This window comes from bacterium (assembly GCA_019695305.1).
GTDB lineage: Bacteria > UBA10199 > UBA10199 > UBA10199 > JAIBAG01 > JAIBAG01.
Genome location: JAIBAG010000006.1, coordinates 56,353 through 114,023, shown reverse-complemented (window position 1 = coordinate 114,023; position 57,671 = coordinate 56,353). Strand labels below are relative to the sequence as shown.

Annotated in this window: 59 protein-coding genes (2 of these 59 only partly in view); 39 read left to right on the top strand and 20 right to left on the bottom strand. The window is 42.2% G+C overall.

The genetic code is table 11. From position 1 onward, the window contains the following. The 17 genes from rplF to K1X76_04715 all read left to right on the top strand — a co-directional run. A protein-coding gene (rplF, locus tag K1X76_04795) for a 50S ribosomal protein L6 (protein MBX7148381.1) crosses the window boundary here: on the top strand, positions 1-313 show its 3' portion. 239 nt of this gene lie to the left of the window's left edge; 313 of the gene's 552 nt are visible here — the last part of the coding sequence; its start codon lies beyond the left edge, outside the window; its stop codon occupies positions 311-313. Position 314: 1 nt separating this feature from the next. Further along, positions 315-662, top strand: coding sequence for a 50S ribosomal protein L18 (rplR, locus tag K1X76_04790; GenBank protein MBX7148380.1), 348 nt, complete (start codon positions 315-317; stop codon positions 660-662). 13 nt (positions 663-675) lie between these two features. Further along, positions 676-1,308 carry a 30S ribosomal protein S5 gene (gene rpsE, locus K1X76_04785; protein MBX7148379.1) on the top strand — a complete coding sequence of 211 codons (633 nt, stop codon included), beginning with the start codon at positions 676-678 and terminating at the stop codon, positions 1,306-1,308. Between the two features lie 92 nt (positions 1,309-1,400). Next, positions 1,401-1,586, top strand: a complete 186-nt coding sequence (gene rpmD / locus K1X76_04780; protein ID MBX7148378.1) for a 50S ribosomal protein L30 — start codon at positions 1,401-1,403, stop codon at positions 1,584-1,586. 18 nt (positions 1,587-1,604) lie between these two features. Further along, on the top strand, positions 1,605-2,051 hold the full coding sequence (gene rplO, locus K1X76_04775; protein MBX7148377.1) for a 50S ribosomal protein L15: 447 nt from the start codon (positions 1,605-1,607) through the stop codon (positions 2,049-2,051). Between the two features lie 29 nt (positions 2,052-2,080). After that, on the top strand, positions 2,081-3,376 hold the full coding sequence (secY, locus tag K1X76_04770; protein ID MBX7148376.1) for a preprotein translocase subunit SecY: 1,296 nt from the start codon (positions 2,081-2,083) through the stop codon (positions 3,374-3,376). Beyond that, on the top strand, positions 3,373-4,014 hold the full coding sequence (locus K1X76_04765) for an adenylate kinase (protein MBX7148375.1): 642 nt from the start codon (positions 3,373-3,375) through the stop codon (positions 4,012-4,014). Before secY ends, K1X76_04765 begins: the two co-directional genes overlap by 4 nt. Further along, the gene (map, locus tag K1X76_04760) at positions 4,011-4,757 is read left to right on the top strand and encodes a type I methionyl aminopeptidase (protein ID MBX7148374.1); all 747 of its coding nucleotides are present in this window, start codon (positions 4,011-4,013) and stop codon (positions 4,755-4,757) included. The genes K1X76_04765 and map overlap by 4 nt, the downstream gene beginning before the upstream one ends. 40 nt (positions 4,758-4,797) lie before the next feature. After that, complete coding sequence (gene infA / locus K1X76_04755) at positions 4,798-5,016, top strand: translation initiation factor IF-1 (GenBank protein MBX7148373.1); 219 nt, start codon at positions 4,798-4,800, stop codon at positions 5,014-5,016. A 7-nt stretch (positions 5,017-5,023) separates the two neighbouring features. Next, the gene (gene rpmJ / locus K1X76_04750; protein ID MBX7148372.1) at positions 5,024-5,137 is read left to right on the top strand and encodes a 50S ribosomal protein L36; all 114 of its coding nucleotides are present in this window, start codon (positions 5,024-5,026) and stop codon (positions 5,135-5,137) included. 9 nt (positions 5,138-5,146) lie between these two features. Then, positions 5,147-5,530 (top strand): 30S ribosomal protein S13, encoded by a 384-nt coding sequence (rpsM, locus tag K1X76_04745; GenBank protein MBX7148371.1) that lies wholly within the window; start codon positions 5,147-5,149, stop codon positions 5,528-5,530. A 12-nt stretch (positions 5,531-5,542) separates the two neighbouring features. Next, the gene (rpsK, locus tag K1X76_04740) at positions 5,543-5,989 is read left to right on the top strand and encodes a 30S ribosomal protein S11 (GenBank protein ID MBX7148370.1); all 447 of its coding nucleotides are present in this window, start codon (positions 5,543-5,545) and stop codon (positions 5,987-5,989) included. A gap of 3 nt (positions 5,990-5,992) precedes the next feature. Further along, positions 5,993-6,622, top strand: coding sequence for a 30S ribosomal protein S4 (gene rpsD / locus K1X76_04735; GenBank protein MBX7148369.1), 630 nt, complete (start codon positions 5,993-5,995; stop codon positions 6,620-6,622). A 42-nt stretch (positions 6,623-6,664) separates the two neighbouring features. Further along, positions 6,665-7,696, top strand: coding sequence for a DNA-directed RNA polymerase subunit alpha (locus K1X76_04730; protein ID MBX7148368.1), 1,032 nt, complete (start codon positions 6,665-6,667; stop codon positions 7,694-7,696). A gap of 85 nt (positions 7,697-7,781) precedes the next feature. Next, positions 7,782-8,291, top strand: coding sequence for a 50S ribosomal protein L17 (gene rplQ, locus K1X76_04725; GenBank protein MBX7148367.1), 510 nt, complete (start codon positions 7,782-7,784; stop codon positions 8,289-8,291). Positions 8,292-8,397: 106 nt separating this feature from the next. Beyond that, positions 8,398-9,444, top strand: coding sequence for an AI-2E family transporter (locus K1X76_04720; GenBank protein ID MBX7148366.1), 1,047 nt, complete (start codon positions 8,398-8,400; stop codon positions 9,442-9,444). Positions 9,445-9,471: 27 nt separating this feature from the next. Further along, positions 9,472-9,840, top strand: coding sequence for a response regulator (locus K1X76_04715; GenBank protein MBX7148365.1), 369 nt, complete (start codon positions 9,472-9,474; stop codon positions 9,838-9,840). On the opposite strand, the gene K1X76_04710 is transcribed toward K1X76_04715, so the two are convergent. Genes K1X76_04710 through K1X76_04700 form a run of 3 tightly spaced genes read right to left on the bottom strand, consistent with a single transcriptional unit; the run spans position 9,812 to position 11,668 of the window. Beyond that, positions 9,812-10,444 carry a hypothetical protein gene (locus K1X76_04710; GenBank protein ID MBX7148364.1) on the bottom strand — a complete coding sequence of 211 codons (633 nt, stop codon included), beginning with the start codon at positions 10,442-10,444 and terminating at the stop codon, positions 9,812-9,814. The genes K1X76_04715 and K1X76_04710 overlap by 29 nt on opposite strands. A gap of 40 nt (positions 10,445-10,484) precedes the next feature. Continuing rightward, positions 10,485-11,384 (bottom strand): site-specific tyrosine recombinase XerD, encoded by a 900-nt coding sequence (xerD, locus tag K1X76_04705; GenBank protein ID MBX7148363.1) that lies wholly within the window; start codon positions 11,382-11,384, stop codon positions 10,485-10,487. Then, positions 11,384-11,668, bottom strand: coding sequence for a hypothetical protein (locus tag K1X76_04700; GenBank protein MBX7148362.1), 285 nt, complete (start codon positions 11,666-11,668; stop codon positions 11,384-11,386). The genes xerD and K1X76_04700 overlap by 1 nt, the downstream gene beginning before the upstream one ends. 171 nt (positions 11,669-11,839) lie before the next feature. Between K1X76_04700 and K1X76_04695 the strand changes: the two genes are divergently transcribed. The 8 genes from K1X76_04695 to lepB all read left to right on the top strand — a co-directional run bounded on the left by K1X76_04695 (position 11,840) and on the right by lepB (position 20,912). Next, positions 11,840-12,457: an RlmE family RNA methyltransferase gene (locus K1X76_04695; protein MBX7148361.1), complete on the top strand. Its 618-nt coding sequence runs from the start codon at positions 11,840-11,842 to the stop codon at positions 12,455-12,457. A 57-nt stretch (positions 12,458-12,514) separates the two neighbouring features. Then, positions 12,515-14,278: a serine/threonine protein kinase gene (locus K1X76_04690; protein MBX7148360.1), complete on the top strand. Its 1,764-nt coding sequence runs from the start codon at positions 12,515-12,517 to the stop codon at positions 14,276-14,278. 43 nt (positions 14,279-14,321) lie between these two features. Beyond that, entirely contained in the window at positions 14,322-15,794 is a 1,473-nt protein-coding gene (locus K1X76_04685) for an insulinase family protein (GenBank protein MBX7148359.1), read from the top strand. Beyond that, positions 15,791-17,206, top strand: coding sequence for an insulinase family protein (locus tag K1X76_04680; GenBank protein ID MBX7148358.1), 1,416 nt, complete (start codon positions 15,791-15,793; stop codon positions 17,204-17,206). Before K1X76_04685 ends, K1X76_04680 begins: the two co-directional genes overlap by 4 nt. 87 nt (positions 17,207-17,293) lie before the next feature. Continuing rightward, entirely contained in the window at positions 17,294-18,112 is an 819-nt protein-coding gene (locus K1X76_04675; protein ID MBX7148357.1) for an SPOR domain-containing protein, read from the top strand. A gap of 44 nt (positions 18,113-18,156) precedes the next feature. After that, complete coding sequence (locus K1X76_04670; GenBank protein ID MBX7148356.1) at positions 18,157-18,342, top strand: ribbon-helix-helix domain-containing protein; 186 nt, start codon at positions 18,157-18,159, stop codon at positions 18,340-18,342. Between the two features lie 18 nt (positions 18,343-18,360). Then, positions 18,361-20,160, top strand: coding sequence for a translation elongation factor 4 (lepA, locus tag K1X76_04665; protein MBX7148355.1), 1,800 nt, complete (start codon positions 18,361-18,363; stop codon positions 20,158-20,160). A gap of 8 nt (positions 20,161-20,168) precedes the next feature. Beyond that, positions 20,169-20,912 carry a signal peptidase I gene (gene lepB / locus K1X76_04660; protein MBX7148354.1) on the top strand — a complete coding sequence of 248 codons (744 nt, stop codon included), beginning with the start codon at positions 20,169-20,171 and terminating at the stop codon, positions 20,910-20,912. Positions 20,913-20,973: 61 nt separating this feature from the next. On the opposite strand, the gene K1X76_04655 is transcribed toward lepB, so the two are convergent. Beyond that, a complete protein-coding gene (locus K1X76_04655; GenBank protein ID MBX7148353.1) occupies positions 20,974-21,456 on the bottom strand; it encodes a hypothetical protein in 483 nt (160 codons plus the stop codon). A 160-nt stretch (positions 21,457-21,616) separates the two neighbouring features. Here K1X76_04655 and K1X76_04650 point away from each other — a divergent pair, with 160 nt between their 5' ends. Next, entirely contained in the window at positions 21,617-22,120 is a 504-nt protein-coding gene (locus K1X76_04650; protein ID MBX7148352.1) for a hypothetical protein, read from the top strand. Between the two features lie 15 nt (positions 22,121-22,135). On the opposite strand, the gene K1X76_04645 is transcribed toward K1X76_04650, so the two are convergent. From K1X76_04645 to K1X76_04635, 3 genes are all read right to left on the bottom strand, one after another. Continuing rightward, positions 22,136-23,071 carry a hydroxymethylglutaryl-CoA lyase gene (locus tag K1X76_04645; GenBank protein ID MBX7148351.1) on the bottom strand — a complete coding sequence of 312 codons (936 nt, stop codon included), beginning with the start codon at positions 23,069-23,071 and terminating at the stop codon, positions 22,136-22,138. 94 nt (positions 23,072-23,165) lie between these two features. Beyond that, a complete protein-coding gene (locus tag K1X76_04640) occupies positions 23,166-23,945 on the bottom strand; it encodes an enoyl-CoA hydratase/isomerase family protein (protein MBX7148350.1) in 780 nt (259 codons plus the stop codon). 90 nt (positions 23,946-24,035) lie between these two features. Further along, complete coding sequence (locus K1X76_04635; GenBank protein MBX7148349.1) at positions 24,036-25,634, bottom strand: methylcrotonoyl-CoA carboxylase; 1,599 nt, start codon at positions 25,632-25,634, stop codon at positions 24,036-24,038. A gap of 75 nt (positions 25,635-25,709) precedes the next feature. Here K1X76_04635 and K1X76_04630 point away from each other — a divergent pair, with 75 nt between their 5' ends. From K1X76_04630 to K1X76_04615, 4 genes are all read left to right on the top strand, one after another. Further along, positions 25,710-28,139, top strand: a complete 2,430-nt coding sequence (locus K1X76_04630) for an MMPL family transporter (protein MBX7148348.1) — start codon at positions 25,710-25,712, stop codon at positions 28,137-28,139. Between the two features lie 39 nt (positions 28,140-28,178). Next, complete coding sequence (locus K1X76_04625) at positions 28,179-30,017, top strand: PAS domain S-box protein (protein ID MBX7148347.1); 1,839 nt, start codon at positions 28,179-28,181, stop codon at positions 30,015-30,017. Positions 30,018-30,083: 66 nt separating this feature from the next. Further along, positions 30,084-30,755: a response regulator transcription factor gene (locus K1X76_04620; protein ID MBX7148346.1), complete on the top strand. Its 672-nt coding sequence runs from the start codon at positions 30,084-30,086 to the stop codon at positions 30,753-30,755. Further along, entirely contained in the window at positions 30,752-32,149 is a 1,398-nt protein-coding gene (locus K1X76_04615) for an amino acid permease (GenBank protein ID MBX7148345.1), read from the top strand. Before K1X76_04620 ends, K1X76_04615 begins: the two co-directional genes overlap by 4 nt. Here the strand turns inward: K1X76_04615 and K1X76_04610 are convergent. Beyond that, the gene (locus tag K1X76_04610; protein ID MBX7148344.1) at positions 32,146-35,013 is read right to left on the bottom strand and encodes a hypothetical protein; all 2,868 of its coding nucleotides are present in this window, start codon (positions 35,011-35,013) and stop codon (positions 32,146-32,148) included. The two genes, K1X76_04615 and K1X76_04610, sit on opposite strands and share 4 nt — an antisense overlap. A 360-nt stretch (positions 35,014-35,373) precedes the next feature. Here K1X76_04610 and K1X76_04605 point away from each other — a divergent pair, with 360 nt between their 5' ends. After that, positions 35,374-35,754: a response regulator gene (locus tag K1X76_04605; protein ID MBX7148343.1), complete on the top strand. Its 381-nt coding sequence runs from the start codon at positions 35,374-35,376 to the stop codon at positions 35,752-35,754. On the opposite strand, the gene K1X76_04600 is transcribed toward K1X76_04605, so the two are convergent. The 5 genes from K1X76_04600 to K1X76_04580 are packed head-to-tail and all read right to left on the bottom strand — an operon-like array spanning position 35,751 to position 41,425. Continuing rightward, positions 35,751-36,932 carry an amidohydrolase family protein gene (locus K1X76_04600; GenBank protein ID MBX7148342.1) on the bottom strand — a complete coding sequence of 394 codons (1,182 nt, stop codon included), beginning with the start codon at positions 36,930-36,932 and terminating at the stop codon, positions 35,751-35,753. The genes K1X76_04605 and K1X76_04600 overlap by 4 nt on opposite strands. Next, a complete protein-coding gene (gene mqnC / locus K1X76_04595; GenBank protein ID MBX7148341.1) occupies positions 36,929-38,071 on the bottom strand; it encodes a dehypoxanthine futalosine cyclase in 1,143 nt (380 codons plus the stop codon). The genes K1X76_04600 and mqnC overlap by 4 nt, the downstream gene beginning before the upstream one ends. After that, positions 38,068-38,796 (bottom strand): menaquinone biosynthesis protein, encoded by a 729-nt coding sequence (locus K1X76_04590; GenBank protein ID MBX7148340.1) that lies wholly within the window; start codon positions 38,794-38,796, stop codon positions 38,068-38,070. The genes mqnC and K1X76_04590 overlap by 4 nt, the downstream gene beginning before the upstream one ends. Then, positions 38,793-39,374 (bottom strand): hypothetical protein, encoded by a 582-nt coding sequence (locus tag K1X76_04585; protein MBX7148339.1) that lies wholly within the window; start codon positions 39,372-39,374, stop codon positions 38,793-38,795. The genes K1X76_04590 and K1X76_04585 overlap by 4 nt, the downstream gene beginning before the upstream one ends. Positions 39,375-39,418: 44 nt before the next feature. Next, positions 39,419-41,425 carry a 4Fe-4S dicluster domain-containing protein gene (locus K1X76_04580; protein MBX7148338.1) on the bottom strand — a complete coding sequence of 669 codons (2,007 nt, stop codon included), beginning with the start codon at positions 41,423-41,425 and terminating at the stop codon, positions 39,419-39,421. A 151-nt stretch (positions 41,426-41,576) separates the two neighbouring features. On the opposite strand from K1X76_04580, the gene rplM reads away from it, so the two are divergent. The 3 genes from rplM (at position 41,577) to argC (ending at position 43,527) form a co-directional block, all read left to right on the top strand. Further along, entirely contained in the window at positions 41,577-42,002 is a 426-nt protein-coding gene (gene rplM, locus K1X76_04575) for a 50S ribosomal protein L13 (GenBank protein MBX7148337.1), read from the top strand. 9 nt (positions 42,003-42,011) lie between these two features. Next, entirely contained in the window at positions 42,012-42,413 is a 402-nt protein-coding gene (gene rpsI / locus K1X76_04570) for a 30S ribosomal protein S9 (GenBank protein ID MBX7148336.1), read from the top strand. Between the two features lie 67 nt (positions 42,414-42,480). Further along, positions 42,481-43,527, top strand: coding sequence for an N-acetyl-gamma-glutamyl-phosphate reductase (argC, locus tag K1X76_04565; GenBank protein ID MBX7148335.1), 1,047 nt, complete (start codon positions 42,481-42,483; stop codon positions 43,525-43,527). Between the two features lie 3 nt (positions 43,528-43,530). Here the strand turns inward: argC and K1X76_04560 are convergent, their stop codons facing one another. Genes K1X76_04560 through K1X76_04545 form a run of 4 tightly spaced genes read right to left on the bottom strand, consistent with a single transcriptional unit; the run spans position 43,531 to position 50,759 of the window. Continuing rightward, the gene (locus K1X76_04560; protein MBX7148334.1) at positions 43,531-44,946 is read right to left on the bottom strand and encodes an alkaline phosphatase family protein; all 1,416 of its coding nucleotides are present in this window, start codon (positions 44,944-44,946) and stop codon (positions 43,531-43,533) included. Next, positions 44,943-45,578, bottom strand: coding sequence for a TetR/AcrR family transcriptional regulator (locus K1X76_04555; GenBank protein ID MBX7148333.1), 636 nt, complete (start codon positions 45,576-45,578; stop codon positions 44,943-44,945). The genes K1X76_04560 and K1X76_04555 overlap by 4 nt, the downstream gene beginning before the upstream one ends. 50 nt (positions 45,579-45,628) lie before the next feature. Next, complete coding sequence (locus K1X76_04550) at positions 45,629-47,224, bottom strand: 2-hydroxyglutaryl-CoA dehydratase (protein ID MBX7148332.1); 1,596 nt, start codon at positions 47,222-47,224, stop codon at positions 45,629-45,631. Continuing rightward, on the bottom strand, positions 47,205-50,759 hold the full coding sequence (locus K1X76_04545; protein ID MBX7148331.1) for a CoA activase: 3,555 nt from the start codon (positions 50,757-50,759) through the stop codon (positions 47,205-47,207). Before K1X76_04545 ends, K1X76_04550 begins: the two co-directional genes overlap by 20 nt. 427 nt (positions 50,760-51,186) lie before the next feature. Between K1X76_04545 and K1X76_04540 the strand changes: the two genes are divergently transcribed. Further along, positions 51,187-51,651 (top strand): hypothetical protein, encoded by a 465-nt coding sequence (locus K1X76_04540; protein MBX7148330.1) that lies wholly within the window; start codon positions 51,187-51,189, stop codon positions 51,649-51,651. Here K1X76_04540 and K1X76_04535 read toward each other — a convergent pair. Further along, positions 51,648-52,691 (bottom strand): NAD(P)-dependent alcohol dehydrogenase, encoded by a 1,044-nt coding sequence (locus K1X76_04535; protein ID MBX7148329.1) that lies wholly within the window; start codon positions 52,689-52,691, stop codon positions 51,648-51,650. The genes K1X76_04540 and K1X76_04535 overlap by 4 nt on opposite strands. A 268-nt stretch (positions 52,692-52,959) precedes the next feature. Here K1X76_04535 and K1X76_04530 point away from each other — a divergent pair, with 268 nt between their 5' ends. Together K1X76_04530 and K1X76_04525 are read left to right on the top strand one after the other, a co-directional pair. After that, positions 52,960-53,682, top strand: a complete 723-nt coding sequence (locus K1X76_04530) for a Bax inhibitor-1/YccA family protein (GenBank protein ID MBX7148328.1) — start codon at positions 52,960-52,962, stop codon at positions 53,680-53,682. A gap of 49 nt (positions 53,683-53,731) precedes the next feature. Continuing rightward, positions 53,732-54,673 (top strand): universal stress protein, encoded by a 942-nt coding sequence (locus K1X76_04525; protein MBX7148327.1) that lies wholly within the window; start codon positions 53,732-53,734, stop codon positions 54,671-54,673. Positions 54,674-54,727: 54 nt separating this feature from the next. Here K1X76_04525 and K1X76_04520 read toward each other — a convergent pair whose 3' ends face one another. Beyond that, positions 54,728-55,150: an RNA-binding protein gene (locus K1X76_04520; protein MBX7148326.1), complete on the bottom strand. Its 423-nt coding sequence runs from the start codon at positions 55,148-55,150 to the stop codon at positions 54,728-54,730. A 291-nt stretch (positions 55,151-55,441) separates the two neighbouring features. After that, positions 55,442-55,777, bottom strand: a complete 336-nt coding sequence (locus K1X76_04515; protein ID MBX7148325.1) for a hypothetical protein — start codon at positions 55,775-55,777, stop codon at positions 55,442-55,444. Between the two features lie 112 nt (positions 55,778-55,889). Between K1X76_04515 and K1X76_04510 the strand changes: the two genes are divergently transcribed. Continuing rightward, entirely contained in the window at positions 55,890-56,591 is a 702-nt protein-coding gene (locus tag K1X76_04510) for a hypothetical protein (protein MBX7148324.1), read from the top strand. A gap of 77 nt (positions 56,592-56,668) precedes the next feature. Further along, on the top strand, positions 56,669-57,671 hold the 5' portion of the coding sequence (murJ, locus tag K1X76_04505) for a murein biosynthesis integral membrane protein MurJ (protein MBX7148323.1). 611 nt of this gene lie beyond the right edge of the window; only the first 1,003 of its 1,614 coding nucleotides appear in the window; it begins with the start codon at positions 56,669-56,671; its stop codon lies beyond the right edge, outside the window.

Sequence of the window (57,671 nt, the reverse complement as noted above, 5' to 3'; positions counted from 1 at the left end):
TCAAGGTTTTACCAAAATTTTAGATATTGAAGGCGTGGGTTACAGAGCTGAAATGAAGGGCAGTACGCTCAGCATGACACTTGGTTTCTCACACCCCGTTGATTTTAAAGTACCCGACGGTATTAAGATTGCCGTTGAAAAACAAACCCGCATTACGGTGAGTGGACCTGACCGTGAAAAAGTGGGGCAAACCACCGCCAATATTCGCGGCTACAAACCTCCCGAACCTTACAAGGGTAAGGGGATTCGTTATGCCGACGAAGTGATCCAACGTAAAGTGGGTAAGGCTGCGGCCAGTGGAGGAGCTAAGTAATATGCCAAAAAGTAAATTAGAAGGACGTTTGTCCCGTAAAGTTAGAATTCGTAAAAAAATTCTGGGTTCTCCCGAATGCCCCCGTCTTTCGGTGTATCGTAGCTTAAAGCATGTTTATGCTCAGGTTATTGACGATATTTCGGGTAAAACATTGGTAAATGCCAGCACGCTTAAAACCGGCAAGGCTTCTGCTAATAAAACAGCTGCTGCCGAAGTAGGTAAGCTTGTTGCCGAAAAAGCATTGGCTGCCAATATTAACCGTGTTGCTTTCGACCGTAACGGTTTTCGTTACCATGGCGTAATTAAATCTCTGGCCGATGCGGCCCGTGAATCGGGATTAAAATTTTAATTGAAGGATTAATATGAGCGAACAAAGAAACGATAGAAATGACAGAAATGACAGAAACGACAGAAATGAAGACGTTGAAGGGCCGGTATTTACCGATCGCGTAGTAAATATTTCGCGCGTGGCTAAAGTGGTAAAAGGCGGACGTCGTTTCAGCTTTTCGGCTTTAATTGTAGTGGGCGATGGCAATGGCAAAGTAGGTTATGGTTTGGGTAAAGCTGGTGAAGTTCCTGATGCTATTAAAAAGGGTGCCTTGCGTGCCAGAAAAAATTTAATCAATGTTCCCATTGTAGAAGGTACTGTGCCTCACGATGTGTTGGGTAAATATGGTGCTTCTAAAGTTTTGATGCGTGCCGCTCATGCCGGTACTGGTGTTATTGCTGGTGGTGTGTCGCGTGCTGTATTTGAAGCGGCTGGCATCCATAATATTTTATCCAAATGTATTGGTCCATCTAATCCTCACAACGTGATCAAGGCTACTTTTGAAGGTCTATTAAGTCTTAAGTTAGGTCGTGCTGGTACTGCTAAAGCCACCCGTTTAAAACGTTTAGAAGTGGCTCCTGTAGAAACAGTAGAAAAATTATTTAGCGAAGTGGATGTGGAACCTGTTGTAACAGAACCCACACCCGATGGATCGGCTACAGCTTAATCCCGATAAGCGGGATAAGTCTCTTATCTAAAAATATCTTGTGCACTCTGTACAAAATATTTTTAGTAAGAGACTAATAGTTTGGAGATTTTATGAGTGGAAAGAAAATTAAAGTTAAATTGGTTCACAGCGCCATTGGCCGCACCAAAAGACAAAAAGATACGGTAAGAGGTTTGGGTTTTACCAGACTTAATCAAACCGTTGAACTGGTTGATAACCCGGCTATTCGCGGGATGATTGGCAAGGTATCGCACCTGGTGCAAGTTGTAGAATCTTAAAAAGAAGAAGGAATGACTATGTTACTCAATAATTTAAGACCTCCTAAAGGCGCTGTTAAAAACCGTACTCGTTTGGGTCGCGGTGAATCGTCGGGTTTAGGTAAAACTTCTGGTAAAGGACACAAGGGGCAAAAGGCCCGTGCCGGTGGTTATCATAAAACCGGTTTTGAAGGCGGACAGATGCCTTTGCAACGCCGTATGCCTAAAAGAGGTTTCCATAACTTTACTCGCGAAGACTATACAGTCATTAACGTGGGACAATTGGCAAAACTTTCTGCCAATGCCGAAGTAGATGGTGCTTTTTTAAAGGCTAACGGTATTGTTAAAAATTTAAGAAGTGGCGGCGTGCGCGTGTTGGGTAATGGTGATTTGGGTGTAGCGCTTACCATTAAGGCAACACACTTTTCGGCCAGTGCTAAAGAAAAAATTGAAAAAGCCGGCGGTAAAGCGGTTGTTATTGATTAAACAAAGGGGGGGATGTGGCTGAAGGCGGAATGGGAGTTTTGGCAAAATTGCCCGAACTCAGAAAAAGAATACTTTTTACGCTGATGATGCTGGCTGTTTATCGCATTGGCGTGTTTGTTCCCACTCCAGGTATTAGGGTGGAGGCCTTGGCTAAGGTTTTTTCGCAAGGTACGGTCTTTGAAATTTTTAATATGTTTTCGGGCGGCGCGCTGCAGCAGTTTTCGGTAATTGCTTTAGGTATTATGCCTTACATCAGCGCGTCCATTATTTTGCAGCTTCTTACGGTATCTATCCCGTCGCTCCAAAAGCTTTCTAAGGAAGAGGGCGAGTACGGGCGTAAAAAGATTACGCAATATACCCGTTACGGCACAGTTGTGTTGTCACTTATTCAGGGTTTTGGCATTAGCGTTGGTTTAGAACGTCAGGGTGTGCTTCTTCCTGGTGTGGGTGGCCCAATGTTCTACATCACAACCATGCTCACATTAGCTGCCGGTACGGCTTTTTTGATGTGGTTGGGAGAACAAATATCGGAACGTGGCATTGGTAACGGTATTTCGCTCATTATCTTTTCTGGTATTGTTACTCGTATTCCGGGCTCTTTTCGCGATGCTTGGAATACAAAGCAGCAATTTGGCGATTTTATCGGCTTTTTGCTCTTGCTTGCTTTTATTTTTATCATTGTGTCACTGATTGTGTACTTTGAAAGAAGCCAGCGTCGTATTCCTATCAACTATGCTAAACGCGTAGTGGGTAACAAAATGTACGGCGGGCAAAGCACGCATTTGCCGCTTAAGTTGAATATGGCGGGTGTAATCCCGGCCATTTTTTCGTCTTCCATTATTTTATTTCCGGCAACACTGGCCCAGTTTTGGAAGAACGATGTGATGAATACCTTAGCCCAGGTGTTAACCTCGGGATGGTTTCATAACTTGCTGTATGTATCGCTTATTATTTTCTTTTGTTATTTTTACACAGCGGTCACGTTTAACCCGCTCGATATTGCAGAAAATTTGAAAAAGAACGGTGGGTATGTGCCAGGGATACGTCCTGGTAAATCAACCTCCGATTATATCGACCGCATTTTAAGCCGTATTACTTTAGGCGGTGCTTTATATATAGCTGGCGTGTGTATTTTACCCACGCTGCTGATTAGCCAGTTTAATATTCCACCAGGACTTGCGCAAACATTTGGTGGAACCTCGCTTTTGATTGTGGTGGGCGTGGGAATGGACACCATTGCCCAAATAGAATCCCATTTACTCTCGCGCAGCTACGAGGGGTTTTTGGGAGGAAAGGCCGGAAAGTTTAAGGGGAGAAGAAGTTGAAATTGATCCTTCTAGGACCTCCAGGTTCGGGCAAGGGTACCCAGTCGCGCCGCATTTGTGAGCGCTACAAGGTGCCGCAAATTTCAACAGGTGAAATTTTTCGTGAAGCAATTCGCGAGAGAACACCGTTGGGATTGAAAGCCAAAACCTATATTAATGCTGGGCAATTGGTGCCCGATCAGTTGGTCATTGACATTATTGAAGATAGAATTTCACGACAAGACTGTAAAAACGGTTTTGTTTTGGATGGTTTCCCCCGAACGGTGGGACAAGCCGAGGCTTTAAGTAAAATGGCGAATGCGAGTGGGGTTTTTACCATTTCGTTTCAAGTAAACGAAGATGAATTGGTAAAACGCTTGTCAAGCCGCCGTACTTGTAAAGATTGCGGTACTGGTTATCACCTTTTATTTAGCCCTCCTAAAAAGGAAGGAAAGTGTGATCAGTGTGGAGGCAACTTATATCAACGAGATGACGATAAACCCGAAACTATCCGCAAGAGACTTACGGTTTATAAAAACCAAACAGCTCCTGTAAGCGAGTATTACAAAAAGTTGGGAAAACTCGCTTCGGTAGATGGGATGGGAGAAGTAAACAAGATTTTTGGATTGATTGAGAAAGCGATAGAGGATTTGACGTGATTATTCTGAAGTCGCCAGATGAGATTGAAAAAATGGCCAAGGCAAATCGCATTGTGGCCACGGTTCTTTTAAAATTAAAGGAGATGGTGTCTCCCGGTATTACAACCGACGATTTAGATAAAGTAGCCAATGAAACCATTAAAAAAATGGGAGGCATTCCTACTTTTGTGGGTTACCGTGGGTATCCTAAATCACTGTGTACCTCGGTAAACGAGGAAGTGGTTCATGGAATTCCAGGGAAAAAAGTTTTGAATGAAGGAGATATTATAGGAATTGACTGCGGAGCCACATACGAAGGTTTTGTAGGAGATTCGGCTGTAACGGTGGGTGTGGGTAAGGTGAGTGCCGAAGCTCAGAAGTTGATGGATGTGACGCGCGTGAGTTTAGATTTAGGAATTGAGCAAGTAGTAGCCGGTAACCGCATTGGTGATATTGGACACGCGGTTCAGCAGTATGCCGAAGCTCATGGTTATAGTGTAGTACGCGATTTTGTAGGCCATGGTATTGGACGTCAGATGCATGAAGAACCACAGGTTCCTAATTATGGTGAAAAGGGAACCGGCCCGCGTATTAAAGTGGGAATGGTTTTAGCAATTGAACCCATGATCAACATGGGAGTGGCCGAAGTAGAAGTTTTAAAAGATGACTGGACCGTGGTGACCAAAGATAGAAAATGGTCGGCTCATTTTGAACACTCCATCGCCTGTACAGAAAAAGGGCCATGGATATTAAGTAAGATATAAAAAGGATGTGCGGTAAAACGTACAGTTGAGTGTACAAACTATGGCAAAAGAAGATTCCATTGAAGTGGAAGGAAAAGTTTTAGAACCTCTGCCTAATGCTATGTTTAAAGTGGAGCTAGCAAACGGGCATAAGGTTTTAGCGCATATTTCGGGTAAGATGCGGATGCATTTCATCAAAATTTTACCCGGCGATAAAGTGAAGGTTGAGTTGTCCCCCTACGATTTAACTCGGGGACGCATCACCTTTAGAGAAAAATAAGGAAGTTATGAAAGTAAGATCATCTGTAAAAAAAATTTGTGAAAACTGCAAAATCATCCGTCGCGCCGGTCGTGTTCGCGTGATTTGTAAAACAAAGAAACATAAACAACGTCAAGGATAAGAGGTTAACATGCCAAGAATAGCGGGTATTGATATCCCGAAAAACAAGAAGATTGGAGTGGCGCTTACCTATATTTACGGTATTGGCAACTCCCGTTCGGAGAATATTTTAACAGAAGCAGGGATTAACGCCCAACAGCGTGCCGAAGAATTGTCGGATGAAGACGTGGCCAAAATCCGCGCTATTATCGATGCTAAGTATCCGGTGGAAGGTAACTTGCGTCGTGAAGTAGCCTTAAGTATCAAACGCTTGATGGACTTGGGAACTTACCGCGGCTCGCGTCACAAAAAAGGATTGCCGGCAAGAGGTCAGAGAACAAAAACCAATTCACGTACACGGAAGGGTCCGCGCAAAACAGTTGCCGGTAAGAAAAAAGCCCCAACGGGTAAATAACGAGGACTTAATATGGCAAATAAACAAAAATTACCCACTGTATCGGGAGAAGCTGGTGCAACCGCTGCTGCGCCCGATAAAAAGGCTTATAAAAGGAAGAAGGCAAAAAAGAACGTGTCGGCTGGTGTTATTCACGTGCAGGCTACGTTTAACAACACCATTATCACCATTACCGATACCCAGGGAAACACCTTGGCTTGGAGTTCGGCGGGTGCCAAAGGGTTTAAGGGGTCGCGTAAATCAACTCCTTTTGCTGCCCAAATTGCAGGTGAAGAGGCTGCTCGTAAAGCGATGGAATCCGGTTTGCGTTCTGCTACTGCTGTGGTTTCGGGTCCGGGGTCGGGTCGTGAATCCGCGTTGCGCGCTTGCGCTTCGGTTGGTATTCGCATTTTAAAAATCCAGGATGTAACTCCGATTCCGCACAACGGATGTCGGCCCCCTAAACGGAGGAGAGTATAATTTATGGCTCGTTATAGTGATTCAGTATGCCGCTTATGTCGGCGCGAAGGTTTGAAGTTATTTTTAAAAGGCGATCGTTGCTACACTGAAAAGTGTGCTATCGAGCGTCGTGAATACGGTCCGGGTCAACATGCCCAAAACCGTCGCACCAAACGTTCGGAGTTTGGTGTTCAATTGCGTGAAAAGCAGAAGGTAAAAACTCTGTACGGCGTTCTTGAACGTCAGTTTCGTCGCATTTTTGAACGTGCCGAACGGATGAAGGGTGTAACCGGTGACAACTTGCTTCAGCTTTTGGAAGCCCGCATGGATAATCTTATTTATCGTATGGGTTTTGCCAACTCGCGTTCCGAAGCCCGTTTGCTTATTGGTCAAAATCATTTTTTGGTTAACGGTAAAAAGGTGAATATCCCATCTATTACCTTAAAAGCAGGTGATGTGATTGGCGTGAAGGACAAAAGCCGCAAAGTAACCCGTATTTTGGGTGCTTTGGAAGCGTCCGATCGTCGTGGGGTACCTGAATGGTTGCTTGTTAACAAAGAAAAATTTGAAGGAACTGTAAAGGCTTTGCCTGACAGAGCCCAAATTACCATGCCCATTAATGAAAATCTCATTATTGAGCATTATTCGAAATAAAGTTTTAAGTTTATAAAAAAACCTTTTTTGGAGGAATACTTCATGTCTAGCCTTAACTATAAAAACTGGCGCAGTCTTATTAAACCCAAGTTCTTGGAAATTGAAAATGAGAGTCATACCGGAACTTATGCCAAGTTTACGGCCCGCCCTTTAGAACGTGGCTTTGGTATTACCATTGGTAATTCCATTCGTCGCATTTTGTTGTCGTCCCTTCAGGGTGCTGCCATTGTATCGGTTAAAATTGAAGGTGTGGTGCACGAGTTTTCAACTGTACCTGGTATTAAAGAAGATGTTACCAACATCATCCTTAACTTAAAGGAATTAAAGTTAAAACTGGTAGAAGGTGACAAAGCCACCATTACCTTAAACGCCACAGGCGCAGGTGTTGTCACTGCCGGACAAATTGATACCGGTGGTCGTGTTGAAATTTTAAATCCCGATCATCCTATTGCTACTTTGGGCGAAGATGCCAATCTTACCATGGAAATGCAGGTAAAAATGGGCAAGGGCTATGTTTTAGCCGAAACCAATAAAGATCAGGGTGCTCCCATTGGAACCATTTTTATTGATTCAAACTTTTCTCCCATTGAACGTGTAAATTATTCTGTAACCGATGCTCGTGTGGGTCAGGCTACCGATTACGACCGTTTAACCTTAGAAGTTTGGACCAACGGTGCTGTTTTACCCGAAGATGCAGTTGCTTTTTCGGCTAAAATTTTAAAAGAACAGCTTCAGGTATTTATTAACTTTGAAGAAGGTTTAGAACCCGTTGAAGTAGAAATTAAAGAAGACGAACAAAACAAGATTAACGAGCATTTAAACCGCCGTGTAGACGAATTGGAATTGTCTGTACGTTCTGCTAATTGCCTCCAAAATGCCGAAATTAAATATATAGGCGAATTGGTGCAAAAAACCGAAATGGAAATGCTTAAAACCAAAAACTTTGGCCGTAAGTCCTTAAATGAAATCAAGGAAATCTTGACCGAAATGGGCTTGGGCTTGGGTATGAAAATTGACGGATGGAAACTTCCTACCGACGAAGTTCCCGCTGTTAAGACAGAAGAAATGATTTAAGAAGAAGTGAATAGTGGATAGTTGATAGTGAATGGTAAAAGATTCTTGCCATCCACCATCCACCATCCACCATTTACCTGTTTATATGAGACATAAAGTATCTGGACGTAAGTTAGGGCGTAAAACACAACATCGCTTGGCCATGTTTAAAAATATGGCAGCTTCTCTCATTATGCATGAGCGCATTGAAACCACGCTGCCTCGTGCTAAAGAGTTGCGTTCGTTTGCCGATCATCTTATTACCTTGGGTAAAAAGAATGATTTGGCTGCTCGTCGTCAATCGTTTAACTTTATGCGCTCGCGTGAAGCTGTAGTAAAACTTTTTGATACCTTGGCTCCTCGTTTTGCCGACCGTAACGGTGGGTATACCCGCGTTCTTAAATTAGGCTACCGTCTTGGCGATTCATCGCCCATGGCTATTATTGAATATTTGCCCGGTACCGGTGTTCACGCCGTTCCTAGTGGCGATAAACCTAAAAAAGCAGCAGCTCCCAAAAAGGAAAAGGCCGCTAAAGCGCCTAAAGCCGAAAAAAAGGAAAAAGCTCCCAAGGCCGCTAAAGCTTCTAAAGAAAAGAAGTCGACAAAAAAGAAGTAAAGCTCCATAATCCGGTTTCTTACAGAGCAGCTCATTTGTGATTATATAATGAATCTGCTCAGTATAAAGCAGTCTTTAACGTACCTTAAGTTTTTAACGGATTAGTATGAAGCAGGTTGTGGATGAACGCCGAGCGTTTCTTTTTTTACTGGTTGCATTAGGGGTTGGATTTTTTCTCCTCCTTAAGCCCGTTTTTATGGCTGTAGTGTTAGCCTGTATTGTGGCTATACTTTTATATCCGGCTTACGAGTTTCTTCTTAAAAAATTAAAAAATCGCTCTTATCTTACTTCGTTCATTACCACGTTTTTAACTTTTTTAATTTTGGTGCTGCCGTTTAGTTTGGTTGTTGTTCAAATTATTTCGGAAACGGTAAGTTTTGTTTCTACCCTCGATTTAAACTCATTTTTTTCCACTATTACCAACCAAAATTTTTATCGTGATTATATTGAGCCGCTGTCTACAAAATTAGAAACGCATCTGCATATTACAATTGATGTGCCTGGTCTTATTACGCGCGTAGGTGGCGAAGTAGCGCGTTATGTATACAATTATTCACCTGAGGTATTAGGCCGTACGCTTTCGTTTATGTTTGGTTTTTTTGTGATGCATTTTACTCTCTTTTTTGTACTCATTGAGGGGAAAAATCTTATCCGTATTCTGCTCGATTTATCTCCCATTTCTGGAAAGTACGAAGATAGGCTTCTTTCAGAAAGCCAAAATATGATTTACGCTACCGTATATGGTTATTTGCTAACGGCCTTAGTTCAAGCCGGACTCGCTTGGATTGGTTTTGGTATTGCTGGCGTAAAAGCGCCTCTGGTATTTGCAACTCTTACGTATTTTATGTCGCTTGTGCCTATTATTGGTGCAACGTCGGTATGGCTGCCCGTTGGGCTTACCTTGCTTGCGATGGGGGATACCAAATGGGGTTTGTTTATTTTAATTTACGGAGCTGTACTCATTTCGGGAGTAGATAATATTATTAAACCCCTTATTATGCGGGGCAAAGCCAAGGTTCATATTTTACTTATTTTCTTTTCGTTATTTGGAGGTATTAGTTTGTTTGGGCCTATTGGTATTTTGTTTGGTCCAGTAATAATGGCATTATTTTTAGCGAGTGTAAGAATTTATAGAGAAGATTTTGTTAAATAGTTTTGCTTAGGATTGAAAGGGAAAGTCATGACAAAAGCAAAAATTTTAATTGCGGATGACGATGCTGATTTAGTGGAAATAATTGCTATGCGGTTAGCAAATAATAACTACGGCATTTTGAAAGCCTATCAGGGTATTCAAGCTGTAGAAGTGGCCCAAAAAGAAAAGCCAAATTTAATTTTGCTCGATTGGCAAATGCCCTACGGTAAAGGTTCAGCTGTATTAGAAATGCTGCGAGAAAATGAAGAGACCATGGATATTCCGGTAATTATTTTAAGCGGTGTGAGTGAATCGGGCATGGAAGAAGTGATGAAAAGTTATAAGGTAAAATATTTTATACGCAAACCTTATAACGATAAAGAACTTCTTAATTTAATTGAGCAGTCGTTAGCTTAATTTTTTTATACCTTATAAAATATAGTTTTCGTCCCATATCCTTCCATTTTTTTTCAAAAAAGGTTTCAGTTAATTCGGGCAGGGTATCAGTGTATTCCAGAGGGGCTAGTGTATTTGTAAGCCAAGGAACCTGTTTTAAATTTTCCATCACCCAACGTGCATAAGGCTCATCATCGGTGGCATGTAAAAACAAACCACCTGGTTTTAAAAGATTGGCTAAAATCCATAAAAACTTAAGATTTAAAAGACGGCGAAAAGCATGCCGGTCTTTGGGCCAGGGGTCGGGAAAAAGTACCATGATTTGCTCAAAAGTTTCAGCTTTAGCATATTGCGGTACAATCAAGCGCGCATCGCCACCCCATAAACTGATATTGGTGAGTTTTTTCTTTTCAATCCGAGGGATCATCTTGGTAAAACGCTTTTTGCCAATTTCTACCGCTACAAATTTTTTATCGCGATATTCCGATGCTTTTTCAAGCAAGAGATCTCCACGGCCGGGCCCAATTTCCAAAATATCACCTGTTAAGACGGTAAGTCCCTCGGGGTAATGACGGATGTCTTTGGTAAGGTCATGTGCAAAGGGAAAATCCCTTTCTTTAGCCATGGGGGTAGGTATCAAACCCATCTGGTGAGTTCAAGGGAGATTATCCTCGCGGATGAAACTTTTTATGCACATCCAACAAATGCTTGCGGCTCACATGTGTGTAAATTTGTGTGGTAGAAATATCGGCATGTCCCAACATTACCTGAACCGAGCGTAAATCGGCGCCGCCTTCCAGTAAATGCGTGGCAAACGAATGGCGCAGGACGTGGGGGCTGATGGGGGTTTTAATACCGGCCAGTCTTGCCTGTTTTTTAAGGCTTATCCAAAAGTTTTGGCGGGTTAATCCATCGCCATGAATGCCTAAAAATAAAAAGTTGGAACGTTTGCTTTTTAAGAGTTGTGGGCGGTAGTTTTCACAATAATCTTTTAGGGCGGCTATGGCAGCACTCCCAATAGGGACCACGCGTTCTTTAGAACCTTTGCCGTAGGCTATCAAATAACCTCCATTTAAATTTACATGATTCATCTCTAGGTTTACCAGTTCCGACACGCGGATACCGGTTGCGTACAAAAGCTCCAGCATGGCGCGATTACGATGATGCCAGGGTTCGTCTTGCGTTTTTTCCTGCAGCAATAAATTGATTTCTTGCAAGGTTAAAAACTTGGGGAGCTTTTTTTCAAGACGGGGATGTTCCAAATTTTGTGTTACATCTACCGTCACTATCTTTTCACTTATTAAAAATTTAAAAAAATTACGGAGGGTGGTTAAATTGCGGGCTAAGGTACGGGTGCGCAAATCGGCCTTTTTACGGCTCCGTAAAAAAGACAGCACCTGACTATCGGTAATGTCATGAGCTAAGGGTTCTGGCTTAGAATGAGCCGTAAGATGAAGGATAAAGAGATTAAGATCATTGCGATAAGCTTCAATTGTTTTAGAGGAAAGACCTCGCTCTACCGTGAGGAAGCGGAGATAGTGATCGGCAGCCTGACCTACAAGCATTAGAAACTTACCCGAAAGTTGGCACCCTGAATGGCGCTAATAGAAAAATTAAAGTCTTGGCTAATTTGAACATTATTAATGTTATTGTTCATATCGGTCAGTGTTTGGTTAAGCTCATGCATTTCGTCTTTAAAGTTGGAGGGTAAAGGCTTAACTTTATCTTTGGGTTCCGAAATTTTTGTAGATTCCATCGGTTTGGAGCGGTGCATGGATTGACCTGTAGCGAGAGCATTGAAGCTTACAAGTACAAGGCCTAAAGTAAGATAGGCAGCCATTCTTTTCATAACCATACCTTCTTTATAACGGACAGATCAGATGACGCTTTATATTAGCGCTATCTTTTTTAAAAATTCAAGATTAAAAACCTTGGCAGGCAAAGTTTTTATTGAGAACGCTAGTGATGTTACTTTTATGCCGATTAGTAGAGCCCAAGGGCTTATTTTTTGTTTGACGATATGACGCACTACGACAGAAAAGATAAGTTTTATCAAATGGCTAAAGAAGAGGGGTATCCTTCAAGAGCTGCTTATAAATTGATAGAACTCAATAAAAAATATCGCATTTTAAAGACGGGAAATAGCATCATCGATTTAGGTTGTGCTCCGGGTGGGTGGCTTAAAGTACTCAATGATGCTCCCTTATTTAAGGTTCAGGGGGTTGTGAAAGTGGTGGGGGTAGACTATGCACCTATTACTTTTACTCCAAGGCAAGAAGTGGCTTATATACAAGGGGATTTTACTAAGAAAGAAGTGCGAGAACAGACTCTTAAAACCCTGGGCGGGAAGGCTCATTGGGTGATAAGCGACATGGCACCCAAGCTTACCGGCATTAAATTTAAGGATATGGCCGACTCGTACGAGCTGGTGCGCATTGCTTTGGACTTTGCTTTTTTAGCCTTACAAAAAGGGGGAGGTTTTATCTGTAAAATCTTCCCCGGACCCGATGCGGTTGAGATTATTAGGGATATGAAACGCAATTTTGAGCGCTTTACCCAAGTCAATTTAGATAGTACCCGTAAAACCTCCGATGAAACCTACCTGGTAACCCAAGGTTTTAAAGGGCGCAAAGATTAAACAAATCACCTCAATATTGTCATGTTTTGATTGATATTATGCGTCCTTGTGCGATAGATGACACATATGCTTAAAGTGCTGGAAACCTTGGGTCGTTATCTGCTGGTGGAGACTATTGCCAGTGGTGGGATGGCCACGGTTTATCGTGCCAAGCTGCATGGGGTGGAAGGTTTTGTTAAAGATGTGGCTATCAAAAAAATTCTTCCGCACTGGGCCGAAAATGATGAGTTTATTAAAATGCTGGTGGATGAAGCCAAGGTTTTGGTTCATTTAAACCACGCCAATATTGTTCAGGTTTACGAACTGAATCGCGACGATAATATTTATTACATAGTTTTGGAATTTGTAGATGGTTTTGATTTGCGCAAAATCACCAATCGACTGGATATCACGCGCCAAAAAATTCCCGTTCCCCTTACTCTCTACATTATCGAAAAAATATGCATGGGTCTTATGTACGCCCATGAAAAAAAGGATGGTGAAAGCCATGGTTTGGGTATTGTCCATCGTGATATTTCACCGCAGAATATTTTAATCAGTTTAGATGGTGACGTAAAAATTACCGATTTTGGTATTTCCAAAATTATGGGCAAGGCGGGTGATACCACGGCGGGGACGCTTAAGGGGAAATTTACCTACATGTCTCCCGAGCAAGCGCAAGGCCATCCGGTAGACCCGCGCAGCGATATTTTTTCTTTAGGCATTATTTTTTACGAATTAGTCACAGGGCACCGTTTATTTAAGGGGATTAACGATATTGAAATATTAAATGCGGTTCGCAATTGCGCTATTGAACATAAATATTTAGATGAAGCCGGTATTGACGACAAATTAAAATCTATCATCCTTAAAACGTTGGCTCAAAATCCTGATGATCGCTATGCTAGTGTGCGTCTTTTATACCGTGATTTACGTGAATACCAGTTTGAGAAGCGCTATGTATCAACTTCGCTAGAAGTTAAATATTTTTTGCAGGATCTCTTTGGCGCAGAATTATTGGAAAAAACAAAAAAGCACCGCGAAGAATCTCGCTCTACCGTTATTCACGATTTAACCCGCTTGGATGTGGCCGATGTGTCGCGCAAAACGCGGGTTTTGGTAAAATCAAACTTGTCGGACCCGTCTGAAGCGCAGGACAAACCGGGTAGGTTGAGCTGGAAGAAAGAGGCAATTGTTGCTGCCGGTGTTTTGTTGGTAGCGCTTTTAAGTGTGTGGCACTTTTTTAAAAAAGTACCACCGGCCTTGCCGGAAACTGCAGCTGTAGTGCCGCCACTCATAGCGGCGCCTGCTGTGGAGCGTCCCGAACCTAAAGTGCCTAAACCTGTTTTTAATGCCCGTGTTCTGGTTACGGTAGAACCGGCTAGCGCCAGTGTAGAATTAACACAGGGCAAAGAAAAAATTAAATTAACACCAGGCCAGTGGGTTACTCTGGAAAAACTTACCGACAATCAGGAGTATACTTTGAGTGTTTTTCACCCCGAGTATAAAAGCCGTCAGGAAAAAATTGTGCTGAACGCTACTCAGAATGAAATTCAAAAAACATATACTCTCGAAAAATTGGAAACCGGTTTTATCACGGTTTCTGCGTTGCCGTGGGGAAAGGTGTTTTTAGGAGGGGTAATCCGTGGCAGTTCCACGCCACTGCGTTCTCAAAAAGTGCCGGTTGGAACGCATACGCTTTCTATTGCCAGCCCCGATGGTAAAATTAAATCGTCTACACGTGTAAGCATTTCTAAGGCTAAAAGTGTGCGGTGCCAGGTTAATTTTTCCCAAAAAACCGAAGATAAAAAAGCTCCCGCTATTTTGTGTCAGGATTCGTAAATTAACTTGTAAGTACTTGGGACTTTTGAGATAAAGGGAAACCGTGAAAAAGTTTCTTTCTCTTATTCTTTTAGCTTTTATTGTTTCCTGCACTTCTTCCCATAATAACCTCAAGCTTCCCGTTAAAGAAATTCATCTTAAAAACGGTTTAACCGCGCTGTTGGTTAGTCGGCCGGGTGCTCCTGTGTTTTCGGCTTATATCCGCATCAAGGTAGGCAATATTGAGGAATCTAAAGGGGCATCAGGCTTGGCTCATTTTTTTGAGCACATGGCTTTTAAGGGGACAACTACGATTGGTACCTCTAATTACGCCGCCGAAGAGCCTGTTTTAAAAGAAATGTTTTCTGTGGGAGCCGATCTTGTAGAGGCTAAAAAAGAGGGCAGATCCGATGTTAGTGCTCTTGAAGAAAAACTTCATGCCCTAGAAGTTCAACATCAGCAACTTATCAATCAAAACGAATTTGTACGTATTTATCAACGCAATGGTGGCGGAGATATTAATGCTACCACCTCTAACGATTTTACCAGTTATTTTGTATCGCTGCCGGCCTCTAAACTAGAATTATGGGCCTATATGGAAAGCGAGCGTCTTAAACATCCTGTACTGCGTGAATTTTTTAAGGAGAGGGATGTTGTGGCCGAAGAACGCCGTATGCGTTACGATAATAATCCCGATGGTAAATTGTATGAAGCATTTTTAGATACAGCTTTCGATTCAAGCCCCTATAAAATTAATGTGATTGGGTATCCACAAGAAATTCAACAATACACCTACGATAAGGCTATGGAGTTTCGTAACCGCTATTATATTCCGCAGCGTATTGTAATTGGTTTGGCTGGTAGTTTTGACGTAAAAGAAGCTGAACAATATATTGAAAAATACTTTGGTGATCTTCCTGCTGCAGCATCTGATACAATTTTGGAAAACAAGCCACAAATTTTAGATAATTCTTTTCCTCGTACCAAAGTTTTAGAAGGTCCGGATACAGCCCGTTTTTATATGGGTTTTCATCGTCCTGCACACCCTCATTCTGATGATGAAAAGTTTGATATGATGCAGGGAATTTTATGTGATGGCCGTACCTCGCGTTTGTTTAAAGTTTTAGTTACCGAAAAGAAAATGGCGTCCGGGATTGATTGTTACAGTTCCTTGCCGGCCTCCCGCTTAGATGGGCTTTTTACCATTTACGCGTCGCCACTTCCTGGTTTTACCAACAACGATATTCAAAAAGTGGTGTTAGATGAGATGGAAAAAATAAAACAAGAAGGAGTAAAGCCCGAAGAATTGGCCAGGGTTAAAAATAAAATGGATTCCGATATGATTTGGTCGCTGAAGTCTAATATGGGACTGGCTACCTTAGTGACGTTTTATCAAAGCTTAAGCAACGACTGGAAATATTTATATAAAATGCAGGAAAAGATACATGCTATTACCAGCAATGATTTAAAAAGTGTGGCGCAAACCTATTTTGTGCCAGGCCGCATGGTGACCGTGAAAATGGAGCAGAAAAAGTGAAAAAACTTTTGTACGTTATTATTATCTCTATCTTGTGGGGTTCTCCCTTTGCCCGTGCCTTGGATGAAACAGTAGCGCGACTGGAGCAAAAACCTGTTCCTTCCTTTGAAGCGCCTGATGTTCCTACCTACACTTTTCCCAATGGCCTTCAATTATTTTATTACCCCAATCGTGAACTTCCTGTTTTTGAGGCTCAACTTCTTATTAATGTGGGTGCTATTCACGAAGATCCTCAAAAGCTAGGTTTACTGACTTTACTCACGTCGTCTATACGCATTGGTGGTACATCCAGTTATACTCCCAATCAGGTAGATGAGGAACTTGAAAAAATTGCGAGTGATATTGATGTTGGAGCCTCACGGGAGAGTACGGTATTTAAGATGTCGTGTTTAACCAAAGATGTAGATCAGACGCTTAAAATATTTTTTGAAATGCTTAAAACACCCCGACTTGACGCCGAACGCGTAGAACTGGTGCGTACGCAAATGCTGGATGCTATCACGCATCGCAATGAAGAGCCCGAAAGTATTACCGATAGAGAGTTTGCTCAAATGCTGTATGGCGATAAAAGCGAATGGGTTCGTATTTATAATGAGACTACAGCAAAAAATATTAGCGTAGACGATATGAAGGCTTTTATAGCCAATTATTTTACGCCCGGTAATATGCGTATTGCCGTATCATCTCAATTAACAATGGAAGAGGTGATAGAAAAGCTAAAGCCATTTATGGAAGGTTTTAATGCGGCAGGTAAAACGAAACCGTTTGTGGCACCCGTTCAAAAAACATGGGGCAAAAAACTGGAGATTATCGATTTACCCGTGAACCAATCCAATATCATGATGGGGCATTTTGGTGAAAAGCGTTTTAACCCCGATAAATATGCGCTTATTTTGGGAAACTATGTGTTGGGTGGATCCACATTTGGTTCGCGTTTGGGTTCGCGTATTCGTACTACCTTGGGTTTGGCATATTCTATTTATTCGCAATTTGAATTTGATACCGACTATGGCACTTTTGCCATTTCTACCAGTACCAAAACGGGTTCTACAACTCAGCTTATTGAAGAATCAAAAGCAACCATTCACGATATTTTGGAAAAAAACCCTATAACAGATGCTGAAATTAATTTTGCTCGTCAGTCCATTTTAAACCAGCTTGTATTTCAACTAGACGATCCCTATAAAATTGCCGTTACCGATATGCAGTATGATTTTTACGCGTATCCCAAAAAATATCTTAACATTTATCAAAAAGGTATTTTAGGTGTTACCTCAGACGATGTGGCTCGTGTATTAAAGCAGTATGTGCGTCCGGACGATTTTGAGATTTTAATTGTGGGAAATAAGAAAGAGATTGTGGGTTTGGATAAGTTAGGAGAAGTTGTGAGTAGGCCCCTGGATGATCAATAGTAAAGTGAATGGTGGATAGTGGATAGTGGATGGTGAAGATTGTTTTTTACCATTAACCATCCACCATTAACCATCCACTTCTGCCAAATGAAAGACGAAGGGTATTTTCAGTTTAGTTTAGGGCAAATCATGATGGCGGTGGTAACACTGGTTGTGATGGGTATTGTGGTGTTTTATGTAGGGGCACGTTTTGGTCCCAAACTTTTATGGGGCATCAATATAGATTTTTCTCGCCAGCACGCTATTTTACCTCAGGAAATTCCGGAAGAAGAATTAAAAAAGCTTATTGCCGAGCATAAAGATCAGTTTAAACTGACATTTTATGACGAGTTAGAAAGGGAAAAGCAAAATTTAGAAATGAAGGATGCCGAAAAGCCTTTTGTGCCATTGCCCGCCGACGCGATTAAAGAAGAGGCGGTTCCTAAAGAAGAAAACAAAGTTCTTGAAAAAACAACGGCCGAAGGACCTGCTATGGAAACGCCCAAAAAAGACGAGCCTGTAATACCCTCTGTTTCTAAACCAGTACCCGCGCCTGCAACTACGCCAGTAAAAGTGGCAGAAAAAGAAATTCCTCTTCCTAAAAAAGAAGAGGTAAAAAAGTCCGAACCTGTTTTGGTAAAAGCGCCTCCAGTTGAAGTGAAAGCAGAAGACATAATTCCGGAAAATAAGCCCAAAAGCTACACGCTGCACGTGGGGCAATATACCGACATTAAAAAAATGGAAAAAATGCAGGAGCGTTTAGAAAAAGGTGGTTACAAAACCATACAAAAAAGTTTTCAATCGTCTTCAGGCGAAACCGTGTATGTCTTGCAAATTGGACAATATGCTTCGCAGGATATAGCGGAAAAAACCAGTCAGAATATCCGTAAGAATTTCATGGTGATATCTCAAGTAGTGGAGAGATGATTATAGGATTGACACTATATGACAATATATATAGTGTCACTTTTATGTCGCGTAAAAAAATATCCACAACGGTTTATATTACTGAGGAGCAAAATGAGTTGCTCAAGGCCTTAAATGAAAAAACAAAAGTGCCTATTGCCGAGTTTATTAGACAGGGCATTGATATGATTTTGGAAAAAAATAAAAAAGAACTTCCCGGGCAGTTATCCTTAATTGATAATTCCAAGTAAACAGATTAGATACACACCATGGTAGACGTTTCACATCGCCGTAATTTTTGTATTATTGCTCATATCGATCACGGTAAATCCACTTTGGCCGATCGCCTTATTGAAAAAGCCGGACGCCTAGAAGCGCGCCAGATGAAAGAGCAGATGCTCGATTCGATGGAACTGGAACGTGAACGCGGTATTACCATTAAAGCCAGTTCGGTGCGTCTTACTTATCGTGCTAAAAACGGTGAAGATTACGAATTTAACCTGATCGATACGCCCGGACATGTGGATTTCCAATACGAAGTATCGCGCAGCTTGGCGGCCTGTGAAGGGGCGCTTCTTGTTGTAGACGCAGCCCAAGGCGTTCAGGCGCAAACTCTGGCCAATGTGTACTTGGCACTCGATCAAAATTTGGAAATTATTCCTATTCTTAATAAAATCGATTTACCCGCTGCCGATCCCGTACGTATTTCCAAACAAATAGAAGATGTTATTGGGTTACCAACCGATAATGCTATTCATGCCAGTGCTAAAAGCGGCATTGGTATTGAAGAAATTTTAGAAGCCGTTGTGCAGTATGTGCCGCCGCCAAAAGGCAAAGAAGATAAGCCTCTTAAAGCATTGGTGGTGGATAGCTGGTTTGATAGTTATCAGGGTGCCGTGATGCTGGTACGTGTGGTGGATGGGCAGATTAAAGTGGGCGATAAAATTAAGCTCATGCACATGAATAAAGATTACGAAGTGCTTAAAGTGGGGGCTTTTGCGCCGCAGCCGGTGTCGTTTCCCGTTTTGGCTACTGGTGCTGTAGGCTTTGTGGTGGCTGGTATTAAGGAAATTAGAGATACCAAAATTGGTGATACTATTACCTCCGTTTCTAATCCTGCAACGGAGATGCTACCTGGCTTTCGTGAAATTAAACCCATGGTGTTTTGTGGTATTTATCCGGTTGAATCGCATCAATACGAAGATTTAAAAGACTCACTCGAAAAATTGCGTCTTAATGACAGCTCCTTTAGCTTTGAGCCCGAAACTTCGGGGGCTTTGGGTTTTGGATTTAGATGCGGCTTTTTGGGATTGTTGCATATGGAAATTGTGCAAGAGCGTTTGGAACGTGAATATAATCTTGCGCTTATATCCACATCGCCCACGGTGAAATATCAGGTATATTTAACCGATGGTACCATGGAAGAAATTGAAAACCCGTCGTTTATGCCCGAACCTACTGCCATCGATCACATGGAAGAACCGTATATTGACGTGCATATCCATGTGCCCAGCGATTTTGTGGGTAATATCATCCAGTTGTGCGAAGCGAAACGAGGTATTCAGCAAAAAATTGATTACATCACAACAGACCGTGTGGTGGTGCATTACGAGATGCCGTTCCCGGAAATTATGTTCGATTTTTACGATAAATTAAAATCGGTAACCAAAGGTTATGCGTCGGTAGATTACGAATTAACAGGCTTTAAGGCATCCAATCTGGTTAAACTCAATATTTTAGTAAATGACGAACCGGTGGATGCACTCTCCATCATCGTTCATAAAGATAACTCGTATTACCGCGGGCGCGAGCTGGTAAAAAAATTACGTGAAATCATTCCCAGGCAGCAGTACGAGGTGGCTATTCAGGCGGCCATTGGTTCCAAAATCATCGCGCGAGAAACGGTGAAAGCATTACGTAAAGATGTTATCTCCAAATGCTACGGGGGTGATATTACGCGTAAACGCAAACTGCTCGAAAAACAAAAAGAAGGTAAAAAGCGTATGAAGCAGGTGGGGCATGTGGAGATTCCGCAAGAGGCTTTTTTGGCTGTGTTGAAAATCGATTAGGGGGCATTATGAAAAAAAATATTATCCGCGAATATGCGGAAGCACTTATTACTGCCGTACTCTTGGCTTTTGTGATTCGCTCCTTTATTATTGAACCTTACAAAATTCCGTCTAAATCCATGGTTCCCACTTTGCTTGTAGGTGATCATATCTTCGTTAATAAATTTGTCTACGGCTTGCGCATTCCGGGTACCGAAAAGTGGATTGCCAAATTTAGTGAGCCTAAGCGTGGTGAAGTTATTGTTTTTATTTACCCCGAAGACAAAAGCCTCGATTTTATTAAACGTGTTGTAGGACTTCCAGGAGATCACATTCGTGTTCACGATGGTGTTTTATATATTAACGATCAAAAAATTGCCTCGGTAGATCTGAATATTACAGGTGTAGATCCGGACGATCATCGCAAGCTTATTGTATCCGATGCCGAATCACTGCAGGCGCCTGATGTTTTAAAGAAAGTGCCTTTTTCGCGCGGTTACGAAAACTACCAGGTTAAAATTGAGGATATGATGGGGTATCAGCATTTAATTCAAAGAAGTCGTTTAATGCCAAACGATACTGAGGTTGATTTGGTGGTGCCCGAAAATCATTTCTTTGTGATGGGAGATAATCGTGATCAAAGTGCCGATAGCCGCGTGTGGGGCTTTGTGCCGCGTGAAAATTTAAAAGGAAAAGCTCTTTTTATTTGGTTATCGCTTGATGATGACTTGGGCGGCATTCGCTTAAAGCGTTTTGGCAAAGGGATTATTTAAAATAATTTTTAGAAATGATAAAAACGGCCTACTCTTTCAATAAGGAGCAGGCCGTTTTTGTTTAAAGAGCTTCTACGTAGTAATCAATATCGCGAGGAAAACGGCGCCATTGTCCATTGTGCTCTACCAAAATATCGCTTTGAGGGGAAATCAGCAATTCTGTGCCCGATACAATGGGTTGAGGAGGGATAAACTCAATACGCACCCCATTGGGCAAAATTGTTTTTGAGTATTTTCCTACCAGCGGCCCCTGGCTATCTTCAATATAGAGCTGATTGATATGACGGGCGTTAGTAATCCCTTCAATTGTGACGGTTACCATCCCCTGCATGGCACAGGCATAAATATTGGGATAAGATTTTACACTATCTACACCCATGGCATTGGTGATGATGCCATATTGGGTACACGGCGAGTCGGCCACTTGTGCATCGGCTACAGTGGCCGGTTGTGAATCAAACAAGAAGGCCGCAGGACGGGCCTGGGCCCTAAGGGATAAGGTAAGTGCTATCAAGGCGGTTAATACAGTTATTTTTGTTTTCATAAAGTCTCCTTTGGTTAGTACGACATGCCCATGCAGGATTATCGGAAAAAAAAGTGCGTAAGTTGCGTGGAGGGGGGATATTCCGTATTCTTCAAGAATACAAAAAAAGATTACCCATTAATAAAGCACGCCCGCTCTAAGCATTAACAAGGAGATATTTATGCGTGTTTTTCTTATATTATTGATATGTCTAGTTTTGGTAAAACCGGTATGGGCTGATGAGGCTAAACGCTGGGAAGCTGGTGTATTTACAGGGTTTGGTGGTGGTGCTGTGACTGCTTTAGAAGATATTTTTGATACCGAGGATGCAAGGCTGGGTTATTTGTTTAACAATCTAAATGGTTATATAGCCCATTATTTTTCTCCTTATTTTGGTCTTCGTCTATCTGCTGGAGTAGATCTTTATCATAGCCTCGATTTAGACTATAGTTTTTTTATGCCATCAGGTGACTTGGATGCTATGATCCATTTTACAAAATCACCCACACAATTTGATCCTTATGTATTGGTAGGCGGAGGGTTTCCGCGTATTGTGCATGCTGGTTTTGGTAATAGGTTTACGGTGGGTAAAAATATTCATCCTTTTGTGGAGGTAGTAGGCAGTACGTTTTTAACGTGGGATTACCGTGGTGAAGTACGAGCGGGCGTGGGGTTTTCGTTTTAAGCTATCTAATTTTGGTTAAGATTTAAATGTTTTAAATACCTTGGAGTTGTTGCACAAATTTCCCGTGCGTGAGATATCAAAAACATCTTTTAAGTTAGCCAGATTAATACCTGTATCAAAACCTTCGTTTTCTAAAAAATAAACCAGATCTTCCGTGGCTAAATTGCCACCGGCACCCGGAGCGTAGGGGCAGCCGCCTAAGCCGCCGATAGAACTATCAAACGAACGAATCCCTCTTGTTAAACCGTAGGCCACGTTAGAAAGGGCTGTTGCATAGGTATCATGACAATGCATGGCAAAAATATTTTTTGCAAAATGTCGTTCGTCAAAAAGATCTAAAAGATTTTTCCAGTCTTTAGGGGTGCCAACGCCAATAGTATCGCCTAGAGAATATTGCGAAAAACCAAGCCCCTCGGTTTTTTCAATAATATCCAAAGTGTGCTTAGCTTGCATGGGGCCATCGTATGGGCAAGCAATAACGGTAGAAATATAAAGACGTAATTTAATTTCGCGGTGATGAGTGGGAGTTTTGCTAAAATCGGTAATAATAGTATAGCCTTCATCACGCAAGTATTCTACGCACTCGGCAATAACATCCAAACTTTTATACACACCCATGCCAATATTTTTTTGGTTAAACGTTTCGCTAGCAGCTGTAAAAAATGCGATTTGAGTTATTTTTTGAGCGAGTGCGTTTTTGAGCCCATGCAAATTAGGAACTAAATACCAGAGTTTTTGATGGAGCGGGGTAAGCTGGTGAGCAATTTCGTCTGTGCCTTGCATGGCAGGTACTTTAGCCGGGTTTACAAAAGCACCTGCCTCAATATGATGAAAACCAATGCTTACCAGTTTTTGAATAAGTTTTATTTTTTGATCAACGGATAAATGTTCCTTAACATTTTGTAATCCGTCTCTAGGGCCTACTTCGATGATGTTGATTTTTTCGCGCATAGATGAAGAGTAACCCCCTCCAGCTCCCCCTTAACTTAAGGGGGAGGGTAAGAAAGTCCTCCTCCCTTAAGTTAAGGGAGGAGATAGAGGTGGGTTAGTCTGCCCACTTCGGTTTTCTTTTCTCAAAAAAAGCTTTCATGCCTTCTTGGCCTTCATCGGATGAACGCAGTTTTGCCAGCATGCTGGCTACATATTTCATTTTATCGGGCCACGTTTTATTAGGCAAGGTACAGAAATAAGTTTTTACTTCCTTTAGAGCATTGGGAGAGTTTTGTAAAATTTCTTTTGTAATCCCTTGAGCTTTACTTATTAACTCTTCTGCATTTGCTGCTACATCGTGAATAAGATTTATGGCTTTGGCATTTTCTGCTGTAAATCGCTCGCCAGTAATAAATAGTTTGCGAGCTTGAGATTCACCAATTTTATCGATGACAAAAGGGCCAATGACAGCCGGAATGAGTCCTAATTTTACTTCTGAGAAGCTGAACAAACAGTCGGCTGTTGAAAGAACAATATCCGAAGCACTAATTAAACCCAAAGCTCCACCCATGGCCATACCGTGTACTAAAGTGATAATGGGTTTAGAGCCGGAAAGCATGGTTTCCAGAAGTTCTGCTAGCTTTAAGGCATCTTCTGCATTTTTTTCGGGTGTATAGGTGGCACTTTTTTTCATCCATTCCAAATCGCCGCCAGCACTGAATACTTTTCCTTCGCCATTTAAAATGATGGCGCGTGTTCCTCTATCCGCAAAAGCTGCTTTAAAAGCATCTGTCAGTTCGAGGATGAGCGTGTCATTAAAGGCATTTCGTACATCGGGACGGTTTAGGGTGATGGTGGTGATTTGATTTTGATTGGTAATTTTAAGTGTGTTCATAATATCTACCTCCCCTGACCCCTCCTTACAAAGGAGGGGAACCCCGATTCATTCCTCCCCTTTGTAAGGGGAGGTTAGATGGGGTAGCCTCTACATTCTAAATAATCCAAACGGCCCGTCAAAACTGGGATTGCCATAACGGCAAGCATCTAACGATAACCCTAACACAGCGCGTGTATGCCGTGGGTCAATAATACCATCGTCCCACAATCGGCTGGTGCTGAAGTAGGGCGAACCATCGTGTTCGTAACGTTCTAAAATAGGGGTACGGATTGCTTCGATTTCTTTCTCTGTTAATTTTTTACCTTGCTTGTTTAACTGTTCAATTTTCACCGTGGAAAGAACACTTGCCGCTTGCTCTCCACCCATTACTGAAATACGGCTATTGGGCCACATAAAAAGCATGCGGGGTCCAAAAGCGCGGCCGCACATGCCGTAATTACCGGCGCCATAAGAACCACCAATAATCACGGTAAATTTTGGAACGCGTGTTGTAGAAACAGCCGTTACCATTTTAGCGCCATGCTTGGCTATTCCCTCAGCTTCGTATTTTTTACCCACCATAAAGCCCGTAATATTTTGCAAGAAAACAAGAGGGATATGACGTTGATTGCAGAGCTCAATAAAATGGGCTGCTTTTTGAGCGGATTCACTAAAGAGAACACCGTTGTTAGCCAAAATTCCTACTTCAAAACCCATGATGTTGGCAAAACCTGTTACAAGAGAATTGCCATAATGTTGTTTAAATTCGTGAAACTCCGATCCGTCAACAAGGCGGGTGATGATTTCGCGGACATCAAATTGCTGATTTTTATTTTTAGGCAAAATCCCCAAAATTTCGCTCGGATCGTGTAAAGGATTGGCGAAAGATGAAGAGGGTGTATAGAGAGAATGTTTCTTCCGTCCTAAATGGCTCACAATATCACGTGTAATCATCAGCGCATGTGTGTCGTTATCGGCATAATGGTCGGTTACGCCACTTTGCTTACAATGTACATCCGCACCGCCCAAATCTTCGGCTGTTACCACTTCACCGGTAGCAGCTTTTACCAGGGGAGGGCCTGCTAAAAAGATGGTACCCTGATTTTTTACGATAACCGATTCGTCGCACATGCTGGGAACATAAGCCCCCCCCGCAGTACACGAACCCAGGACTACAGCAATTTGTGGAATCCCTTTGGCAGACAAACGCGCTTGGTTATAGAAAATGCGTCCAAAATGATCTCGATCAGGAAATACATCGGCTTGTAGTGGTAAAAAAGCTCCACCGCTATCTACCAAATAAATACAGGGTAAGTTGTTTTCGTAGGCAATTTCCTGGGCCCTTAGGTGCTTTTTTACGGTCAGTGGAAAATAAGTGCCGCCTTTAACCTTGTAGTTGTTGGCTACAATCATCACCGTGCGGTTACATACCTGGCCAATACCGGTTACAATTCCTGCCCCGGGAGCTTCGTTATCGTATTGATCAATAGCGGCTAAAGTAGAAAGCTCTAAAAAAGCAGAATCCGGATCTAGGAGTGTTTTTATCCGCTCTTTAACAGAAAGCTTTTTGCCCGTGGCGTCGGCTATATTTTGGGCGTTTTCAACGATTAATTTTTTATTATCTAAATCCAAAATGAGTGATTGATGAAAAGTATAATTTTCCTTATAAGAATTGGACTCAGGCGAGATTTTTGACTTTAGAATCATACTAGACCTCTACATGTCTTTTGAGCGATCTTCAAGTGTTTTGCTTGGTTGTTTCAAGGAGTCTAAACCCCTATTATGAGTCGTAAAAAATCCATTTTTGAGAACCTTTTTCGTAAAATAATTCCTTATTCGTGGTTGATTATTATCTTTGTTGTGGTTCTTACGGCGCTTAGCGCTCAGCGTGGTATCAAACTCTTGTCATCTATTAATACCAATTTACAGGCACTTTTGCCCGACGACTATCCCAGTGTAAAAGTAGCGCGTGATATTAAACAAAAATTTTCTAAAAAACAAAAGGGCAACAATGTGGTGGTTGTGATCGATTCGCCTTTTCAAGAGGTAAACGAGCGTGTTGTTACCGATATGGCGACTTATCTTAAAAAAAATCCGGCAATTTTTGATGTGAAGTATTTAAATGAAAACTATGAGTTTTCAAAAGATCACAAACTGTTATTTTTAGATTATGAAGATCTGGAAAAAATTCGTGATAAAATAAAACGCAGAATTCAGCAGGAAAAACTGGGTGGGTTATATATTGATTTGGGAGGAGATGATCATAAAAAGGAATCCCTCGATTTTGACGATTTATCTAATAAATATGCCGGTTATATCAATAGTGCCCGTTCACCTTTTGTAGCTAATTCAGATGGTACTATTTTATACATGAAGGTGTATCCTGATCCTGAAAAAACGAGTCTAAAATATTATAGTGGTTTTTTTAAGGAGATTGAAAAGTCTTTAAAAAATTTTCCTCTTAACGAATATGGAAATGATATTCATGTAAGTTACGCGGGCTCCATTTTAACTAAAGTAAATGAATATAACTCGCTTATTAGCGATTTAACGCGCGCGGGGCTTGTTTCAACCATCGGCATTTTTATTATTCTCTTTATTTATTTTAGAAGGTTTATCGCCGTATTTATCACTTTTATCCCATTAATTACCGGTATTTTGCAGGGCTTTGCCTTTTGCTCCTTTTTTGTAGATAGCCTAAATGTGGTAACCTCCTTCTTATTTTCTATTTTATGTGGCCTAGGCATTGATGTGGGGATTCACATGATGGACCGCTATTTAGATGATCGTTATCATGGTATTAGTCAAGCAGACGCCTTAGTTAATGTTTTTACTAAAACGGGCAAAGCTTCAACAACCAGTGTTCTTACAACATGTGCCAGTTTTTTTATTTTAGTAATCAACGATTTTAAAGGTTTTTCCGAATTTGGTTTTATTGCCGGTACGGGTTTATTGATTGTCCTTTTAAACTACATCATTTTTTTCCCGCCCTTGCTTTTATATTGCGAAAAAATAAAACTGCTCAATCTTAAAAAAGGCCATAAAGCGTCTACACATAAGAAATTTGAAGCGTTGCCACATTTTCCTGGCTATAAAAAAGTACTTGTTGGAGGAGTAATTATTTTTATTATCAGTTGTATGCTTTTGCCAAAAATTGGTTTTGAATGGAATTACGGGATTCTTAAGTTTAAAGACGAGAAAACTCTCGTTGCGCGTGAAAAAATACGCCAGGTATCGGGTAGGGTTAATTCTCCTGCCGGACTTATTATTACATCCAAAGAAGAAGCCGAATTATTAAAGCAGGAAATTAAAAAGCGCAAAGATGCTAACCCCGATGCCACTACCCTTGAAAGTTTTCGCTCTGTTTATGATTTAAATCCCGATCGTCAGGATGAAAAAATGGCTCTTTTGCACGAAATAGAGATTCTTTTAAATGATGATGCTTTAAATGTGATTAAAGGTAAAAAGCGAGAAGCAATAGATGAATTTAGAAGAAATATTGCCTCTACCAAAAAGATGGATCCTCAGGAAGTTCCGCAGGAGCTGATTGATCAGTATCATAGTGAAACTGTAAATGATCCTTCCATGTTAGCGTTTATATTTCCAAAAGCTGATTTGGAACTTGATGATGGGCGCCATGCCGTTGATTTTTTTAATGAAGTAAACGATATTAAAATTAATGATAAAACTTATAATGCATCTTCTGATTCGGTTGTTTTTGCCAATGTATTGCTCACCATGTTTGCCGCTACCAAGGAGGCTATGCTGATGAGCATTGGCGCATTGCTCTTGTTGCTATACATCGATTTTAAAAATGTAGCCAAAGCTTTAACAGTTTTTGGGATGGTTATTTTTGGTTTAGTATCTATGGTGGCTACAGCCGCTCTGTGCGGTCTTAAATTTAACTTTTTTAACATGATCACTCTTCCTACGGTGTTGGGGATGGGGGAAGATAATTGCGTTCATATTTACAGCCGTTTTGAAGAGGAGGGCAAAAAATCGGTGATGAGGGCTTTGTCTACCTCTGGCATGACTGGTTTTTTGGCCTCTGCTACAACTATTATGGGGTATGTGGGACTTATTTTTGCCCATCACCCGGGTCTTAAATCTATTGGCCAGTTTGCTGTTATTGGCATGACAGCTTGTATGTTAACTTCTCTTGTGTTTTATCCTGCTTTGCTGGAGTATCTAAAAACAAAAAATAAGGCATAATGTTTTGGTTTTTTTAATAAAAGGCTTGAGGGAGGTTAAATGCCGTTTTCGTTTCATAGTATTACTCTTCTTTTATTTATCATTTCCGTTTATCTAGTTATTCGTCTTTATTTTGCCAATCAATATTTAAAAAGTGAAGTGAAGCGTAGACTTGAAATAGAAAACCATTTGTCACTGGTGATGGATAGTATGAGCGATGGTGTGGTGGTGGCCGATAAGAATGGTAGACTTGTTTTGTTTAATGCGATGGCCAATAAAGTTGTTGGGCTTGGCATGCAAGATGTGTTGCCCGATCAGTGGACCGAAACCTACGGACTATTTTTGCCTGATGGAAAAACGCCGTTTAAGATGGATGATTTACCTCTTTACCGTGCTATTAAGGGTGAAAAAAGTACGGGCGTAGAAATGTTTATCCGTAACAAAGATCACCCCGATGGTATTTTTATTAATGTGGATTCTAGCCCCATTTATGCAAACGCTAAGCTTGATGGAGCTGTATCTATTGTGCGCGATATCACACATCAGCGTAAACAGGATGGGATGCTGAAGGAAAATGAGCGTAAATTACGCCTGTTGCTTGATAAGGTGGCAGGTATTGTATGGAGCGTTGATTTAAATCTGATGATAACTTCTTCTTATGGTGCGGGTCTCTCTAAGCTTAATTTAAAGCCCGAAGAATTGGTTGGAGTGAGCTTGTATGATTATATGAGGAGTAAGGATCCGGAGTATTTGCCTATAAAGGCGCATTTAAATGCCATTAAAGGCGAATCGAGCCAATACGATTTTGAATGGATGGGGACTGTTTTTGAAACCTATGTGGAGCAGTTGGTTGATTTTTCTGGAAATCCTATAGGGGCTATTGGTTTATGTGTGGATATTACCAAAAAAGTAAGAGCCGAACAGGAACGATACAAAACCGAAGAGCAAAACCGTGCCTTACTGGATGCTATCCCCGATCTTATGTTTCGTATTGATAAAGAAGGGGTGTATCTTGATTGTAAAGCCCCTAAAGATATTCCTCTGCTTACTCCCGTTGAAAATTTGATTGGCCGTAATTTTAACACTATTGTTCCTCCCGAATTAGCTGGCCGTACAGCGGAGGCCATGGATAAGGCTTTTAAAACCGGAAGCGTGCAATCGTTTGAGTATCAATTGCCTTTTAACGAAAGTATTTATTTTTTTGAGGCCCGTATTGTACCGTGCGCCCCAACAGAAGTTGTTGCCATAATTCGAAACATTACGCAGAAAAAAATACTCGAAAAAGAGATTTTGGAAATTTCAGATCGTGTACAAGAAAGAATTGGCCGTGATTTGCATGATGGTTTGGGGCAAAATTTAACGGGAATTGCTCTGATGTGTAAAGGGTTAAGTCAAATTTTACAGGGTGAGGGAAACCCTCAGTCAAAAACTGCTGCTGAGATTGCCCAATTGGTAAATGAGAGTATTGCCCAGTGTCGATCACTCTCGCGTGGTTTATACCCAGTGGAATTAAAAGAAAACGGACTTTTACCTGCATTGGAAGAGTTGGTATTTCGTTGCCAGAACTATTACGGTATTTCATGCAAACTTTTGGTGGACAGCTCTATTGTTATCCCAGCCACCGATTTTGCTCTCCATTTATATCGTATTATCCAGGAAGCCATTAATAACGCGATTCGTCATGGCGAAGCCCAACATATCAGCATAACTTTGGGTAAAAAGGATCAGCTTATTCGTCTAGAAATTCAAGATGATGGCAAAGGCTTTTGTAGCGAAGGCGCGGGGGATGGTATGGGTCTTAACATTATGCGTTATAGAGCTAGTGTTATTGGTGCCGAACTGTCATTTCATTCCCTTAAAAATGAGGGGACAAGTGTGATTTGTACTTTCCAAATTTAATGCGTTTTGTATAGTGCTCACAATAATTTTACATAGTCTTTTTTGTTACAGGGAGGTTTTATGAATATGGAAAGCGTGGGCGTTTCGACCCGTAAAAAAGTAATGGTTGTGGATGATCATCCCATTATTCGTCACGGCATTATTCAATTGATCAATCAGGAAAACGATTTAACGGTTTGTGGCCAGGGCGGCGATATTCGGAGTGCGCTGGAAGCTATTCGTCATCATTATCCCGATGTTGTGTTAGTAGATATTAGTCTTAAAGGCGGGAGTGGCCTTGATCTTATCAAGGAAATGCGTGAACAGTTCCCTGGATTGCCGTCTCTTGTTGTATCCATGCACGATGAATCGGTTTATGCCGAGCGTGCCTTACGTGCCGGTGCTAAGGGTTATATCATGAAGCAGGAAGCTACCGACAGTATGATTAATGCCATACGCATGGTGTTAAAAGGTGATGTGTATTTAAGTGGTCGTCTCAAAGAAAAACTTATAGACAAAATGATTGATGGTCGTGAGTTTGATGGCCCTAATCCCGTTGAAAAATTAAGCGATCGTGAGCTGGAAATTTTTAGGATGATTGGGCAGGGGATGGGGACACGTTCTATAGCCGATCATTTGCGATTAAGTGTGAAAACTGTAGAGGCTCACCGGGCCCATATTAAAGACAAGCTTAACTTAAAAAGTGCCAACGAACTTGTACACCAAGCAATTTTATGGGTGGAAGGGAGCCATACATGAATGTTTTCCGCCGTAAACAAATTGTGACGGTGACCGATTTGGAGGTAACTGAAGAACATCATCATTTAAAACGTTCACTCTCGGCTTTTGATTTAACCTGTTTGGGAATTGGCGGCATTATTGGTGTGGGTATTTTTGTAATTACCGGTGTGGCTGCTGCTGAGTATGCAGGTCCTGCGGTAGTTCTTTCATTTGTTGTTTCAATGTTGGCCTGCATTTTTACAGCGTTGTGTTATGCGGAATTTGCTTCCATTTTACCGGTAGCGGGTTCGGCCTATAATTATTCTTACTCTACATTGGGCGAAATTTTTGCCTGGATCATTGGCTGGGATCTTGTGTTGGAGTACGTGGTTGGATCTATTGCTGTGGCGGTAGGTTGGTCTGGATATTTTGTAAAAATTTTAGAATCACTTGGTATTCATTTACCAGCCTGGTGTGCTGCGGCTCCGGGAACGGCGCCTGGTGCTATCATCAACTTACCCGCAGCTATTATTGTGCTTATTATTACAGGTTTATTAGTTGTTGGTATTAAGGAATCGGCCCGTTTTACCACGGCTATGGTATTTATTAAACTTTTGGCCATTGGTGTTTTTATTGCGGTGGGAGTGAAGGGGATTCAGCCGGTTAACTGGCATCCTTTTATGCCTTTTGGTTTTTCGGGTGTGGTGTCGGGAGCGGCTATTGTGTTTTTTGCCTATATTGGTTTTGATGCAGTTTCTACAGCCGCAGAGGAAGCTAAAAACCCGCAACGTGATTTACCTATTGGTATTATTGCCTCGCTTGTTATTTGTACTATTTTGTACATCATTGTTTCTGGAATTTTAACGGGTGTGGTTCCTTATACCGAGCTGAGAGTATCGGCACCCATTGCTTTGGCTATGGAGCGTTTGGGTTATAATTGGGGCTCTGCTTTGGTGTCGGCAGGAGCGGTAACGGGCCTTACCAGCGTGCTTGTTGTACTTCTGATGGGGCAGCCACGTATTTTTTTTGCAATGTCGCGTGATGGTTTAATTTGGCCCTGGGCTGCTAAAGTTCATCCCATATTTAAAACGCCGTATAGAAGCCAAATTTTAACAGGTCTGATTGTGGCTGCTATTGCCGCTTTTATAGATATTGGGACTGCGGCCGAACTCACTAATATTGGTACTTTATTTGCCTTTGCTTTAGTGTGTGGTGGTGTAATTGTATTGCGATATAAAGAGCCTAATTTGCATCGCGGGTTTCGTTGCCCCGGTGTTCCTGTACTTCCCATTTTAGGTATTATTGCTTGTGTAGTGTTGATGGCCAAGTTGCCTCGGCTGACCTGGGAACGTTTTGGGATTTGGCTCGTAATTGGTTTAGTTATTTATTTTGGGTATAGTTACAAAAATAGCGTTCTCAATAAGAAAAATTAACGATCGCGGCGGCGTACTTCAAAAAAGCGGCAGAGGGCCAAAATATCAACTGAGGCTCCTCCAAACACTGTTTTGATAGCCGTGTTGTTTTCTCCAATATACCATTGTCGTCCTATATCAACGGTAAGAATACCATCCAAAAAGCCAATTGATGCCCCAGCTCCCATTACCAGTGCCGGACTAAATGATCCCCAGTTTCCTGTTAAAGGGTCTTCATCAATTTGTCTTAATGCCATGCCTGTTTGTACAAAGGCGCCTATACTAATCCATCCCCATGGGTCGCCAAAACCAATAGAGCCACGGCCCACTAATCCCAAATTATTACGCCATACATCCACATTTCTGTCGCCGTCTATATTTAAACGCGTGCGTTGCCAATCGAAGAAAAATTCGCCTTCAGCTCCAACAGTCATGCGCGCCTGATTAGAGCCTCCAAAAAAATGCCATACTTGGCCAGAACGTAATCCAAAAGTGTTAAAAATGCCATTTATTGGTGTGTTTTTATCGCCGTTATATGTATTAGTTCCATCGCTACGCGTTGCTCCAATGGCAAATGTGGTGTGATGTGTGCCTGTATCGGTATTATGCAGCATGATAGGCATGGAGTCTGGCTTCTTTTTAAAAAGACTTGTTAATAAAGAGCTGTTGTCAATGGGGTTAGGCAAATCCAGAAGGCTTATATCGTCATCTTCGGTAGATACTGTAAATCGAATGGTATCGGGAACTATTTGGCCTCCACCTTTGGCTTTTTCATCGGCTTCACCATCTTTATAAGCCTGCTCTATGCGTGCCGATTCAAGGCCTGCCAACGTTGCAAAGGCGGCCGCTTGTGATCCGTAGGGGATTTCCCATAAGTGGGATCGGATAGAACCAAAATATTCATTGCCAAAAAGATTAGCCATGGCACTTAAGGCTCTGTCTTCTGCTTTAGTATTTTGAAGATTGTTGTATTGAATAACCCAATCCTTGAAAAAATTGAGATCATCGCCCATTAACTCTAAAATGTGAGGAGTAGATTGCACGTATTTTATATCCGATTTTACAGTTTGCTGAGCCGTAGCAATAACCTGTGCTAGGGCATCTTTATAGCGATCGAGATAATGGATATTGACGTGCTGTTCATGAGATAACGGATCGGGATGGTCATCATGAGGGTCGATATCTTGTTGCGGGTTGGAATGGGTTTCTTCGCTGTAGGTATCTTCGTAATAGCTAATAAGCGAATCTAAGTAGTTGCTGTAGGCTGTTTCAATGGCAAGAGCTAATTCGGAATATCCATTTTCAATTAATGTAATTTTAATTTGTGCCAAGGCTAGACGTTTATACAAAATATTGGCTTGTACCATGGTAGGAATTACATCGTGCGCCACTGCAGTATCTACCAAACGGCCTTTTCGTAAAATAAGTCCATGATCTATATCAAGCAGGGTTTCCAGCTTGTCCCACAAATTAGCTTTGGGAGAGCCTAAAAGTGCGGTTTGAGGGTCGTCAAAATGTGCCAATCCCGAGGCAAAAGTATTAAATGAGGGCCGTAATTTGTCTATTTCGGCGTCTACCAAAGCGGTATGTCCGGGTAAATGGTCTTCATCAATGCTTTTAAAAGTAAATTCAAAATAAAGTTCGTTGTCTTGAGGATTTTTTACGCCGTATTCCAGTACCATCATTTCGTTGGGATAATCCATTACCGAAGGAACCGTAATTTGTGGAAGAGGGGTATTGCGGTTAATGTGATAGGTGTTGGCATTTTGTGCGTCGGCCAAATTAGCATAGCCGCGGATATGCGCATGGGCCCCAATATAACAAATAACATCATCATCCGATAGAATATCGGATAATTGTGATTGGAGAAACTTGGCTAAGTCAGGAATATTATGATGTCCGCCCAGCATAAATTTGGCGCCGGGGTTTTCTTTTTTCTTCATGTATATAAAAGCTTTCACACGCTGAACTTGCTCGTATGACACATAACCGTAAATACCACCGGCCACGGCGCTGCTGATGCCCGTGTAATCCATAGTATCAAGCCCAATCATGTAAACCGGATGGTTTCCGTTTTGGGTTTGTAAATCTTCCATTTTAGCGGCCGTTGTTTGAACCCATCTTTCTTCGGGGCGTGCTTCTTCGTTATGCAGCTTGTTTTTTGTGATAGCACTAAAACTACCATCGGGTTCTTGTTTCCAAAAATCGCGATATACTTGTTCTAAATTATCCCATTGCCCCTGTGTGCCGTTAGAAAGGGAATAACTTTGATGATTACTTTGGGTAAGAACAGGAGGATCTAATTCGCGCCCAAAAGCAAAATGGTAAAGAGTTCTAACTAAAATATCTTTATCCAAAACATTATCGTTTCCACCAGCTTCGGGTCCGTGTACATTGTCTTTGTAATTACGGCCCATGTTGAGGCTAAAAATAATTCCTAATAAACTTCCAAAATTACGTCCCGAATTAGTTGTGCCGGCATGAAATACTTCGTGATTACCGATTAAAAAAAGAAGGACCCGGTTAAGAGGGGTGGCACTTTTAATTTTTTCAAGTGTTGTTAAAAAATATTGCAATTCATCAACCGTGCAAACATCGGTTAAATCGCCCATAGAAATATTGCCCTGAAATTCAGGGCCTAATTCCTCAATAACTTGACGGGCCAAGGCTTCGTGAATGTAGGAAATGCCATGCAGTTTGGCCGGTAGTCTTAATCCTGGGGCATAGCTATTAACAGCCTGAGAGCGAAAGGCACCCAAATTATAGGGGTCTTGGTAGTATTGCTCGTCACCAATAAACCCCAAATAATGCCTTTCCCCTATAGCGGGGGCATCGGAAGATGTAATTAGTCCCACACGTGGTGGTACAACTATGGAAGATCCCATGTGATTTAATTGAAAACACTCTGTAGCTGATGACCCCTAAAAACCGCTAGAAAATGCCAGTTTGATTGCCCATTTTTCTACACGTTTTATCGACAGAGTTCAAATAAAGTTTCCTTTTATTTTTAAGGGGTTATAACACAATGCGTTAAGTAGAAAAAAGTGCTCCAATAGGTGATTGCCTTACTAAATAATTAGGGCGCCCCTGATTGATAATTTGTGTAAATTTCTCTATTTTACACACAGGCCTTTTTAAGAGGGAGGCCTTAGGCTATGACAAACAAATTGATGTATTTCATTCATTAATTTGTTTGATCATAGCCTTATCCCGTTTTTTAGGATTCCTTAGAGTAGTAAAATCGTATGGCCTATTCCATTTTAATTGTATCCAGTAGCCAAGAACAGGCTGCTCTTATTTCTGAAGCTTGCCAACGTGCAAAAGCGGCGGCTATTTTATGTTGCCCTTCCTACGAAGCGGCTTTTGGGCCGCTGTTTATGAAACGTTGGGATATTATCATTATCGATATGGGGATGCGTGATGGAATGAGCATTCTTAAAAAAATAAAATTACTTGTGCATCACGATCAAAGCCGCATTTTGGCTTTTGTGAAAGATTCCATCAGCGAAGCCTTGTTTACTGAGGCTTTGGAAGAAGGTGCAACACATCTGCTTACCGCTAACGATTTACGTCAACATGAATTACCCCATTTAACGCAGTATTTTGAGCCCAAAGCTGTGGTTTAAATTTTTATTCCATTTATCATCAAAAAATCGCACTTGTTTAAAAGAAAAGGTAATTGAAAGGGATCTTCTATATTTTGCATTTTAAAACCCACAATATCAGCTGATTTTTCATTTTCCAAACTTCCAATTATATTTTCCATCCGCAACGCTTTGGCACCATTTACCGTGGCCATGGTGATAATTTGCTTGGCACTTAAAGAAGGATGGCTTTTATGAACCAGCTTTAATTCTTCCAAGAACGAAAAGTGATCGTTACTGGCGTGGCTATCGGTTCCTAGCGCTACAGGGTGGTTGTGCTTAAGATATTTTTCTAGTGGAAAATCTTGATGATTAAAAAAACGATGCGAGCCTGGGCAGTGTACAACGGGAATTTTGTTTTTTAAAACAAAATTTTGTTCTACATCATCCAAATAATTTCCGTGAATAAGTGTTAGCTTATTCACCGGTAAATTACTGTTGATGATATGTTTTAAACCACTATGTGATTCATATTTAAAATGCGGGGCTCTTTCTTTAATAAAATTGTGTAAGGGGCCTTGTTTGAGTGAAAAAAACTGGTGTTCGTCATCGCTTTCAGCCAGGTGAATAGAAAAGGGGCCTGGTTCTTTCATCAAAATTTCTTTGAGTACATTCGGATTTAATGCGTGAACCGAGTGGGGCGTGATTGAAAATTGAAACTGTGACGGCGGAAGGCTGGTTTTCAAATTTTGAAGGCTATGATAAATGCCTTGCCCCACATCATCCGCAACGCCCAAAGCTTCGGCAAATAAAATGCCGCGCAAAGGAGATTTTAAAATGGCTTCCAGTGGTGTATTAAAACTGATGTGATCGCCTACAGTAGTAACACCATTTTGCAGAAGTGTTTTGATGCCTTTATTAATCCCTGCATTTATTTTACTGTCATCCGCTTTCTGTTTGGCACTTACAATTTCTTTAATCCACGCTGTAAATGAACGGTTTTGAAGGGGTCCCATGGCTGTATATTCTAAATGGCAGTGGGCATTGATAAATCCCGGGAAAAGTACTGTATTGCTTAAGTCTATTAAGCTATCGGCAGATGAAGGAGAGAGGTGGCCGGCGGCTACTTTTTCGATTTTGTTTTGGTGAATAACAAGAGTGCCCGGAGAGATAATTTCTCCCGTCATGGTAACAAGGGTATGGGCATGGAGATAAATCACGAGGCTAGCGTGATGGGTTGCGACAACACTTGGGCATTGCCCGAGCGGGAGTTTTTAATTTCGTTGTAATAGGTATCGCGTTCATAGGGAGTAAAGCCCGCTTCACGAATGAGTGCTTCCATCTTTTCTTTTTTCAAATCCATTTCCTGTGGTTTTCCGGCCAAGCGTACCACGTTTTCTTCAATGAGCAAGCTTCCTAAATCATCCGCGCCAAAGCTTAAACCAATTTGGGCAATTTTAGAACCTTGCGTGAGCATGCTTACTTGAACATGGTCGAAATTATCTAAAAAGATACGCGAGAGGGCTAAAAATTTTAAATATTCGTAAGCGTGCGTGAGTTTCACATTTTTATTACGTTTAATTTTGGGGTGTAGCGGGGTGTTTTCGGGTTGGAAAGTCCAAGGAATAAACGACAAAAACCCTTTTGTTTTGTCTTGCAGTTCTCTTAAACGGCTGATGTGGGTTAAGCGGTCATCCACGCTTTCTATATGTCCCATCATCATGGTAGCCGTTGATTGTACGCCATTACGGTGAGCCGCTTCCATTACTGTAAGCCATTCATCGGCATTGCACTTACCCACGGCAATTTTATCGCGGATTTCGTTTACTAAAATTTCGGCGCCGCCACCGGGCATGGTTTTAAGGCCAACAGCTTTAAGGCGTTTGTAAGCTTCGTCGTATGTAATGCCTGCCTTAGTAGATACATGATAAATTTCGGGAGGCGAAAAAGCATGAATATGGAGCGAGGGATGATGCGTGTGTATATGGCCAATTAATTTTTCGTAGTATTCAATAGTGTGATTGTGATGAAGGCCTCCCTGCATAAGAATGCGGGTGCCGCCCATATCAAGAGTTTCGTTGATTTTTTGGCTGATATCTTCAAAGCTTAAATCATAACCTTCTTTGTGGCCTGGAGTGGGGCGGTAAAAAGCACAGAACGAACAGCGGGCCACGCACACGTTTGTATAATTGATATTCCGATCGATGAGATAAGCAACCCGTTTGTTATTTTTACGCAGCGATAATGTATGCGCTACTTCGCCTAATTGCAATACATCCGCCTTTGTTAGCAGAATTTTGGCTTCGTCGGTAGTGATGCGCTTGCCGTCTAAAGCTTTATTTAAAATATCCTCAATCATGTATAACGTTTAGAAGAGATAAGACCCAGGTTAAACAGGTGCTTTTCGTACAGGGCTATTCCCTCCATGGTTGTAGGGTTCATGTCATAATAAATATTTTCTGTCAAATAGGCCAAACAGGCCTCTTGGGGCAAAAAATGCTGGTTTTTGGCAATGTTTGTACGGTGTTTTAAACCTTCATCTTTAGCCACTATAAGTTTATTAATAAGAGCGTCCGATACGGGCTTATTGGAAATCCACGCGGCATAAGTAAAGGGTAGTTTTGCCCAATTATTCCAAGCGTCTCCAAGGTCATAAACTTTATAACCAGGCTTATTAAAGAGCAGGGCTTCGTCGCCAATGAGGAGTTCGGCATCAAAGTTTTTGTCTACAATCTGGATGTCTGTTCGCTTCCATAGAAAGGAAGAGAGAACCTTAAACAGTCCCACCGATGTTTTTGAATCGGGTGTTAGTTTTACCGTTTTAATGGCTTCTATGGATGGCAGAGAGTCTCTGTAAAACAAAAGAACACTTTTTACCGGGCCGCGTGATTGAATAACACCGGCCTGTAGATAAAGCTGATAATGGGGATTGTCTAAAAAACTAAAAAGAGGGAGTAAAGCCAGATCGAGTTCGCCATTGTGCATCATGCTATGTAGTACCGAAGGATGAGCAAGGGTTACTTCATTTTCAAGTCCCCACAACAGAGGTTTTGCATTGAGATAGGGAACGGCTCCAATTTTCATTTGGGTTCCACAGGCACGCCATTAACAATAGGTAAAAAGGCTTCGCTAGTTTCTATGGTGCATTTTCCGTAAATTTGGCGATCGTTAGCGGGCTTAATGTCGTCTACTACACCTCTATCCCATAACACAAAAGTATCGCCCAACGTGCAGCTTTTTGTTTTTGTTTTACGATGAATGGTGGGCCAATTATTGGTAGGATCAATAATTTTTTCTTCACTCACGTCATTTGATTTTTCAATTTTGGTATAGAGCCAAACTTGTTCGTAATCTACATAAATGGGATGGTGCTCGGTGGCATAAAAAGGTTCACCCCAAGACAGTTTTACCATCCATTCGTTAAACCCCTTGGATACTTTTCCGGCTTTAATATCGCGCTGTTGATCGTCGGTTAAGGCGTCAAACAAACGTTTGTCGTCGGGCGACATATTGTTTAAGCGGTATTGGAGGGCTGCTAATTTGGCATTAGTGCCCGGGATTGGTGTTGCCTGTGCAGAAGAGGGGTTAGTCTTCTTTTTAGCAAAAGCCAAAGGACTTACTAAAGTTAACCCTATAATAAGATAGCATACGTGTTTTTTCATAGTACCAGAATACCACTTATGAGCCATTATACTATTATACTTTTTTAACCTAAATTAACGCTTTGAGCCAAAATTTCTACCACATCTTGTGTTTCCATGCTTGGCGCACGGTCTTTAATACCATCGCTAATCATAATTTTACAGAAAGGGCAGGCCGTTGCCGCCATATCGGCACCGGTTTCTTTTAAATCGTCGGTACGCATATGGTTCACTTTAGTGCCAATTTTTTCTTCAATCCACATGCGTCCGCCGCCAGCACCGCAGCAGCGTCCATTAGATTTATTGTTTTGCGCTTCGGTAATAGTAACGCCAGGGACTGCTTGCAAAATTTCACGAGGAGCATCGTAAATTTCGTTATAACGACCCAAATAACACGAATCGTGATAAACAACCTTTTTATCTACCGGCTTTTCGGGTTTTATTTTTTCTTCCTTAATCAGCTGATTGAGTAAATCGGTATGGTGAACTACTTCATAATTGCCGCCAAACTGAGGGAATTCATTTTTAATACTGTTAAAGCAGTGTGGGCACGAGGTAATTACCTTTTTAATTTTGTATTTATTGAAGGTTTCAATGTTTTCCTTCATAAGTGTTTGAGCCAAATATTCATTCCCTAAACGGCGGGCAGAATCACCGGTACATTTTTCTTCGGTGCCCAAAATACCAAAGCTTACATTGGCTTTTTGCAATAATTGAGAAAGCTGTGTGGCTACCTTTTTGTTTTTATCATCAAAGTTGGCAGCGCAACCGGCAAAGTAGAGGTATTCCACATTAGGATCTTCAGCGAGCGTTTTAACACCCACGCTTTTAGCCCAGCTGCCGCGTTCGGTATAACCAATACCCCAAGGGTTGTAGTTGCGTTCCATATTGGTAAAACTGTTTTGTACCTCAGGAGCCATGGCGCCTTGCACCAGCACCAGGTTGCGGCGCATGTCTACAATTTCTTGTACGTATTCAATAAAGACAGGACAGGCTTCTTCGCAGGCACGGCAGGTGGTGCACGACCACAAAATTTCGTGATCGATGGTTTCTCCCAAAAGAGCCTTTTCATCTTTAATAAAGCCGGCTTCGTCCTTTTCAAATTCTTTGCCGTTTAAAGCGCCCACAAGTTTGCCCTGCTTTTTATATAAAAAGTCGCGCAAGCTAATAGTCAGTTCTTTGGGGGAGAGGGGTTTGTCACTGTTAAAAGCGGGGCATACATCCTGGCAGCGGCCGCATTCGGTACAGGTGTACCAGTCAAAATAATTTTTCCAGGTAAACTGCTCAATTTTATCGTTACCAAAGGTGGTGGCGTTTTCGTCCTCCAGGTTAATAGGGTTTAATGCACCGTAGGGTTTTAAATTGCGGAAGAGAACATTGGGAACGCCGGTAATAATGTGAAAGTGCTTTCCGTAGGGAAGATAATTAAGGAAGCCCAAGATAAGAGCTATGTGAATTAAAAACGATGTGCCGTTAATAACTGATAAAGTATCCGGCGATAAATTTTTAAGAAAGAGAGCTAAGAGGCTTCCCATAAAAGCACCGGGTTCTGTCATGCCGGTAAGCAGTTGATGCGAACCATCAAAAAACATGTCGGATACCATGAGGCTTAAAATGACGCAGAGGATGAGAATGGCTTCTCCCGAAAGGGTTAAGCGTTTGGGTTTAGTTACAATACGACGGTATAAAAACATGAGGATGGCAACACTCACCAATAATAAAAATGTATGTAAGGTGGCGCGATAAGCAAAGCCAAAAGCACCGTCCATAAAGGGTAGGGCAAAGTTTTTAGAAAAGCCCATGCCAAAAAGCATGATAGTACGCAGTGAAATAACGCAAAAGCCCCAAAAGATAATGGCGTGGATAATACCGGATTTGGGGTCGCGCTTTTTACGGAAAAAGCGCTTTTGGCCAATGGCGTAGGCGAGCATACCTTTGATACGAAGACCAAGTTGGTCGATACGGTTATCTTTACCCTGAGCTACTTTTAAGAGTGACAGGCGATTATACATAGAGTAGCTAAAGGCCGCTATGGCTGTAAGAAGGAAGAGTGCAGTGATAATAGGAAACATGGTAAAGCCCCCAAAAAATTTGTTAAATTCTTATCAAAATTGAGGGTTCTGTTTACCAAAAAGGGCCGAAACTACAATAGAATTTTGATCTCATTTTCCGGTTTTTTTTGCCTTGACATTAAGGCCGGTGGCTTATAAGGTCCCCCCCTCTATGACTCAGGAAAAGACAAATAAAGACGCAAGCCGCAGCTGGTATGTTATTGATTTAAACGGAAAAGTTTTAGGTAGAGCCGCTACCAAAATTGCCGATATTTTAAGAGGAAAGAATAAGCCTTCTTTCGCTCCCCATATCGACAGTGGTGATTTTGTAGTAGTGTTAAACGCTGCTAAAGTGGTGCTTACTGGAAACAAAATGGATCAAAAAATTTATTACCGCCACACTGGTTATATGGGCGGTCTTAAATCGCTTTCGGCTGAAAAAGTTCTTAAAACCGATGCCGAACGCGTGATTACCCAAGCTGTAAAGGGCATGCTTCCGCGCAATACCCTGGCTCATAAAATGATTAAAAAACTCAAAGTTTATTCGGGTTCGGAACATCCTCATGGTGCTCAAAATCCACAAGTACTCAGTTTATAAGGTTTCATTATGGCAACTCTCTCAACTAAAAAATTTTTTGGTGTAGGAAAAAGAAAAACCTCTGTCGCTCGTTTGTACATCACTCCCGGTGAAGGCGAAATTAAGGTTAACGAACGCACTTTTGAAAACTTCTTCGGACGTGCCGTGCTCCGCATGATTATCATGAACCCAATTGAAGTAACGGGAAATGCCGGCAAATTCAACATTGTGGCCCGTGTATACGGCGGTGGCCCCGCTGGACAGGCCTATGCTATCCGTCACGCTCTCTCGCGTGCTCTTCTTGCTTTAAACCCCGATTATCGCAAACCACTTTCCAAAAACGGGTTTTTAACCCGCGATTCGCGTATTGTGGAACGTAAAAAGACGGGTCATCGTAAGGCTCGTAAGAGAAGCCAATACTCTAAACGTTAATCGTTTTGGTTGTCTTTTCGAAATAATTCTTATCATTTTTTAGTAATTCCTTTATAAAGGAATCCTTATGGCTTCTTCACTTTCTGTAGGTATTGTGGGTGCTACCGGGTATACCGGCGTGGAATTGGTGCGTCTTTTATACAATCATCCCAAAGTAAAAATTACCTCGCTTACCTCCCAGCAATATGCGGGGGAGGCTTTTAGCAGTGTGTATCCCTCTTTTTTGGGGCGTGTCGATTTAAAATGCGAAAAAATTAATGTGCCGGCCATTAGCAAAAAAGTGAAGGTGGTTTTTTTATGCTTACCGCATCACGAAGCCATGAATGTGGCTGCGGCCTTTAGAGCCAGAGGCGTGAAGGTGGTAGATTTGTCTGCCGATTTTAGACTTAAAGATCCTTCGGTTTACGAAACCTGGTATGGACCCCACAGCCAAAAGAAACTTTTGCCTGAAGCTGTCTATGGCCTACCCGAAATTTACGCGGCCGATATTAAAAAGGCAAAACTCATTGCTTCTCCGGGTTGTTACCCAACCAGTATTACCTTGGGACTAGCTCCACTCTTAAAAAAGGGGATGATTTCTAGTGATGACATTATTTGTGATTCTAAATCGGGTACCAGTGGAGCGGGGAGGAGTGCAAAAGTAGATTCTCTTTTTTGTGAAGTAAACGATAGTTTTAAAGCGTATAATATTGCGCGCCACCGGCATACTCCTGAAATTGAGCAGGAACTTTCGGGCTTAGCCGGTGAAAAAGTAACGGTATTATTCTCCCCACATTTGGTGCCCATGGACCGGGGCATTTTATCTACCATTTATGTGCGTCCCAAAAGACGATGGAATACGGCCGAGCTGATAAAAGTGTATCAGCAGTTTTATAAAAAATCGTATTTTGTAAATATTTTACCAGAAGGAAAACTACCTACCACCAAAGAAGTGCGGGGTACTAATTTTTGTCATATTGGCGTCTTGTTTGATCCCAGAACTGATCGCATTGTGGTGGTATCGGCCATCGACAATCTTACCAAAGGCGCTTCCGGTCAGTCTATTCAGGCTTTTAATCTGATGATGGGTTTTCCCGAAAAAACGGGTTTAACAGGTCTGTCGCTTTATCCTTAACTTTTAGTTTTCTAAATGAGATTTACCATCCAGCGTGTGTAAAGGTTTAATATCCAAACCGGCAAGTGTAACGGCAAAGATATCGGCCGAGCGTTTAGGTCCTGGTTTTAATTTGGCATTGGTAAAAAACGGGATGCTCATATGAGCGCGATGGAGCGAGCCATGCGATGAACGATGTTCATACACTTCCTTTTTGCCTTCTCGTAAATCGTAACCTGGGCTTGCCGCGCAAATAAGATCGCCAGCTCTTTTAGCTCTAAAAATTTGTGTGCACTGAACCAATGCATCGGGGTAGGAAGTATCGGCTGTTAATGTAAGAGCTTCATCAAAACTTAAATGTTTGGGGATAGGCCCATATCCAAAAGGGTCGCTTCCATCCACCGTGTAGCTTAGCTGGTGATGATTTTCCTTTAAATACGCTTTACCGCGTCTGCTTTTAACCACCACTGTTCCGTCATGATTTTTACCCAGTACAAAATCGATAGCTTTGTTAGAGAGTAGTCCGTCTACTAGCCCGCTTTTTTCCAAAGGATCAAAATCGTGATGTCCCCTCCAGTGTTTCCCGCTTTTAACGTAAATATGGGTCATACTGTTGCCCGATACCATGTTGATGGCTTGGGCTTTTCTCCAGGTTTTGTAGGGGCCTGGCACATACAGTGTTTTTGAAAAATACTTTTCAACAAAAGCATCGGTATCAAAATGTTCTTTTACATCTTCGTGCCCGTGGTCACTCATGAGCATGAGGAGGGTTTTATCAAAAAGTTTCTTTTCTTTTAAAAACGCCACCACGCGGCCAATATCGTGATCGACACGTTTATAGCAGTGGAGTACTTCTTTGGAGTTACTTCCGTATTTGTGGCTAAATAAATCAACAATAGGAAAATAATAAAACAAATACTGCGGTTTTAAGGCCATTTGTTTTTTAAAATACTGAAATGCTTTTTCTTCCATGGCCAAGGCATCATTTTTTTTAACCACTTTGTAAAAAAGCCAGGGAGCTGTAAAAAAACCAGCTTTCTTTTTAAGAGGCAAACCTCGGTTAATGAGCCCCAAAATAGTAGCGGAATGGGGGATGTGCTCGTGCATGGTTTTAATGTTTTTGGGGATATCGGCTCCCAGCCTGTAAATCCCTAAACTAAAATAATCTCTAAAACGATGCGGTGAAGCCGTAAGGGGAGAGAGATGCCTATCAAACCAGCGTACGCCTGGGATGTTACACGTGCCAGGGAAAGATCCCGTCATAATAGGTGTAAAGGCTGGGCCTGTGGTAGAAGGAAAGCAACTAAAGGCCATGTCGTGCGAACCATTTTCAATAATATAGCGCGAGATGTTGGGGAGTTTTCCTTCAGCAATCAGTTTATTTAATATATCCACACGGGCGCCATCGATTAAAAAATGGATGGCATGTTCGTATTTCATAACAAACCTTCTTGGGACAGGTAGGTTAAAATTTCGGGTTTTGCCACCAAACGTGTAATGCTTTGATACAGTGCTTCTACGGCGTCATCTACTTTAAATTTTGTATTGCCCAAGATCATTTCAAAAAAGAGTTCTTTAAGCGTGCCTAATATAAAAATGGCCAGCATGTTGGTAGAACCATCGCGTACAAAGCCCATTTCCTGACCTTGTTTTAGAGCTTTTTCAATATAGGCAATTAAATGATGGTAAAACGCGGTTAATTTTTCATCGCTCTCGGCATCAAACGTAACCGATTCACACAAGAGTACACGCGCGTAATTGGGCTTTTTAACAAAGAGATTGGTGAGTCGTTTAAGATTACCTTTCATGGCGTCGGGAATACGGGTTGCGGCGTCGGTTGGGAGGGATTCAATTTCGGCTCTTACATCGTGGATAATTTCTTCTAAAATAGTGGCAAAAATTTCACGTTTGCCTTCAAAGTATAAATAGAAAGTCCCGCGGGCTACATCAGCTTTTTCAATAATGTCGCTTATTTGTGCCTGATGATAACCTTTTTGGCTAAATACCAATAAGGCTGCGTCTAAAAGTTCGCGTTTACGGGCTTCCTGCTTTTGAGTGAGAGGTTCTGCCATGAGAACCCCTGATTTAGGGCTTTGAGACGTCGAAGTCAATGACGTTTCCATCAAGCCACTTCTAGCAAAAAGTTAGCGGCCGTTCCTGCTTTAATATGCGGGCTGTAATGCGTGGCCTTGGAAAACTTGCGTGAGCCATCTAATTTGCTTTTTACTTTATCTACCGTTAATTTCTTTTCGGCCAAAATATCTTCGTATTCCTTTTCGGCTACGCGTTTGGCTTTAAAGAGCATCATCTGGATGCGGCTATACACATTCACCGCGCCATCGCCCGTGGTTTCAATGGGCAAAAAGATAGCTTCGGGATAGCGTTCGGTAATCAAACTTTGCACACCATCAGATACACCAGAGGAGGGCATGCAACCAAAAGGTTTTACCGAAATTACCATGTGGGCTTTGCGGTGAATAACCGATTGAATAAGTTTGCCCACTTCCATATGGCCTTCGCCTCCTCGTAGTTCGTTATTGTAATGTTCTTTAGCGAGACTCGCATTCTCGTTCATATCGGTTAAGTGATAATGTTTAAGCCCCAGGATTTTTCCAAAAGTATAGAAAGTTCCCTTTAATGCTTTTTCGGCAAACCAGAGAGTGAGTTTCTTTTTGAAAATTTGAGTGGTTTTTAAACCTTTACGAGCATTCACGTCGGCTTCTTTAAGACGGGCGCGATTGGTGGTGTCTACCTTGGCTTGCCAGATGTTATAGAGTATCCAGTTTACAATCAGCTGAATATCTACCTCGGCGCCTTCTTGTTCTAAAAAGCGTTGCAGATGATAATTGCCATCGCCTTCGGTGGTCATGGCCCAAAATTCGCCAATCACACTTACTTTGGGTTTAACAATGGTGCGATCCACTTCCACCTTGTTTAAAATTTTGCGGCAGGTCCAAAGGGATTTTAAAATGGATTTCTTGGTGCGCAAGGTTTCCATAATCACGGCTTTACATTCATCAATGGCCTTATTGGTAGAGCCAGGCACTACTTCATAGGGACGAATTCTGTACATAATAGCATTTAAGGCATCGCCGGTAAAAAGTGATTTGGCAAGTGTGATATAAAAATCCTTATCCATGCGTAGCCCAGGATCGCGGCCATTCACCTGATTCATGCCACCATTGGGATCAAACAACATGACGCGGAAACCATCAAAACCCGCATCGCGCAGCGCCTTGCGGTATTCGGTAACATACATGCCAAAGCGGCAGGGGCCACAGGCACCGGCTGTTAAAAATACATGTTTGTTCATGATGTCTTCGGTGCTCCAGCCTTCTTTGTCGCGCAGGTTAGAGAGATATTTTACCAAATTACCAACGGTAAAGTAGGTGGGGTTACATTGTCCACGGTTACCAAATTCTTTTCCAAACTGCAGAGCCTCGTTATCGGGGCAATCGAGCGCTTTGATGCTGTATCCTAAACCGGCTAGCCCCGCTTGCACAAACATGTCATGTGCCATGGTTAACCCGGAAACAAGAATAGTGGTATGGGCTCGCTGGTCGCCGTAAAATTCACCCTTTTTATTATCAGTCCAAAATTTTTCGTTTTCAGAATTGGGTTCTAAACCTAATTTCTTACGTTCTTCCTCTTCAAACTTTTTCAGTTCAGCATCGACATCGATATTTCTTAATAAATTGTTAGACAGCGAAAGTTCCATGATGGACCTCCTTTTGGGGTGTGGGTTGTTTACGAATAATAGGGTGGCTATTTAAGATAAGGTCAGCGGGGAGCTCATCACTGACTCGGGTGACGGTTTCCTCGGTAAAACCAACTTCTTTTAAGAGCTCGGCGCGTTTTTGCGCCAAACGTTTTTTCAAAATATCTTCCTTGTTTTTTCCGTCCTGCAATTGTTCTTCACGCATGGAGAGTGTGTGCCCATACGTTTTAACACGGATTTTTATGGAGCCGCCTGGTTTGTTGGCGTCGATATCGTGCAAAGCCGAGTAGGGGGTGCCACTGGTGGCAATAATTTTATCGATAATGCCATAAGTGGGCGCATCGTGGCCGCATTTAAAGCTTGAGAGATCGAGCACCGCGATATTGGGATGGCGGGCCGCAAATTTGGCGGCCCATACTTTTTGTGAAGAGTTGGCCGAATAATTTTCGGGCCATACATCCTTAATGGAGAGCGGATTTGTTTTATCGTTTTGTTTTAAATCGCGTGCGTAGAGTTTTTGTAAATATTCTTTATCGTTAGGAAGAGAGCGCATCGATAAAATGGGATAACCGAGTACCTGAAACTCATCTAACACATCGTGATTTAAACCGGGGTCGGAGTGATAAGGGCGGCCCAGCATGAGGATGACCATTTTATCATTGGCTTCGGCCCAATCTAAAACTTCACGGCCTTTTTTGGTGAGTTCATCCTCGTGCATTTTAAGGCCTTTCCAGCCTTGGTTTACTGCAAAATCCGATTCGTCTTCGGTGATATCCAAAATGTGCTGAAAGGCTTCAAACATCTGCTTTTTAAAGAGTGTGGGCTCATTCAAGGTGAGTGCGGTGGATAAATAAGTAATGCCCCGTTCTTTAAAAAAATTATTTTCTTTTGTGAAAGCAGCTTTCATCACCTCGGGCGTACCGGCCACAATAGGGCACGAGGCGGTATCGACCACATCTTCCAAAAAGCTGGGAACATGCGTGAGTACAGGAAAGAAAATATAATGCAGCGGTTTTTCGGCCGTATGTTTGTGAAATAAAATATTGTGGATATGAGCCTGCGCCACTTTAGACGGGTAGCAGGGGTCGATAGATCCATACTTGCCGCCTTCGGCAAACATGTCTTCCGACGAGTAATCCGAAAAAACAATATTGTCCTCGGGAATTCCCAATGTACGAAAATAAGAAGTCCAGATAGGAGCGGTAGAATAATTGTTGAGCACGCGCGGGATCGCGATACGGATATTTTTGCGTTTTTCCAGAGCGGCTTCGCTCGATCTTACAAAATTACGTTTGATGGGAACGCGCTTGATATTGCCCAGTAGAGTTTTCTTGACCAGTATATCATCAATAGGCTGTCCATTTTGAGGAAGCGCTTCCACGGGATAAGCTTTAAAGGCCGTTTTTGATTCGTAATCAACCAGGTTGGGGTATTGCTTTTTTAATTCGTTGCGCTTGCGGGCAATTTTTACCATTTCTTCTTTGGATTCAACGGTTCCTTTTTCGCAGCTAAAGCCAGAAATGTAACGTGCGGTGTGGCCATCGGGTGTTGTGCTGTCGATGAAGGTGCGGCTGCAATTGTTGGGGCAGAAGGTGCATTTGGTTTCTTCATCGTTTTTGGCCACATAGGTAATATTGATGGCTTCATTTAAACCAATAAAATTGGAATAGCCGCGACGCTGCACCACGCGGCGTGTTTCCATGGCCGCTCCAATGGCACCGGCTTCGCCGGGATGAGGGTGTACTTTTACTTCGCAACCGGGAACGCGCTCCTTAATATAATCCACCTGGGCTTTAACCGCGGCGAGGTTATATTGTGTGCCGCCCTGTAACACAAAACTTTTCCCAAGTTCGGCCATGCGTGGAATTTGCACCACATATTGCCACACGTTTTTAGGGAGCACTTGGGCAAGTCCTGCCAAGAGTTCTTCTTTGGCAAAACCTTCTTTTTGAAAATTAACTCTATCGCTATCTAAAAACACGGCACAGCCGTACGAAAACTTGGGGGCTAAATTTGCTTTAAAGGCGGTTTCGGCATATTCGGTAACCGGTATACCAAATTGATCGGCCATGGCTTGCAGCAACATGCCATTTCCGGCAGAGCATTGGTTGGAGAGTTTAAAATTTTTGATCTCCCCATTTTGCATGAAAAGCACTTTAATATCTTGCCCGCCAATATCGCAAATTACATCGATATCACCGCAAAAATGCACGGCACTCATCATGTGGGCTACAGTTTCTACAATGTTCACATCGGCTTTTACGGTTTGTTCCAACACATCGGCGGCATAACCAGTGGCGCCAAAACCTTTTACTTCAAGTGTTGCGCCGGCGCTTTCGATGACATCTTTAATTTGTTTTAAAAGTTCTTTGGTATCTTGAATGGGATTACCTTTTGATAGTTGATAGGCTTTTAGTACAATATCGCCGTCTTCATCTACCAGCACTGCTTTGGACGAGGTAGAACCGCCATCGAGTCCAATAAATCCTTTTACAACAGAACCGGGAATAATGGTTTTGGGTTTAAATTTGGGGATCGCGTAGTCGCTTTTAAAAGTGTCCAGTTCTTCTTGTGTTTTAACAAGTGGGGCACCGGCTGTAGCGCCCAGTTTTTCTTTGCGTCCAAACTGGATGAAATTTTTGAGATCGTCCAAGCCTTTATATAGGCCCACATCGGCAGGTTCGTAGAGCCCGTAAAGAACAGCGCCATAAGCGGCATAGTATTGTGCATTTTCGGGAACAAAAACCAGTTCTTCGATGGGTACATCTTTGGGATAGGGATAATTGCGTTCGTTCCAGGTTTCGGGAATACGTTCGCGCCAGCATTGTTGGAGAAAGGGGAGATAAGTATTGGGGCCGCCGAGTAAAATTACACGGTGACGCAAAGTATTACCGCGGGTGAGTACTGAGAGATTTTGCATTACAATGGCATCGGCCAAAGAGTTGAGAATTTCTCCAGCGGGCAAACCAGATTTAACAAGATTAACGATATCCGTTTCGGCAAATACACCACATTTGGCAGCTACGTGGTGGAGTTTGGTAGAATCAAACACGAGATTGCCGCATAAGTTTTTATCGGCTCCTACTTTGATCATGCATTTATCAATAGTGGCACCGGTACCGGAGGCGCATTTATCGTTCATGGAGGTGATGGCCTGTTTTTCGCCGGTTTCTTCGTTCTTTTTAAAGATAATAATTTTGGCATCCTGGCCGCCCAGTTCGATAACCGAGCCTACATCGGGATGGAGTTTTTCAACGGCCAAGGTTACCGAGTTTACTTCTTGTACAAATTTAGCTCCAAGTGGTGTGCACAGTGGTCCAGCTCCCGAGCCGGTAATAAAGAGACGGATATTATTTTTGGGAACATAATTAAATTCGTTACCGATGCGGATGAGGAATTCGAGAACTTTTTCGGGCTGACGTGTTTCGTGGCGTTGATAATCGCTCCACAGAATTTTAAGCGTTTGGGGATCTACAACAACAGCTTTAACGGTAGTGGAGCCAACATCCATGCCAATCATCAGTTCTTGGGTCATGTTCGCGTGGATCGTAGATCGTTTATCGCAGATCGCGGGAAGAGAGGGTCTGAGGTAAGGATCTTCGAAAACCTAAAGATTTCGGTGATTTTTACGCTCTAAGATGATCTAAGTCAATAAAAAACTGACATGTCAGTACAGTCTTAATCCTACACTTCCCATTTGTATCTCTCAGAAATTCAGGAATAATCCATCATCATTAAAAGAAGCCCCTGTAGAAGGTTTATAAACTCCGATTTATTTTTCTTTTTTTACGGGCAAGCCAATTGAAGCTTTATTAAAACGGGTATTGGCTGTCATATCAAGAGCCATCTTTATTGTGGGTTACATACTATAAACAATGTTGTTAGCTTCTAAGAAGAAAATTCTTTAATGCTGCCTTTATTTATCAGCGTACTTCTGGTAGTTAACTTCTGCCGAGGATTCCATGAGAAAAAATTTAAGCTTGATCGTCTTGGTTTTGGTGGTGATATTGGTTTTTGCTTCTTTCTTTCAGGAGGATGTGCGTTCGTATATTCTCTACCGTCATCATCATGTATTTTTAATTAATGCCCTCTGGCATTTTTTGGCGGGTTATTATTTTGTTGTTTTTGCTCGGGGTGTGTTGGCCCGTTATACGGTAGACAGACCTGTGGCACTTACAGGGCAACTGGCCACGCAATTTTTGGGGGGTATGAATTTTGCCGTTTCTCTTTTGGCTATTTTAGTTATAGTTTATCCCGTAGAACCCCAAAAGCCTCTTTTTTTGTTTTTTGCCGCTGCCAACTTTTCTCAATTTGCCCTCGATTGCTTGGTCCATAAAAGAGGATATGTGAACCTCAAATTTTTGGAAATTACTATCGTGGATGGTTTAGTAACGGTACTCAATCTGTTTTATTTTTTCAGGCCTTAACCCAAGGATTTCATGTCGATTACAAAACGGTAGCGCACATCCCCGCGAATCATGCGTTCGTAAGCTTGGTTGATGAAGGCCATCGGGATGAGTTCAATATCGGATACAATCTGGTGCTTGCCACAAAAATTGAGCATCTCCTGTGTTTCGGCAATGCCTCCGATTAAAGAACCTGCCAAATTTCTTCTGGCTCCAATCAAGCTAAAAGCTTCTACCGGAGGCGCTTTGGGTGGAACACCCAGTAGTACCAGGGTGCCGTCTCGTTTTAGGAGATTTAAATACTGATTCCAATCCAAATCTACCGATACTGTATTGAGGATCAAATCAAATGATTTGGATAATTTTTTAAAAGTGGCAGCATCTGCCGTAGAGTAAAAATGCGAAGCGCCTAGTCGTAAACCATCCTCCTTTTTTTTCAGCGATTGGCTTAATACAGTTACTTCGGCTCCCATGGCTTTGGCCAGTTTAACGGCCATATGCCCTAGCCCTCCCAAGCCTACCACGGCTATTTTTTTACCAGGTCCCGCTTTCCAATGAACCAGCGGCGAGTAGGTGGTGATGCCGGCGCACAAGAGAGGAGCGGTTTTATCTAGCGCTAACGAATCAGGAATTTTAAGCACAAAATCCTCGCCCACCACAATTTGGCTTGAATACCCGCCATAAGTAGGGGTTCCGTCCTTTTCTGTAGAATTATAGGTAAAAACAAGTTTTCCCTCACAATATTGCTCCAGCCCTACTTGGCACGACGAGCACTGGCGGCACGAATCCACCATGCAGCCAACACCTACGCTATCGCCCATGTGGTACCTTTTCACGTCCTTTCCCAGGGAAATAACGGTGCCTACAATTTCGTGACCGGGAACCATGGGAAAAATGGAACCGCCCCATTCATCGCGGGCCTGATGAATATCTGAATGGCAAACACCGCAATAATCAATGCGGATTAATATATCGCGTGGTCCTAAAGCGCGACGGTTGATGGAGAGGGGGCTTAAAGGATCTTTAGGGTTGTGGGCTGCATAGGCAAAAGTAGAAGTCATTCATGTTTTTTAACGGGCCTATAGGAAATAATCAAACTCTTTTCTTTAAAGAGTAGAGGGCATTTTTGACCAAGCGGACTAACCTTGGCAATCGATTTTTGCCAGACTGCTTAACTACTATGGGACCTATTGCCAGTTTGCAGCCCCTAGTGTGTTGATGGGGGCGTTGATGGAGTTAGGTGGCAACAGCCAACAAGTTTATACATTCTTTCCATTGTATCTCTTAAAAATTCAGGCATAATCTTCCCATTATCAAAAAGGAGCCCATATGGATTACATTTCACAATTACAAAAACCCCAAAACACCCCCCAAGATATTGCGGCCGAAAATGCCCGTTTTATGTCGCGGGTTTATATGTGGATGGCTATTGGTGTGCTGTTGTCGGCTGTCACATCTATGTATGTAGCTTCTAACGAGCAACTGGTGCGACTCATTTTAATGAACAAGATTGTTTTTTACGGTTTGCTTATAGCCGAAGTTTTGTGCGTGATTAGCTTTTCGGCTTTTGTACAAAAAATATCGGCACCAGCAGCAACAGGTTTGTATTTATTTTACTGTTTCTTAACAGGCTTAACACTTTCGGTTATCTTTTTTGTTTATACACGTGAAAGTATTGTGCAGGTTTTTGGAATCACCTCATTTGCGTTTGCTGGCCTATCGGCTTTTGGTTTTATTACCAAACGCGATTTAGGGCCCGTAGGCTCGTTTTGCATGATGGGGCTTTGGGGTATGATTGGTTTTGGACTTCTTTCACTCTTTTTTCCATCGATGATGACGTCTACGGCAAGCAAGGTTTATGGTATTGTAGGAGTTATTGTGTTTGCAGGGCTTACCGCGTACGACACGCAAAAAATTAAAGCGACGAACATTATTGGAAACGAAGGAACAGCGGAGGATCATAAAGAAGCCATTCATGGGGCGCTCATTTTATATCTCGATTTTATTAATTTGTTTTTAAGTTTGCTGCGCCTCATGGGCAAGAAAAAGTAACATTTTTGGCCGATGCAAAAAATTACGATCTACAGGCCCGATGTAAATTTTGAGCGTCAATATCCAGGCCAGCAAAACAGAAAAAACAAATACGACGCAGCCTTTAGCATCCTTGGCTTATCAGCAGGTTTCCGAGGGTTCGCACGTTCATGTTGAGCCTGTTTTAGATAAACCCGGTTATCATCCCGAAATATTTTTTAATAAGCCCATGCGTATGGCTGTGGGCGATGATGGGAGTGAACTTGCCGATAAAACTATTATGGTGGCCAGTCACTTTGCGTTTTTATATCAAAGTCAGCTTTCGGTTTATGCTGTTTTGCCACAAGGAAGTTCGCCTTCTATAGAACGCGAGCAAAATATAAAGCAGCTTTTTGAACCCACGCCAGGAGTAAGCACGCATGATTATAATTTGGGGTTTGTGTATGGATATGGTGAGGATGCAGCCAGCGAGTTAAATAGGATGGGGGTGAGTTCTGGTTGTGATTGGTTGTTTTTAGGATGCGAGGGCAAAAGTAATTTTGATGCGTTTAGGCAGGGGAGTGTAGCGTACGAGCTTATTTTGCATTCGCCTTTATCGCTGGTACTGGTTCATCCACAGTCAAAAACCGCTGCCTATAAACACATTCTTGTTCCGTTTGATGGCACAAGTTATGCGCTTATTGCCTTACGTAAGGCACTTGATTTTGCGCGTTTAACACATGCACAAATTTCGGTGGTGCATGTTCATGCACCCAACTCTTTTGCTGTAAACGAAGAAATAAAAATTGAAAAGGCTCTTGAGCTAGCTAATTGGCAGGGGCAGAATCACGAGTATCAAAACGTAAAAGGGCATTTTACCGATGCTATGGCGGCAATAGGGCAAAAAGAAGAGGTGGATTGTGTGATGATGGCAGCTCCCCCGCATGGGAACGAAAGCATTTTAAGCCATCATTCGCATGCTATTGCAGTGGCTCAAAATTTAAAAGCTGTGCTTGTTCTTTTAAGGCAATAAAAAACCCCGCGTTTGCGGGGCTTTTTATTTGTACTACACAAATTGTAACGGGGTTTATTCCCAGCGACGGGGACGGTCTCCGCCACGGCGTTCACCACGGTCATTGCCGCGATCACCGCCACGGTCTCCACCACGACCACCACCAAAACCGCCACGGCCACCGCCGCCGCGTCCGCCACCAAAACCACCACGGCCACCGCCACGGTTGAAAGGACGGTCACCACGAGGTTCCATCGGCTTAGCTTCATTAGCTTTTAATGTGCGTCCACCCACTTCTTTTCCGTTTAAACCATTAATGGCTTTATCGGCATCGTCATCGTTTGCATATTCAACGAATCCGAAACCTTTGGATTGACCCGTAAACTTGTCCATAATCACTTTTGCAGAAGCGACTTGACCAAATTCGGCGGCCATTTGGTTTAATTGTTCATCATCAACAGAATAGGGAAGGCTCCCTACGTATACTTTCTTACTCACAAACACTCCTTATAGGTTGTTTTTATTTTCGACTTGATCCAGCTTTATGCTGTAATCCTCGAAGATTATTGATACAGGCATCAAACGAATTGAGGGGCCTAAAATTGGGGTAGACCAGTTGTCGGCTAAGCTCGAATTGATTTGTGCAAACACGACCTCAAGGTAGCATAAGGGTTAGATAAAGAGCAATGTTTTGTTTAAATAAAAATAAAACGCTTAAGTTAGCGCCTGTAGTGTGGTTTAAAGTCTATAAAAAACAGTATCTTAAGTATATATATCTAACGTGATACATTATAAGGGAATATCGGTAGTTAAGATGTTGATTGAAGCTGTTGCTTCTAGTGCTCGTGCCGGCATGCCTTGGCCAGCTGAAGCTGATTTGTCAAAGCCATGCTCGGTAGGTTCATCGGTAAAGGGGCTTAAGGCTTCAATGAGTTGAGTAAGTCCGCCCACTATGAGGCTTTTATGAAACCAAATCGGGAAGAAGTTTTCTAAAATTTTTGCATCCCCTTTCCAGGGAGTGCCGTAATTAATGCGAATCATGGCACACAAAATTTGCTCGCGTTGAGGACGAGAAACGCTCTTAAACGACCTGTGAAAAAAGCTAAAAATGCGACTGTCATTCATAGAAATATAGCTTCAAGTAATGTTTTTTTTAATTTTTTTCAAGAAAAAATATGTGAATTTTCTGTGTTTTCATTTATAAAAGGAAACTCAACCCTTATAGGAGGATTTTTTTATGCCATTTCGTTTACGTATGAAGAGCCTTTTCTTTTTAGCTTTTTTAGTGGTTTTAACGGGATGTGAATCGCAAATTAAACAAGTTATACAAAAGCTCGCTGGTAGCGACCCTACACCGCCTCCGGTGCAGGCGCCTGCTTCCACATCGCAGCCAACTGCAGTGCAGCCTCAGGGTTCTTCTACGTCTCCCCAAGACCCAAGTACCTTTATGCCAGTAGGGCAGCCTGCAACAAATCCTTCTGGATTTCCCTCGGTGGGTACAGCACGTAGCACTATTGATAACAGAAGTCAGGTTGAGTTGAAATCGGGTTGGGCGGTAACCACCGGTTTAAACGATAAGGCCGACATCCAAATTGAAAATGTTACTAAGAACCTATATTTCATTTCTCTAAGTGAAGCTAAGGCTAACTTGGAAAAGTCGATGTTTTTGGAAAAATATTCCGAACTCACTCGCCAAAATTTAATTCGTCCGTTAACCGATGTACGTTATAGTGCGCCGGTTTATAAAACAATTGGTGGCTACAAGGCTCTGCAATATGAAATTACAGCCAAGAGTGATAATTTAGATATTTGGTATTTTCATACTATTGTAGAAACACCTACAAATTATCATCAGCTTATTAGCTGGACGTTAAAAGATACTTTTTCGCCTAATCGCACCGAGCTTGAAAGTGTGATTGATAGTTTTAAAGAGTTATAATCTTTGATGCGAGGGGTGTAGGGTATTTTGTGAAGAATTAACCCTTCACCCTTCACCCTTCACCCTTTACTTTTTACTTGTCCTCCGTTAAAAAAAACGCCCTCATTGCCACATTTGCTGTTTTCTTTAGCCGCATTGCGGGGTTAATCCGTGAGATGGTGTTTGCTTTCTTTTTTGGGGCGGGGCCTGCCCTTGATGCCTTTATTACAGCCTTTCGTATTCCCAATCTCTTGCGTGATCTGTTTGCCGAAGGAGCACTCTCGCAGAGTTTTGTGAGTGTGTTTTCAAAAAAAATGGTGACGGATGGTGACGAAGCGGCTTTTCGTCTGGCCAGCCGGCTTAAAATATTTGTTCTTATTTTTCTTGGAATTATCTGTGCATTGGGAATTATATTTGCGCCGCAGATTGTTACGCTTTTAGCCAGCGGTTTTTCTCCCGAAAAAAGGGAACTTACCATTCAACTTACCCGTGTGTTGTTTCCTTTCATTCTTTTTGTATCACTCGCGGCCGTTTGTATGGGCATGCTTAATGCCAAGGGAAAATTTGGCCTGCCACAATCGGCTTCCACCTTTTTTAATATCAGTTCCATCATTGCGGGTTTGTTTTTTTCTTTTTTGCTTTCTCCGCAGATGATGACTTCCAGTTTTAAATATCTCGTGCAGGGAGGAGACAAGCCTGTTTATGCGGCCTTTGAAATTGTCCAGGCTATTTTGGGGATGGCCATCGGCACTTTGTTGGGAGGTCTGGTGCAATGGATTATTCAGGTGCCGTTGTTATTTAAGCTGGGGTTCAGGTTTCATTTTCCACGTCCTCTTTTTGACGATAATCTTAAAAAAGTTTTGCTTTTAACGCTGCCCTCCATTGTGGGGGCCAGTGCCGTGCAGGTGAATGTTTTAATCAACACCAACTTTGCCAGTTATTTAGCGGATGGCAGTATTTCGTGGTTATCCTATGCTTTTCGTTTCATGCAGTTTCCCATCGGCCTTTTTGGTGTGGCGGTAAGTTTGGCCACAGCTCCTGCTTTGGCTCGTTTGCTGGCCCAGGGAAAAGAAGGGGAGTTGAGACAAACACTGAAAGGTT

Excerpts from the sequence above, each read along its gene's own strand:
- K1X76_04715 (MBX7148365.1), top strand. The coding sequence starts at position 9,472 with ATGACAAAAGCAAAAATTTTAATTGCGGATGACGATGCTGATTTAGTG.
- K1X76_04720 (MBX7148366.1), top strand. The coding sequence starts at position 8,398 with ATGAAGCAGGTTGTGGATGAACGCCGAGCGTTTCTTTTTTTACTGGTT.
- K1X76_04590 (MBX7148340.1), bottom strand. The coding sequence starts at position 38,796 with ATGAAAATTGGAGCCGTTCCCTATCTCAATGCAAAACCTCTGTTGTGG.
- rpsK (MBX7148370.1), top strand. The coding sequence starts at position 5,543 with ATGGCAAATAAACAAAAATTACCCACTGTATCGGGAGAAGCTGGTGCA.
- K1X76_04635 (MBX7148349.1), bottom strand. The coding sequence starts at position 25,634 with ATGATTCTAAAGTCAAAAATCTCGCCTGAGTCCAATTCTTATAAGGAA.
- K1X76_04610 (MBX7148344.1), bottom strand. The coding sequence starts at position 35,013 with ATGGGATCTTCCATAGTTGTACCACCACGTGTGGGACTAATTACATCT.
- K1X76_04695 (MBX7148361.1), top strand. The coding sequence starts at position 11,840 with ATGACGCACTACGACAGAAAAGATAAGTTTTATCAAATGGCTAAAGAA.
- lepA (MBX7148355.1), top strand. The coding sequence starts at position 18,361 with ATGGTAGACGTTTCACATCGCCGTAATTTTTGTATTATTGCTCATATC.
- K1X76_04510 (MBX7148324.1), top strand. The coding sequence starts at position 55,890 with ATGCCATTTCGTTTACGTATGAAGAGCCTTTTCTTTTTAGCTTTTTTA.
- rpsI (MBX7148336.1), top strand. The coding sequence starts at position 42,012 with ATGGCAACTCTCTCAACTAAAAAATTTTTTGGTGTAGGAAAAAGAAAA.
- K1X76_04550 (MBX7148332.1), bottom strand. The coding sequence starts at position 47,224 with ATGGAACTTTCGCTGTCTAACAATTTATTAAGAAATATCGATGTCGAT.
- K1X76_04620 (MBX7148346.1), top strand. The coding sequence starts at position 30,084 with ATGGAAAGCGTGGGCGTTTCGACCCGTAAAAAAGTAATGGTTGTGGAT.
- K1X76_04655 (MBX7148353.1), bottom strand. The coding sequence starts at position 21,456 with ATGAAAACAAAAATAACTGTATTAACCGCCTTGATAGCACTTACCTTA.
- K1X76_04540 (MBX7148330.1), top strand. The coding sequence starts at position 51,187 with ATGAGAAAAAATTTAAGCTTGATCGTCTTGGTTTTGGTGGTGATATTG.
- K1X76_04625 (MBX7148347.1), top strand. The coding sequence starts at position 28,179 with ATGCCGTTTTCGTTTCATAGTATTACTCTTCTTTTATTTATCATTTCC.
- K1X76_04555 (MBX7148333.1), bottom strand. The coding sequence starts at position 45,578 with ATGGCAGAACCTCTCACTCAAAAGCAGGAAGCCCGTAAACGCGAACTT.
- K1X76_04640 (MBX7148350.1), bottom strand. The coding sequence starts at position 23,945 with ATGAACACACTTAAAATTACCAATCAAAATCAAATCACCACCATCACC.
- K1X76_04580 (MBX7148338.1), bottom strand. The coding sequence starts at position 41,425 with ATGTTTCCTATTATCACTGCACTCTTCCTTCTTACAGCCATAGCGGCC.
- rpsD (MBX7148369.1), top strand. The coding sequence starts at position 5,993 with ATGGCTCGTTATAGTGATTCAGTATGCCGCTTATGTCGGCGCGAAGGT.
- argC (MBX7148335.1), top strand. The coding sequence starts at position 42,481 with ATGGCTTCTTCACTTTCTGTAGGTATTGTGGGTGCTACCGGGTATACC.
- secY (MBX7148376.1), top strand. The coding sequence starts at position 2,081 with ATGGGAGTTTTGGCAAAATTGCCCGAACTCAGAAAAAGAATACTTTTT.
- K1X76_04585 (MBX7148339.1), bottom strand. The coding sequence starts at position 39,374 with ATGAAAAAACACGTATGCTATCTTATTATAGGGTTAACTTTAGTAAGT.
- K1X76_04560 (MBX7148334.1), bottom strand. The coding sequence starts at position 44,946 with ATGAAATACGAACATGCCATCCATTTTTTAATCGATGGCGCCCGTGTG.
- K1X76_04670 (MBX7148356.1), top strand. The coding sequence starts at position 18,157 with ATGTCGCGTAAAAAAATATCCACAACGGTTTATATTACTGAGGAGCAA.
- K1X76_04615 (MBX7148345.1), top strand. The coding sequence starts at position 30,752 with ATGAATGTTTTCCGCCGTAAACAAATTGTGACGGTGACCGATTTGGAG.
- K1X76_04730 (MBX7148368.1), top strand. The coding sequence starts at position 6,665 with ATGTCTAGCCTTAACTATAAAAACTGGCGCAGTCTTATTAAACCCAAG.
- rplO (MBX7148377.1), top strand. The coding sequence starts at position 1,605 with ATGTTACTCAATAATTTAAGACCTCCTAAAGGCGCTGTTAAAAACCGT.
- rpsE (MBX7148379.1), top strand. The coding sequence starts at position 676 with ATGAGCGAACAAAGAAACGATAGAAATGACAGAAATGACAGAAACGAC.
- mqnC (MBX7148341.1), bottom strand. The coding sequence starts at position 38,071 with ATGATTGAGGATATTTTAAATAAAGCTTTAGACGGCAAGCGCATCACT.
- K1X76_04535 (MBX7148329.1), bottom strand. The coding sequence starts at position 52,691 with ATGACTTCTACTTTTGCCTATGCAGCCCACAACCCTAAAGATCCTTTA.
- K1X76_04605 (MBX7148343.1), top strand. The coding sequence starts at position 35,374 with ATGGCCTATTCCATTTTAATTGTATCCAGTAGCCAAGAACAGGCTGCT.
- K1X76_04650 (MBX7148352.1), top strand. The coding sequence starts at position 21,617 with ATGCGTGTTTTTCTTATATTATTGATATGTCTAGTTTTGGTAAAACCG.
- K1X76_04690 (MBX7148360.1), top strand. The coding sequence starts at position 12,515 with ATGACACATATGCTTAAAGTGCTGGAAACCTTGGGTCGTTATCTGCTG.
- infA (MBX7148373.1), top strand. The coding sequence starts at position 4,798 with ATGGCAAAAGAAGATTCCATTGAAGTGGAAGGAAAAGTTTTAGAACCT.
- K1X76_04645 (MBX7148351.1), bottom strand. The coding sequence starts at position 23,071 with ATGCGCGAAAAAATCAACATCATCGAAGTAGGCCCTAGAGACGGATTA.
- xerD (MBX7148363.1), bottom strand. The coding sequence starts at position 11,384 with ATGCTTGTAGGTCAGGCTGCCGATCACTATCTCCGCTTCCTCACGGTA.
- rplR (MBX7148380.1), top strand. The coding sequence starts at position 315 with ATGCCAAAAAGTAAATTAGAAGGACGTTTGTCCCGTAAAGTTAGAATT.
- K1X76_04700 (MBX7148362.1), bottom strand. The coding sequence starts at position 11,668 with ATGAAAAGAATGGCTGCCTATCTTACTTTAGGCCTTGTACTTGTAAGC.
- lepB (MBX7148354.1), top strand. The coding sequence starts at position 20,169 with ATGAAAAAAAATATTATCCGCGAATATGCGGAAGCACTTATTACTGCC.
- K1X76_04515 (MBX7148325.1), bottom strand. The coding sequence starts at position 55,777 with ATGAATGACAGTCGCATTTTTAGCTTTTTTCACAGGTCGTTTAAGAGC.
- K1X76_04630 (MBX7148348.1), top strand. The coding sequence starts at position 25,710 with ATGAGTCGTAAAAAATCCATTTTTGAGAACCTTTTTCGTAAAATAATT.
- K1X76_04710 (MBX7148364.1), bottom strand. The coding sequence starts at position 10,444 with ATGGCTAAAGAAAGGGATTTTCCCTTTGCACATGACCTTACCAAAGAC.
- rplQ (MBX7148367.1), top strand. The coding sequence starts at position 7,782 with ATGAGACATAAAGTATCTGGACGTAAGTTAGGGCGTAAAACACAACAT.
- K1X76_04530 (MBX7148328.1), top strand. The coding sequence starts at position 52,960 with ATGGATTACATTTCACAATTACAAAAACCCCAAAACACCCCCCAAGAT.
- rpsM (MBX7148371.1), top strand. The coding sequence starts at position 5,147 with ATGCCAAGAATAGCGGGTATTGATATCCCGAAAAACAAGAAGATTGGA.
- K1X76_04545 (MBX7148331.1), bottom strand. The coding sequence starts at position 50,759 with ATGACCCAAGAACTGATGATTGGCATGGATGTTGGCTCCACTACCGTT.
- K1X76_04675 (MBX7148357.1), top strand. The coding sequence starts at position 17,294 with ATGAAAGACGAAGGGTATTTTCAGTTTAGTTTAGGGCAAATCATGATG.
- rpmJ (MBX7148372.1), top strand. The coding sequence starts at position 5,024 with ATGAAAGTAAGATCATCTGTAAAAAAAATTTGTGAAAACTGCAAAATC.
- rplM (MBX7148337.1), top strand. The coding sequence starts at position 41,577 with ATGACTCAGGAAAAGACAAATAAAGACGCAAGCCGCAGCTGGTATGTT.
- rpmD (MBX7148378.1), top strand. The coding sequence starts at position 1,401 with ATGAGTGGAAAGAAAATTAAAGTTAAATTGGTTCACAGCGCCATTGGC.